Origin of the sequence: Flagellimonas meishanensis (assembly GCF_019880545.1) — a bacterium.
In the GTDB taxonomy this organism is placed as follows: Bacteria; Bacteroidota; Bacteroidia; order Flavobacteriales; family Flavobacteriaceae; genus Flagellimonas; species Flagellimonas meishanensis.
Map to the genome: position 1 here is coordinate 519,044 of NZ_JAINVW010000003.1, position 57,671 is coordinate 576,714.

Consider the following 57,671-nt stretch of genomic DNA (forward strand, 5'->3'; position numbering starts at 1 on the left):
TGGGAGTGGTTATTTCTTATATTTATAAATAAACTTCTTCAAGCGTGAGATAAAACTGGGAACATCCAGTGTTTATTTGTGAGAAATTCAACCTTATCTTTTAGCATAAAAAGCGTGTCTGTTCCCTTTAATAAATGTTTTTCAAACCCCTCATCATTCAAAGGAGTAAACCCCAAAATCACCCGCTGAATACTTTTATCAGATATGCTATGAATCACGTTATCAATATTCACTGGACCAATTGAGAATATATCATTGAGATACAAAGTGTCACTTTGAAAGTCTGCGATGGCAATTGCATCAAGTTCTTCTATATAATAAATGCTGTTTTTCTTAAACCAATTGCAATAAAACATAATCAGAGAAACGTTGTTTCTCATGGATATCTTTGCTATCGGATTAGAATCTTTAATTCTTCCTATTAAAAAAGTGACATCAGCCGGATCATCCATGTTCAGTTTTTTCCAGGCTGATGAAGCCCTGTGTGTATCTACGTTTTTCGAGTGTTGATATTCCTCTACAACCTTGAATTTGAACTTCGGATAAAAATCAAGCACACTGTCATTCGCGAAGAGATAAACAAAATCAGTCCTATCTTTCCATTCATGCATTATCTTTTCCATCAAGTATTTGTTAAGTCCTCTATTCCTGTATTTTTCGTCAGTCATTACTGTACCAATTTGAATTCCCGACTTTCTCTCACCTTCAATATCAAATTCAATCTTGTTAATTGAAACATTTGATACAACCTTGTCATTATGTAGCAGCGAATAGGGAATATAATAGTCACCCCAGAAACCATCATGGTACCACTTTTCTAGACTGAAGGCAAAGACGGCTTGTGTTAAACTATTGAAACTCGCTCTTATTTTTTGATCATGTTTAAAATCTTTTATAAACCCAAAGTTTGTATTGTTGACTTTAATAAGCTCCATCAATGTTTATTTTCTAATCATGCATAACGTATTAAGATATAATTCTGTTCTAATGAATTATATCCAACGATACTGAACCAAGTTCAGCACAGGTAACGAAGTTCGTTGATTTTTCCTTTAAAATCCATGTTTTTCCCTTTCGGTTAGTCTTGTTTATCAACATCAATTGTCATTTCGATAGGAGTCCCGGCTGAGGGCGGGACGATTGAGAAATCTGGGTGTTGTGGAGGTAAGGGGTTACCAAAGGGTGTTTTTGGATTTCTCACGTTCGCTGTGCCAATGCCGAAATGACAATGATTTGGAATTTCCGTTACTTTGTAAACAACAAATTTATTGCACATGAAATCACCCAACTGGCAGACCGCCATGGAATTTGAGGACATTACCTATAAAAAATGTGACGGTGTGGCCCGAATCGCCTTCAATCGCCCAAATGTCCGCAACGCATTTCGGCCCAAAACCACGAGCGAACTCTATAAAGCTTTTTATGATGCGCAGGAGGATACGTCGATCGGCGTGGTATTGTTATCCGGCGAAGGACCTTCCACGAAAGATGGCAAATGGGCCTTCTGTAGTGGTGGCGACCAAAAGGCCAGGGGCCATCAGGGGTATGTAGGCGAGGATGGCTACCACCGGCTGAACATACTTGAAGTGCAGCGCCTCATCCGTTTTATGCCCAAAGTGGTAATTGCCGTGGTGCCAGGCTGGGCCGTGGGAGGGGGGCATAGCCTTCATGTAGTCTGTGATATGACCTTGGCTAGTAAAGAACATGCCATTTTTAAACAGACCGATGCTGATGTCACCAGTTTTGACGGGGGATATGGTTCGGCTTATCTAGCCAAAATGGTAGGACAGAAAAAGGCCCGTGAGATCTTCTTTTTGGGCCGGAACTATTCGGCTCAGGAAGCCTATGAAATGGGCATGGTGAATGCAGTTGTCCCACATGGTGAACTGGAAGCTACCGCTTACCAGTGGGCACAGGAGATCTTGGAAAAATCGCCCACTTCCATTAAAATGCTCAAGTTTGCCATGAACCTTACCGACGATGGCATGGTGGGGCAACAGGTCTTCGCGGGAGAGGCCACACGGTTGGCCTATATGACCGAAGAGGCAAAGGAAGGGAGAAATGCCTTTTTGGAAAAGCGTAAGCCCAATTTTGGAAAGAATCAGTGGATTCCCTGAATCAATGACCAATGTACAATTCGCAGGAATCAGTAGAATCCTATGTTCATGGTTAGTGTAATTCGTGTCAACATTTAGGATGGTCCTAAATCAAAAAGAGCCTTGCCACTTGGGTCAAGACTCTTTTACGAGAACACTATATGAAAATGAAAAAATTTACTTTTCGAATTAATTACAATGTAAATGTACCACCCCAGTTCCCGTAAATGAAATTATTGTTGTGAAGAGGCATTTTCTTGTGGTTTACGGTTGTTTTCAATACCTCTTCTCGATTTACGGTACACTTTTTACGATAGCTGACAAGAATCTGTTGGCCTGAAAGTCCGGTTCTTCAGCCAATCCGGTACGCACGATCACCAAGTCCTTTGATGGAATGATAAAAACATGCTGGCCCTGGTATCCATTGCATGAGTATAAATCTTTGGGAACATCGGGATAATGTCCCCCTGCATTGAGATAAAAGTGAGCACCATACCTGCCATTGGAATTTTCAGTGGGTGTGATAATGTAATCCACCCATGAAGCATCAAACAGTTGCTCCCCGTTCCAGTTGCCCCTGTTCAAGTACAACTGTCCCAGACGGGCCCAGTCCCGGGTACTGGCCCAAGAATAGGAAGAACCTACGTAGTTTCCTGCCAGGTCGGCCTCCAGCACCATGGAATGCATTCCGATTTTGTCAATAAATGATATGTAGGGAAAGTCGAGATACTCCTGATGGCTGCGAAATTGCTGCCTTAAAATACCGGAAAGTAGGTTCGTGGTTCCAGAAGAATAGTTCCAGACTTCGGTTGGTTTGGCAACTAAGGGTTTTTACTTTTGGGCCTGTGTCATATCACTTTCCAGAAAGAGCATGCGGGTTACATCGGAGATTTTGGTATAATCCTCATCCCATTCCAGACCGCTTTGCATGCGAAGCAGGTGGTTCAAGGTGATATTCTTGCGCTCATCATCCTTCCATTCGGCAATGGGCGCCGGCCAGTCCATTTCCAATTTTTTCTGATGCTCCAAAATACCAAAACAGGTGGCAAGCACGCTTTTGGTCATGGACCACCCCAAAATTGGGGTGTCGCGGGTAAATCCATTCACATAACGTTCAGCAAGCAGGTATCCTTTATACAAAATAAGAGCGGTTCGCGTTTTTTGTGTTTCTGGATTATCAAATACCATATCCAGCGCATTTTGAATCCCTAGCATATCCACTTCCATAAAAATGGTGTCCCTGGGGTCCGCCTGTCCGAAAGGGTAGGGAATAGTATCCTGTACTTTGGCCCTGTTTGGTTTTGGCATCACTTTTTCCGCATTGTAATCGCTATTTACCAAAACCGTACCCAATCCCTCACGCTGTACCGCAGTGCGCTCCAACAGGCCATACACGGAGGCTGAAGCTGCTTTTTGATCCTTGTCAACTTCCACATCGGCCAATTTTATAAGGGGCACATTGTTGTCGTTCTGAATGATGGATGCTTCGGAACGACCGGCCACAAATACTCCGGAGGCCATATTTTTGGCCGCGTAGCCAGCAATTATATTGAGTTTGGAATAATTGAGGTAGGCCAATACCCCGATGCCCAATAAAAGCAACAGAAGAATACGTTTGAAAAGTTTCATGGTCTAAGATTTGTTGTAAATTATGCTTAAATATAAATAAATACCACATGTCGAACATTGGACTGATCATTGAGGAGCGAAGCCGGGATATCGGTGATTTTTTGGTCGGAAGGCTTATTCCCTTTAAAAAGAAGCGGATGATAGGCCCTTTTATTTTTATAGATCATATGGGGCCTACCACCCTGGGGCCCACAAAATATATGGATGTGGACCAGCATCCGCACATTGGCCTCTCTACCTTGACCTATATGTTGGAAGGTGAATTGGTCCATGAGGACAGTATGGGCACCCATCAACGTATCCGCCCAGGTTCTGTGAATTGGATGACCGCTGGAAAAGGCGTGACCCACACCGAAAGAACCCCAAAAGACCTGAGGGATGGAAACACCTTTACCGCCCATGGGTATCAAATTTGGGTGGCATTGCCCAAGCATTTGGAGGAAATGGAACCCCAATTCCATCATATCGAGGCCAAAGAATTGCCCCGATGGAAAGATGAAAATGCCGAATTTACGCTGATCGCAGGGCAGGGCTATGGAAAAAAATCACCCGTTCCGGTACATTCTCCTTTGTTCATGGTTGAAGTGAAAAACGACGAGGAATATAGTCTGGATATTTCAGGGAAACTCAGTGGGGAAATTGGGATTTGTATCGTAGATGGCGTCATTGAAGCGTGTGAAGAAGTTATCGGAAAGGGCCATATTTTGGTCTCCAAGGTGGAAGATACTTGTAAGATCATTTTGAAACCAAATACTCATTTGCTGCTTTTTGGTGGTGAACCGCTTTCTGAAGAGCGGCACATTTATTGGAACTTCGTTTCTTCCAGCAAGGAAAGGATTGAAACTGCAAAAAGGGATTGGAGGGACAAATCGTTTCCCATGATGGGGCAGGATGAAACCTACGTGCCACTTCCTGGATAATTTTAAGGATTGCGTATATTTAGAGTCAACCAGCATATAACCGTTTGAAAAAAGAATACTTATTGTTGGCCCTCTTCGTTTCATGTGCCCAGCCTAAGAAGGTGGATAATTTTGAATGGATAGGGCTCGAGGTCACTGCGTCGGCATACAACTCGGTGGCCTGGCAAACAGACAGTATCAGTCCCTCTGTTGCAGCTTGGGGCGATACCCTAAAACCGGGCATGAAAAGTATTGCGGTTTCCCGTGATCTAATCCGCCGTGGACTTACCCACAACACCATGGTGAAAATCGATACCTTTCCCGATACCTTTTATGTGAAGGATAAAATGCACTACCGTTGGAGAAACCGCATCGATATCTACATGGGCGTTGATGTAAAAAAAGCAAGACAATGGGGCAAAAAGAAATTGTTTATTTGTTATGCGATTCCCAAGGATACTACCTTTGTTGAAAATAAAACAAAATGAAGCACAACATACTGCTCATTCTTATGACACTTCTTTTGATCTCCTGTGCTTCAAAAAGGGAGATAGTCCAAATACCCATCCTTTTCAATGATGAACGGGTGGAACTTACCAAGGCGTATTTGTCCCAGCGCTACAATTTGGAACAAGATTCCCCAGAAATCACCCCTCGGATGATTGTTTTGCATTGGACGGCAATCCCGTCGCTAAAAAAATCGTTTGAAGCCTTCAATCGCCCCACATTGCCTAACTGGCGACCGGATATTGAGAGCGTCAGTGGTTTAAATGTTTCTGCACATTATTTGGTGGACCAAGACGGAACCATTTACCAATTGATGCCGGAAAACATTATGGCAAGACACACCATCGGACTGAACCATTGTGCCATCGGCATAGAAAACGTGGGAGGGACGGAAGGCGTGCCGCTCACCAAAAAACAACTGAAGGCCAACATCCATCTAGTGAAATTGTTGGCTGCAAAATATCCCATTGAATACGTCATCGGCCACCAAGAGTATACCCTATTTGAGGATCACCCCCTTTGGTTGGAGGTGGATGATGGCTATCGCACTGAAAAGACCGATCCCGGCATGGATTTTATGAACAAAGTCCGCAAAGCGACCAAAAAGCTTAATTTTAAACCCGTTCCCACAAAGTAATCTTATGATAAAAAATCTTTTCGCCCTTCTTTTGTTTATGGCTCCGTTGTCCATGGCCGCTCAAAGCGATTTTACAACCCAGCTCTACGATGGGTATGAAAGTTTTAAGGAGCCCAGCTTGGACAAAAGGCGTATAAAACATCAACAATTACAACCCCTGATCGCGGATTATCGGTTCAATCCAAAGTTTGAAGTAAAAAAGGTGGGGGAGTCCATAGAAGGCAGGGACCTGCACCTGATCAGCATAGGTTCAGGGGACATCGATATTTTCTTATGGTCGCAAATGCATGGCAACGAGCCCACAGCCACCCAAGCCATTTTTGATATTCTTCGTTTTTTGGATTCCGATGAACATAAATCGGAAAAAGAAGAAATACTGTCCAAACTGAAGTTGCACTTTTTGCCCATGCTAAATCCGGATGGGGCAGAGGTTTATGAACGGCGAAACGCCTTGGGCATCGATATCAATCGGGATGCTTTGCGTTTGCAATCGCCCGAAGGTCAAACCCTAAAACGTATTCGAGATAGTTTGGCAGCCGATTTTGGATTCAATCTACACGACCAAAGCACCTATTACAATGCCGAATTGACGGATAAACCAGCAACCATTTCCTATTTGGCAACCGCCTACAACTATGAAAAAGACATCAATGATGTGCGTGCCAGGGCCATGAAGGTAATTGTTTATATGAACAACATTATACAAAACTACGCCCCAGGACAAGTAGGGCGCTACAATGACCACTTTGAACCCCGTGCCTTTGGCGATAATATCGCCAAGTGGGGCACCAGTTTAATTTTGATTGAATCTGGAGGGTACGCAAATGATGTTGAAAAGCAAGAAATACGCAAGTTGAACTACGTTTCCATTCTTTCTGCGCTGTATACGATTGCAAAAGGGGATTATGAAAACATTCCTGTGGAAGACTACGAAAAAATCCCCCATAACGATCGCCAACTCTTCGACCTGAAAATTGCAAATGTTACTTACAACTTGCTTGGCAAGGATTATATTTTGGACCTGGGCATACATCGTCAGGAAGTGGACCAAGAAGGGCACAACGATTTTTACTATAAAAGTGTGATAGCTGATCAGGGAGATCTTTCCACATACTATGGTTACGAGACCTTTGATGCTTCAGGATATACTGTTGTGCCACCAGTCATGGCCTCCGTGAACGAAGTGGAAAATGGCAAAACCTTGACCATGCTTAGCGATGGAATTGCTTTTCTAAAGGCCCCTTTGCCAAAAAAAGGCGGTTTTACAAAATATCCAATGCACATGGTAGGTCAAAACTTCGAATTGAAAAAATTTGGGCTGCAACCGGGTGTCAATCCCACTTTTTTCTTAAAAAAGGAAGGTAGGCTTACCCATGCTTTGATCAATGGGTTTTTGTTAGATCTATCCAAACCGCTCGAGGAGCAACTATTTGGCAACGCCCTCATTTACCGCTAGTATCCAAACTGAATGTTCATACTTGGGCCATAAATGACCAAGGCGACAAACATGATTATCAATGTAAAGACAATTGAGATAAATAGGGATAACACCAAACTTTTATACCCATTGGACAAGGGTCCTATGGCACTTTTCTGAATTATTTCCTTTATTACATCCATAACATTTTTTTTTGAGGTGAATTTTTCGATTGTTCATTCGGATGTAATTAGTTGTTGTTATATGTAAAACAAATATGGGGCCAAAAACCCTACTTGAGCCGTTCAGGGATATAGGTCAAGTACCCCCAAGGAGTTCAATCCTTGGGCAATTAAGATAGCCGTAGCTAGTAAAAACTATGATTTGATGGGTGTCAGAACAATATTTCTGAATTTGATCGGGCCATGGTCCCCTTGAATCATTATGGGGCCTAGCTCACCTTCCTTGCTGTCGAGCGCACCTCCGGTGATGCCAGGAATGGTCCGGTCATCGATGACGGTCCTGCCGTTGGCAACCACCGTGACCCGCCTGCCGATCAGGGTTATGTCATACGTCTGCCATTCCCCGGCAGGTTTGGCCGCATTTTCGTTCGGTTCCAAAAACCCATAAATGCCTCCAAAATAGATGTCCATTGGAGTGAATCCATAATTGTCCTCAATTTGTACCTCATAGCGACCCCGTAGATAAATGCCACTATTGCTGCCTTCTGGATATTGGAATTCGATGTGCAATTTAAAATCTTGGAATTTTTCGTCGGTAATCAGATTGGAACCCGATTCAGGATTTACCAAAATACCATCTTGCGCTTCCCATTGGTTCTTTTCCCCGTCCACATGCCATCCAGACAAATCCTTGCCATTGAACAAATCCATGGGCTTGCCCCATTCCACATTTTCTGGATACGCCAATTTAGGGGCACGGGTTCCCGTCCATTGCGAAATGGACCCGTCGGTGTAGATCATGGTGCCTTTTAGGCTGTCATTCTCCAACTTACCGTGAAAAATCATATGCCCGCCTTTTGGTTCCCATTGACGTGGAATATTGAAAGTGAACTGACCCTCGCCGATAAGCTTCACTTCGGCAATCGGTCTCGCGCTCCCAAAGGCAAATACAAAACGTCCAATAAGAGTTTCATGGCCCGAATACCGGATTTCCAGCCAAGAAGGCACTGTTTTGCCCTTGAATTTCATTTCCAGGTCCCATCTGCCCTCAATGGGGCTTACCTTTTGTGAAAAAGCAGAGAAAGTGGATAGCATCAACACCGCAACAATTGCGACCTGCACGTATTTTTTTATGGACAACATGATTTTGGCTTTTAGAGGTTGAATATAACGAAAATTGATATGCATCTTTTTAGAAAGACCAAAAATCGCTATTCGCACCCCCCTGTAAAACCAGAAGCGTTGAACTGGGTCTGAACGGCCCCACTCAAATTGTTGTTCACCACCTGTATTACAAGATTGTTGTTGCCGCTGCCATCCCGCTTTGGGGTACAGTATTCAAAAAGGTAGAAGCTATTGGCCAGTTCTGAGATGCGTTGCGAAATCTGATTGAAGGTTGTTTCCAATTCTTCTTTGTTCCCGGCAAAAACACTGGCTGTTTTTCCAATTTCCTCCAATATGTCGACGTCAATTTCCGAACCAAGCCCAATGGTAAAGTACGAAATGTTTCGGTTGGCCTTGGTCACCACATTTAGGGCACTCTCTTCCGAATAGCGCGATGCCTGATCTGTTCCGTCCGTAAAAAGGACTATGGAAGCCGCACCGATTCGGGAAGCATTATTGCTTTCTTGAATCAAGCCTTCCGCAATATTGGTAGATTTTATGACCGCCCCGTACAAATCCGTTGAGGGATCATTGCTGATATCCGCAGTAATTCCATCAATCGCATTTTTTAGCGCCACTGTGGACGAGGATTCTGATTGCAAAAGATGGAGCTCGTCCTCACCATCAAACCAATAAATGGCCATGGAAAAGGCTTCCGTTTCCGGATCGGGCATCACATTGTCCACAAAGCTGGATGCCGCAATTTTAAGTTCCGCCAAACTACTTTCCAATACACTATTGCTCAAATCCAGCACCAACAGCGTAGTATTGCTAAAAACTTGGGTGTTGGGCGATATTCTGGCCTGCGATTCGGAAGAGGAAATGGTATTGAAGCAATCATCGTTTCTTCCCTGTTCATAAATAGTGAACTGATTTGCAGTCAATCCGGAGATGGGATTGCCCAAAAGGTCCGAAACCTTAAAAAGGATGGAGACTTTTCCGGGTGGTGTTGTAAACTCATCCTGAATGGAAAGTAGCAGTTCATTATCTTCAAAATCGAGACATTTATCCGGTTGCTTGCCCAATCCCAATTCATTTTGGTTGATGTCGAAGCTGACATCATCGTCAGCATTTCCGCAGGAATAAATTATGGATAGGGTAAAAAGGATTAAACCGAAAAAGCGTATGTTTTTCATTTCAATAGTGTTTGAGGTTCTTCATGCACAACGCTCAATTTTGATGAAAATTACATAGGCATCCAGTATTCGTTTTAAAGAAAAGTTAAAAAAAGTAGGTGCTTGTTAAAAAAAACACATTGCAATCAAATTTTGGTAACTTCAACAGGTAATCAATTCAAAAACCTATGCCAACGTATCAAATCAAAGTAAATGGGGCTTCAAAGACCGTAGATGTTTCGGAAGACACTCCAGTATTGTGGGTCCTGAGGGACCATTTGGACCTTGTGGGCACCAAATATGGGTGTGGAATTGGACAGTGTGGTGCATGCACCATCCACGTGGATGGCACAGCAATGCGCAGTTGTTCCATGACCATGACCCAAATCGATGGTAAGTCAATAACTACGATTGAAGGGCTTTCCGAAAACGGGGACCATCCCGTGCAGCAAGCCTGGAAAGAGGTGGATGTTCCCCAATGTGGTTACTGTCAAGCTGGTCAAATTATGACCGCTTCCGCTTTTTTGGCCCAAAACCCCAATCCTTCGGAAGAAGAGGTTAAAAATGCCATGCACGGCAATATCTGTCGTTGCGCTTCCTATACCCGTATAAAAAAGGCAGTGATGATTGCCGCAGAAAACATGGAATAATGAGCACTTCATTATCCTTCGCAACCAAAAACAACTACAATGTCAACAAACAATAAAAATCTTAGTAGAAGAGCCTTTCTTCGGAACTCGTCCTTGGCGGGAGGAGGTATGCTGATAGGCTTTAACCTTTTTCAGGCGTGCAAACCCAAGGTCATTTCGGAACCCGCAATTGATTTGGCAAGTTTGGATTACAAGGACTTCAATGCCTTTATCAAAATTGCAGACAATGGAGCGGTGACCATTTTTTCACCCAATCCGGAAGTAGGGCAGGGGGTCAAGACCTCCATGCCCATGATCGTAGCGGAGGAATTGGACGTGGCATGGAAAAATGTTCATGTGGAACAGGGCATCCTCGACACCGAAAATTATACCCGTCAGGTTGCCGGGGGAAGCCAGTCCATCCGATTTGGTTGGGATGCCCTTCGCCAGACCGGAGCGGCCGCTAAACAGATGTTGGTCTCTGCCGCTGCGGCGCGCTGGGGTGTGGACCCATCGGAATGTACCGTCAGTGAGGGTGTCATAACGAATGCCGCCGGTGAGACATTGGGCTATGGTGATGTAGTGAACGATGCTGCCCAATTGGAAGTTCCAGAAGATATCAAGCTCAAAAGCCCAAAAGATTACAAAATTATAGGTAAAGATGCGGCTAATGTGGATATTGATGAAATCATCACAGGCAAGCCACTTTATGGATTGGATTATAAAGAGGAAGGGATGGTTTACGCCGCTGTGGTCCGTCCGCCGGCCTTTGGCCATAAATTGGTCTCGTATGATGCCACCGAAGCTAAAGCCATGCCCGGCGTAATGGATGTATTCACCATTGGGGAAAAATTACGTGCTTTAAAAGAGGAAGTGCCAAGAATCACCAACATTACCAGTGATAGTGATAAAATTGTGGTCATTGCGGGTTCTACATGGGAGGCGTTGAAGGCAAAAGAAGCCATAAAGGTGGAATGGGAAGAGGCCAGCAAAGCTGAGAGCACTGCGGACCATGACAAGATTCTGATGGACCTTTTGGACGGAAATAAATTTGAGACCCAACGCGCCGATGGCAATGTTAAAAAAGCCTTTGCCGAAGCGGACCAGATTTTGGAGCGGACCTATGAATCCCCATTCCTGCCCCATAGCTGCATGGAACCCATGAACTTTTTCGCGGCTGTCACTGATGAAAAAGTACGGTTGATCGGTCCAATCCAAACACCAGAGGGTACCGCAGGTTTTGTAGCACAAATGCTCGGGCGTGACCCCAAGGACATCCATCTTGAAATGACCCGTATCGGGGGCGGTTTTGGTAGAAGACTTTATGGGGATTTTGCCATAGAGGCTGCAGAGATTGCCGACAAGGTGAGGAAACCAGTCAAATTGGTCTTCTCAAAAGAAGATGATATGGAAGACGGCATTTACAGAATGGCCATAAAGTATCGCATAAAAGCCGGAGTGAAAGATGGAAAAGTTATAGCCTATCACCTTAAGGAAGCGGCCGTAAACTCCAATATGTACGGTTTGATTCCCAATTTCTTCCCCGCAGGAGCCATCGAAAATTATCAAGTGGACACGGCTTCCTACAACAGCAACATCACCACTGGGGCTTGGAGAGCACCCTATACCAACTTCTTGGCCTACGCCGAACAAAGTTTCTTTGATGAGCTGGCGGAAATGATGGAGGTGGACAAAATTCAATTGCGTTTGGATCTTTTGGACAAAGTAAAACCCGAGGAAGACGAACGCATACAATACTCCCCGGAGCGCATGAAGGAGGTCATTCGTGTGGCTGTTGAAAAATCTGGTTGGGGCAAAAAACCCGATAATGTCTACCAAGGATTTGTAAATTATTACTGCCATAATACCCATGTGGCTGAAGTGGCAGATGTGGAAATAGAAAATGGCGAAGCGGTGGTGAAAAAAATCACCTGTGTTGTGGATTGCGGCATCGTGGTGAATCCGTTAGGGGCCATGAACCAAATTGAGGGAGGTGTATTGGACGGCGTTGGCCATTCCATGTATGGCGAACTCAGCTTTGAAAACGGCAGGCCCACTGCAACGAACTACGATAAGTATCGCTTGCTAAGAATGCGGGAAGCACCCGAAGTGGTCACCTACTTTATCGAGAATGAACACTCTCCGACAGGATTGGGCGAACCGACTTTGCCCCCTGCAGGAGGGGCCATTGCAAACGCATTTAAGGCAGCAACGGGCAATCGGCTTTACAAACAGCCTTTTGCCAACACACCAGAACTGTTAAAAGCACCTGTCAAGGAAATTATTGGCTAGCGTATGACAATTTTATTGTTCGGAATCACAAAGGACATTGTGGGAAGTCCCACACTGTCCTTTCCCACTTCAAGTCTGTCCGGAAAAAGAATGCCCAGCACGGTGAAAGAACTGAAGGCCTATTTGGGCAAAACCTATCCGGAACTGAATAAATTAAACGCATTGGCGGTCGCAGTGAACAATTCCTATGCCGATGATGACCATGTACTCAATTCTTATGACGAAATTGCACTGATTCCCCCCGTGAGTGGCGGATAACAAAATTTATAAGACCCTATGTTGATTGACAACCACGGTAGAACCATAAATTATTTACGCCTTGCGGTCACGGACCGTTGCAATTTGCGTTGCAATTATTGCATGCCTTCCGAAGGAATCGACTTTGCCAAGAACGATAACCTACTGACCATTGATGAACTCATTAAGGTTAGCAGGATTTTGGTCGATCAAGGCATTGACAAGATTCGGATTACGGGTGGTGAGCCATTTGTGCGAAAAGATGTAATGGTGTTGCTAAGGGAACTATCAAAAATGCCAAGGCTGAACGACATTTCCGTCACGACCAATGCTACTTTGATTGGGCCTCACATTGATGAGCTTAAGGAATTGGGCATAAAAAACGTAAATGTGAGTCTGGATTCCATAAACCGCGAAACTTTTGAGCGTATTACGCGTCGCAAGCAGTTTGATACGGTCCATAACAATCTTATCCGGCTCATCACCGAAGGTTTTAATGTGCGCATCAATTTTATTGTTCTTGAAGGGCAAAACGAGCAGGACATCATTCCCATTTTGGATGTGATGAAACACTACGAAGTTTCTGTCCGTTTTCTGGAAGAAATGCCATTCAATGGTGGGTCAAAGAATTTTGGTTTCATCAAATGGAACTATCACGCTATCATTGAGCACATTAGAAAAACCTATCCCGATTTCAAAAAATTGGAATCGCCCAAAACTTCCACTTCGATCAATTACCAGATTGAAGGCCATAAGGGCACTTTTGGGGTCATTCCGTCGTTCAGCAGGACCTTTTGCGGCAGTTGCAACAGGCTACGCGTAACGGCCACCGGTGATGTGATCACCTGTCTCTATGGAAAGCCAAAGGCAAACCTGAGGGACATTCTTCGAGAAACCAAAAGTGGGGAAAGTGTCTCAAATACCATTATTGATGTAATCGGGAAACGTGCCAAAACCGGTTTTGAGGCCCAAAAGGAACATGCCAAAACCGTATTCAATAATTCCATGACCTCAATCGGAGGTTGATGAATCAACAAAAAAGTGTATTTTAAGGGAATGGCGGATAACATCCCAAAATTATATGGTCTTGTGCTGGCAGGAGGAAAGAGCACCAGAATGGGGTCCGATAAAAACCTCATTGCCTATCATGGTGTACCCCACCAAGAATATCTTTATGGTCTTTTGCAAGCAGTATGTGACTCAGTTTTCCTGAGTGTAAGATCACAACAATTGGAATCAATACCTACTGGTTTTCAAAGCATAGAGGACAACAATGCGCATAAAGGACCCTTTAATGGCATACTGAGTGCCCATGTGCAACATCCGGAAGTGGCCTGGTTCGTGTTGGCCTGTGACCTTCCTTTGATCGATACAAAAGCCATTCATCAGCTTGCCCGTAGCAGAAACCATGAAAAAATGGCGACCTCCTTTGCTACAAAACAGAGCAAACTTCCCGAACCACTTATTACCATTTGGGAACCAAAAGGCTTGGAGCGGGCAAAAAAGTATTTGGAAACAGCAGAAAGTTCTTGTCCAAGAAAGTTTTTGATCAATTCTGAAATAGAACTGGTTTTTCCATCACGGGATGAAGTGCTCTACAATGCCAATTCCCTTTCCGACTATGAATATGCAAAGTCCATAATTTCCTGAGCCATGGATTCCCGATACACCAGACAAATTCAATTGACTGATTTTGGCCCGGATGCCCAAGAAAAGTTGTCCCAAAGTCGGGTTTTGGTGGTGGGCCTCGGGGGATTGGGACTGCCTGTGCTGCAGTACCTCAACGCCATGGGCGTGGGTACCTTGGGACTAATGGACCAAGACAGGATTGAGCTTCATAATTTACAGCGACAGGTTCTTTATAGTGAAAAGGATGTCGGTAAACCGAAGTTGGATGTGGCCCATGAAAAATTGATAGGGCAAAACAGCAATACCGCTTTCAAATTGCATGATAGTTTTCTTGTCAGGGAAAACGCCATTGAAATAATCCGGGATTATGATGTAGTGGTTGATGCGACAGATAATTTCCCTACCAGATATTTGATCAATGATGCTTGCGTAATTCTCAACAAGCCCTTCGTTTATGGAGCTTTACATGGATTTGAAGGCCATGTAAGCGTCTTTAATCATGGGGCGGGGCCCACATACCGATGTCTTTATCCAACGATGCCCTCTTCGGAGGAGATACCAAATTGCAATGAAAATGGGGTTTTGGGGGTATTGCCGGGAATCATCGGAACACTTCAGGCCTTGGAAACCGTAAAACTGATTAGCGGAGTGGGAGAGGTGCTTTCCGGACAATTGTTGGTTTTTGATGGCTTGCAGCAACGTTTTGCCAAAATTGGCTTCAGCACCAATCCAAAAAACAAGGAAATCAAAAATTTACAGGATAAATATCATGATGTGGATTGTCGAGTCATTGATTCCATTAACCCAGAAGATTTCCAATCACTCAGGGAACAGGAAACAATACAGCTCATCGATGTTCGCACACCTCAAGAATATCAAAAGCATCATTTGGAGGAGGCATTGAACGTTCCTCTGGATACTTTGGAAGCTTTGCCAAAAATAATAAACCCGGAAAAAGAAGTCTATTTTATCTGTCAATCTGGAAAGCGAAGCGAAATGGCCATACGACGGATCCAGGACTCATATGCACATATAAAACTGGTAAGCGTAGTTGGAGGGATGGACCAAATAAAAGCTACATGTCCATAGCTTTGCTTGATTTGATCTTGGTTGCCCTTGTATTTTTTGTCGTGGCCACCCTATATTCATCCGTGGGATTTGGGGGAGGTTCCAGCTATCTGGCCATATTGACCTTGGTCCTCGTAAGTTTTTTTGCGATTAGAACCACGGCCTTACTGTGCAATTTGACAGTGGTATTGGGCAGTTGCTACTTATATTACCAAAGCGGCCATCTCCAGATTAAAAAGTTTCTTCCCTTTATCGTCACCAGTATACCGTTGGCCTTTTTGGGCGCAGCCTTCCGTTTGGAAGAAAAGGTGTTTTTCATTATTCTGGCCATTGCATTGATAATTTCCTCATTGGCCTTGATAGTTCAGACCCTGTCATTGAAACCAAACTGGCAGGCAAAAAAGTACCCTGTCTATGCACCATACGTATTGGGTGCGGGCATCGGCTTTCTATCGGGTCTGGTGGGCATCGGAGGAGGCATTTTTCTGGCTCCGGTCCTAAATCACCTCAAATGGGACAAACCGATAGTGATTGCATCCTTGGCCAGTTTTTTTATCTTGGTAAACTCCATTTCCGGCATCACAGGTCTTATCGCCAGCGACTCCTTTGAAGTATTCTGGCCAGAGATTGTGGTACTGTTGTTGGCCGTATTATTAGGGGGTCAGCTTGGGGTGCGCATAAGCCTTGGCAGACTTTCGGCAAAACGAATTAGAATGCTTACCGCAATATTGGTTTTGTTCGTTGGAATCCGAGTTTTGCTGAAAAATGGTCTTGAACTTAATTTTTTCTCATGATTTCTTATGATGAAGCCTTACATATTGTCCTGGACCAAGCCCAAAACTATGGGGCGGAAGAGGTAGCCCTGTCCGAATCACTGGGCAGGATTTTGGCTGAAACAATCGTATCGGACCGTGATTTTCCGCCTTTCAATAGAGCTACCAAAGATGGTATTGCCATTCGGTTCGATGATTATGAATCTCCCCAAACCCAGTTCAAAACAATGGGAACGGCCCAAGCTGGAAGCCCACAATTAATACTAGATCAAGGAGCTGTCTGCATTGAGATTATGACAGGGGCCATAATACCCAAAGATTCAGATACGGTGATCATGTACGAGCATCTCCATAAAACAGATGGCGGTTTTACCGTTCAAAAACACATTCAAAAAGGACAGAACATCCATTATCAGGCCAGCGATGTATCTAAAAATGAACCTTTGCTCTACCCAGGTACTTTACTTGATCCTGCTGAAATAGGGATATTGGCTTCTGTGGGCAAGTCAAGGGTGTTCGTGCAAAAATTGCCCAAAGTGGCCGTCGTTGCCACAGGCAATGAATTGGTGGAGGTTGATGACACTCCTGCGCCGTTTCAAATACGAAAATCCAACTCGCACACGCTTGTCACCCTTCTCAAAACGATTGGCATCGCTGCGGAGTCGTTTCATTTTATGGATGAGTCGTCAACATTAAAGAAAAATCTGGACAATCTACTGGGCCAATACGATACACTGATTTTGAGTGGGGGCGTCTCCAAAGGAAAGTATGACTTTCTGCCAGGGACTTTTTCAGCTTTGGGAGTTGAAAAACTTTTTCACGGGGTACTCCAGCGACCTGGAAAACCCTTTTGGTTCGGAAAGCACAGCGATAGCCAAACATTGATATTTTCATTTCCTGGAAATCCAGTCTCAACATTTGTCAATTACCATCTCTATTTTGTGCCTTGGCTTAACAAAACTTTGGGAAGGAAAACAGAACGATTTACTGTACTTTTAGAAGAACCTATCGAAAACACAACGGATTTGACACTCTTCAAAGGCGTCACTGTAAAGGAAAGAAACGGAACTCTATATGCAGCTAGCTTATCCACAACAGGCTCTGGGGATCTCTTGGGCCTGTCCAAAGCGGATGGTTTCATCCAATTGAACCCAAAAGACACCTTGAAAGCCGGTGAAGTGGTTCCAATTTTGGTCACAAGACGAATTATCTGAGACATGACACACGAAGTAAAGGCCTTATTTCAAGCATACGAAAAAAGAGGAAAGACCGAAACAACCGTTTTGGCCACAGTGGTTGCCCTTGATGGCTCCTCATACCGAAGACCAGGGGTGCGAATGCTTATTTTTGAAAATGGGGACATGGTGGGCGCTGTAAGTGGCGGATGTGTTGAGAAGGAAGTGTTGAGACAGGCGCAGTCTGTTTTTTCCAGCGGAATTCCAAAAGTAATGGTGTATGATGGACGTTATCGGCTGGGGTGTGAGGGCGTTCTTTACATTCTTATTGAACCATTCAGGCCAGGGGAAGATTTTTTGGATGCTTTTTGGAAAGTGTTGGAACATAGAAAGAAATTTTCCATACGTTCGGTCTATACAAAAGATCAAAGTGAAAACCTCAACTATAGGAGTTACTTCAAGCTTAGCAACAAAGATTATCCCTTAGCTCAGGGGTGGAAGGAGGACCAAATTAACCTGTCACATTTTGAACAAGAAATGCGCCCCTGTTTTCAGTTGATGATCATTGGGTCGGAGCATGATGCAGTGCAGCTGTGCCAATTCGCCTCATTGGCGGGTTGGGAGGTCACTGTAGTAGCCAATGTGAAGGAAGAAAAAACCAAAAACGACTTCCCAAGAGCACACAAGTTGTTGCAGGTGGACCCAGAACACTTCCAACCCGAAGTGGATAAGCAAACCGCCGTGATGATCATGACCCATAGTTTTGTAAAGGACCTACAGTTTTTGATTGCCCTGAAGGGCATTGAAATTGACTACATTGGACTTCTCGGACCCTTCAAACGTCGGGAAAAATTGTTTGAAGAGCTCTTGGAACGATGCCCAGAAATTTCCGAGGATTTTTTGGAACGTGTCCACGGCCCTGCAGGAATAGACATTGGGGCAGAAACCCCGCAAGAAATAGCCATTTCCATTCTTTCAGAAATCCTGGCCGTGCGTAATGCAAAGGAACCCTTGCCATTAAAGGACAAGATGGGTAAAATACACACCTAGTCCATGTCCATAGCAGTACTAATACTCGCCGCAGGTGCCTCAACAAGAATGAAAGGCAAAATAAAGCAATTGCTCCCCTGGGGAAGTTCCACACTTTTGGGGCATGCCATTGAACAAGCCAAAACAGTAAGTGACCATTGCCACGTTGTATTAGGTTCCAATTTGGATATAATTGCTAGACAGGTTCCTTCCCATATAAAAATTGTGTACAATCCCAATTGGCAAAGTGGCCTGGGAAGTTCCATATCCACTGGTGTTTCATCCATAAAGGAACAAGAAGACCTTCAGGGTGTCTTGATTATGTTGGCGGACCAGCCTTTTTTGGACGCACCATTTCTAAAAGAAATGAAGGAAACTTTTATCCAGGAGCGATATACCATTGTGGCAACTTCCTATGGAGACAAACTAGGGGTGCCGGCCATTTTTGATAAAACTCTTTTCCCCGAATTGCTCATGCTCAATAAGGATTTTGGTGCACAACAGATTATCTTGGAACAGCAAAAGTATGCTGTCGGGATTGAGTCCAACGGCAGACAAGTAGATATTGACACTATGGAAAAGTATAATCAACTAATTGAAAACAAGTAAATTAAAATGATTAAATATAGTCTTGCTTTAACTTTTATACTCATTTCGTCAAACGCCCCATCGCAAGAAATGGGTTTTGAGGAATACAGTCCAAAGTCCACCTTGGTGGTATCAGAAAACCCCAAGGAAAAGGCCAAGTTTACTTTTATTGATGTGCACAGCCATCAGTTTGGCATGGCTACCCAAGATCTATCGGCCTTGATAAAAGACATGGACCAATTGAACATGGGGATTATGGTCAACCTTAGCGGCGAATCGGGTCCGGAACTGCGGGCCAAGCTCAAGAATGTAAACGAAAATTATCCCAACCGCTTTGCCATTTTTGCCAATGTGAACTTTGGTGGAGTGGGCAATCCAAATTGGGGTGAACAAGCAGCCGCCCAATTGGATTTAGACGTCAAAAGTGGGGCAAAGGGACTTAAAATCTATAAAAGCCTGGGATTGCGGAACAGAGATGTAAACGGCAACAGAATTGCTGTGGACGATGCCCGATTGGACCCCATTTGGGAAAAATGTGCTGCGTTGGGCATTCCCGTATTGATCCATTCCGCCGACCCAAAATCCTTTTGGGATCCGTTTGATAAACACAACGAGCGTTGGTTGGAACTCAAGACGCGTCCTCGAAGAAAAAGGTCGGATACCGACCCGGTACCCTGGCAGCAGATAATGGATGAGCAACACCGTATGTTTAAAAAACATCCCAACACCAAGTTTATAAATGCGCATATGGGCTGGTATGCCAATGATTTGGATAGGTTGGGGGAACTCATGGATGAAATGCCGAATATGTCCGTGGGAATTGGGGCCATTATCGCAGAGCTTGGAAGGCAACCTCGGAGAGCAAAAGCTTTCTTCATAAAATATCAGGACAGGATACTATTTGGAAAAGATGCTTGGAATCCAGAAGAATTCCCTACTTACTTCAGGGTTCTGGAAACTGCGGATGAATATTTTCCGTACTACAAAAAATACCATGCGTTCTGGGCCATGTATGGATTGGACCTGCCCGACGAAGTTTTAAGAAAGGTATACTACAAAAACGCCCTGAACCTTATACCTGGACTGGATAAATCGCTATTTGAGAATTGATTTAGTCCTTTCGTCTTAAAATATGGGCATCAAGTTCGCTGCGCTCCAATTCCTGGAAAATTCCACAGGAAACCTGCTTTTTCACCAAGCTCTTGGATTTTTTTCTTTTGGAAAGTGCTTCTATTTCCTTGTTCAAGAATTGCATGCTGCCGTGTTTAAATAAAAAACGTTTGCCCGGTCCATTTATTTTCTATGTACTATTCCCAATTTGGCGCATTACATGGTCCAAAACAGCCATCCAGTTCATTTTCACGATCAAACAAGCAGTAGGCGTATTGTTCTCTTCAATGGCTTGGATCATGGCCTCGTGTTGATTCATCATGAGCTGATGGAAGTCCATATCCATGGCGACGAAGTGTTCGTAGAACAACAATCGCAGTTTTAAATTGTCCAGAATTTGCACCAATACCATATTTCCACAATTCAACAGCAATTCATCATGAAACCGGAACCGGGCCTTCAACTGATCAAAAGAATTTGTGGCTTGGGACATAGTTTGGTATTGGGAGCGAAGTCTTGCAATTTCATTTTCTGAAAAAGAAACGCTCTCCAACGCCATCATCTCCAATTGTGCCGTAATGCCATAAAGGTCCATGGCTTCATTCTTGCTTAGTCTGGGCACCACAAACCCCGAGTTGGGAATGGCCCTAATGACCTTGGCATACTCCAATTGGCTTAGGGCTTCCCGCACGGGCGTCACACTGACATTGAGCGTTCTTGAAAGTTCCGCAAGATTGATTGATTTGCCAATTTCCAATTTTCCCTTGTGGATTTGTTTCAATAGATGGTCCCGGACCCGATTCCGCAAAATTGACATTTCTCCCATGGTCTTAAGGTACAAATCACAACGCATTTTTGGAAAGACCATTTTCCCGTATTGTTCTATATTTACAATGAACTCAAATTCCGGTTCTGATGAAGAAATTGTTTTTAGGCATCTTGATGTGCACTTTGATTCTGGGCAGTTGCAAGCAGCATACCCATACAGTGGAGAATATTTCATTATATGAATCCCAACTGTTCAAGGATGTGCAGCTATCCTCCGTGTTCGAGGACTCCAAAACTTTTGTTGATTTGGTTCCCAAAGATGATATAGCGACTCTGGAGGGAATCTATTTGGATGCCAAGACCGAATCGGGATTCGATTTAAAAGATTTTGTAGGCCAACACTTTGAAAAACAGGAAATGAAGGCCTTGGAATTTGAAACGGACACCACCAAGACCATGTATGAGCACATTTCACTGATGTGGGATAAGCTGACCCGAGGGCCTGACAATCTGGTTCCCAATTCCTCACGGATTCCATTGCCCCATGAGTATGTAGTGCCGGGAGGTCGTTTTCAGGAAATTTATTACTGGGACAGCTATTTTACTATGGAGGGGTTGCTCGCCGATGGCCGTGATGATTTGGCAAAAAACATGGTCGATAACTTCAGTTTTTTGATAGATTCCTTGGGATTCATCCCAAATGGAACACGCGATTACTACAACACCAGGTCCCAACCTCCTTTTTATGCCCTAATGGTGGATGCGCTGGCGCGTAAAGACGAGAATATGCTTTTATATTATTTACCGGAGCTTGCCAAAGAGTATGATTTTTGGATGGATGGCAACGAAACCGTTGTAGAGTCAAGGCCCCAGAAACACGTAGTGGATGTTGGCAATAAAATTTTCCTGAACAGGTATTGGGACCAAGTAGACTCCCCTAGACCGGAGGCGTATAAGGAGGATATCCATTTGGCAAGCGATCTGGAAGCAGATTCCCTCAAAAAAGAACTATACCGAAATCTTAGGTCGGCCGCAGCATCAGGGTGGGATTTCAGTTCAAGATGGTATGGAGAAAAGGGAAAATTCGGCAGTACGGAAACCACCTCCATTCTACCCATAGATTTAAACTGTTTGCTCTATTTCATGGAACGTAAATTATACGAGGCTTGTGGTTTAAAAGGTGATGAAGAGGCAAGGACATTCTTTCATCAAAAGGCCCAATCTAGAAAATCGGCCATCCAAAGCTATTTCTGGGACGAAGAGGCCGGTTTTTTCCAAGATTATAATTTCAAGGATTCGGACACAACGGGCGAGCTTACCCTGGCAGGAGTCTATCCCCTTTATTTTGGGATAGCGACTAGGGCGCAGGCGGAAAAGGTTAAAAATGTGCTGATGGATTCCTTTCTAAAAGATGGAGGGCTGGTAACCACTTTGGAGCATAGTGGCCAGCAATGGGATGCCCCGAATGGATGGGCGCCCTTGCAATGGATAGCCGTGAAGGGACTTATGCAGTACGGCTATCAGGAGGAAGCCATTGAAATTATGGAGCGTTGGCTCGCTCTAAATGAAAAGGTCTACAAAGACACCGGAAAAATGTTGGAAAAGTATAATGTGGAAGACATTTCCTTACTATCAGGCGGCGGTGAATATCCAACCCAGGATGGATTCGGGTGGACCAACGGTGTGGCAATTGCTTTTAAAAAAATCTTAGAGCGATTAGACCGGGCGCCAAATTAGCGGTCAGTCCACTTTTTCATCCAAGTAAGAACCCAAATTATCCAAAGCGGTGTCCCAAAACTGCTCATAGAATTTTACCCATTCTGTAATCTTTTTTAAAGGTTTTGCATCAGCAATGCAATACCGTTCCCTTCCCATGGATGTGATTTCCACTAAACCAGCCTGTTCTAAAGTTTTAATGTGCTTGGTCACCCCTTGCCGACTTATTTCAAATTGACCGGAAATCTGGGTGATGGATAGGGCAGAGGAAGCAATGATCAAGGCGTGAAAAATTTCACGCCTTTTTGGATCGGCAATGGCCTTTAAAATTTTTGTGATGTTATCCTGCATGGACCTTTTTTGATAAAAATGAAACAAGTTCTTCAATGCAATGATCCCATCCTTGGTCAAAGCTTGTAAAAAATGAAACAGCAGAATCTCCCGGATACAGGGATATACCTGAGTGCTCCAAGCGCAACTTGGTGCCTTCCGAAGTCTTCATCAAATCCCATTTTACGGTTGTTTCCGTGTTGGTGTTTTGCACGATCCAAGTATAGATCAAAGTATAGGGATTGGCACTCTTTACCTCCCCGCTTATTTGGGTACAACCCCGCTCCTCACTGGCTGTGAAGGTATACCTATAGCCCTTCTCGGCTTTAAAATCCGCCTTTATAAACCAAGCGGAAATTTCCTCTTGTTTGGAAATTGCATTCCATACCTTTTCTATAGGATGTGGAAAAACATGCTCTTTTGTGATTACATCTTTCATATGGTTCAATTTATTGATTAATTACGCAACTTTATGGTTGCAAATATACAAGTTCTTTTTTATTATGCAACTTTTTGGTTGCGTTATTTTTTTTAGCATTGCCTATTTTTATCTTAATTCATAACCGTATTACCTTGAAACCTACATCAGGATACTCAAAAACACCGCTTGCGAAAAAACTCGGAATAAAGGAAGGGTTTAGTATCCTGCTGTATAATCCTCCAAATCATTATTGGAAACTGTTTTCGGACTTGCCACCAAACCTCCATATCAAGAACAACCTAGGTGATGAACTTGTCGATTTCATCCATATTTTTTGCACTTCAGAAAAAGAACTTCACAAGAATGCCACCCACTACAAAAAAGCGCTAAAAAAAGATGGGATGCTCTGGGTGAGCTGGCCCAAAGGCTCATCTAGCATCAACACGGACTTGAAACGGGAACCCGTGAGGGAGCATTTACTTGCGATCGGATTGGTAGACATTAAAGTGGCCGCAGTGGATGACGATTGGAGCGGATTAAAATTCGTATATCGGGTAAAGGATAGGGGGTAAAATCTTTTGTTTCGCCATTTATTTTCACATTATTTTTGGATTTAAGACAAGGGCTTTTGGTTATCTTTCAGCACTAATTCAACGAAAACAGTGCACATGAGACATTATTATCTAAAAATCCTTCCCTTCTTACTGCTAACCCTTACATTTTCTTTTCAACCTTTTGCCCAAGAGCCGGATTCATCGCCCTACAAGGGGCTCGAATTCAGAAATATCGGACCCGCACTGACCTCAGGTCGAATTGCCGATATTGCCATACATCCCAACGATGAGAACGTTTGGTATGTTGCCGTGGGTTCCGGTGGCGTTTGGAAAACAACCAATGCCGGAGTCACCTGGAAACCTATTTTTGATGATCAACCCAGTTACTCCATTGGATGCGTCACCATCGACCCAAACAACCCCAATACGGTTTGGGTGGGGACAGGTGAAAATGTCGGCGGAAGGCATGTAGGCTTCGGAGATGGCATCTACGTAAGCCATGACGAAGGCAAAACATGGAAAAACATGGGGCTGAAAGCTTCCGAACATATCTCCAAGATTATAGTGCATCCCAGCAATTCCAAAATTATCTGGGTTGCCGTTCAGGGCCCGCTTTGGGCCAAAGGGGGCGACAGGGGCCTTTACAAATCGGCTGATGGTGGAGAAACCTGGAAAAAAACCTTGGGAGACAACGAATGGACAGGCGTCACCGACTTGGTAATAGATCATACAGATCCCGAAGTACTGTACGCTGCAACTTGGGATAGACATCGGACCGTGGCTGCCTATTTGGGCGGTGGACCAGGTTCCGGAATCCATAAAAGCACCGATGGGGGAGAAACCTGGACAAAACTGACCAATGGCATTCCCAAATCGAACATAGGAAAAATTGGGCTGGCCATTTCGCCCTTCAACAATGAAACCGTCTATGCGGCCATTGAGCTGGACCGCAAAAAAGGGGGTGTGTACATGTCTGCCAATCGCGGCGGTTCATGGACCAAACAATCCGATGCCGTTTCGGGCGGTACGGGGCCACATTACTATCAAGAGCTTTATGCTTCCCCTCATCAAGAGGGCAGGCTGTATTTGATGAGTAACGTGGTACAGGTTTCCGACGACGACGGGAAGCATTTCGAGTTCATGAATGAGGAAAAAAAGCACGTGGACAGCCACGCCATGGCCTTTAAACCCTCCGACCCAGATTATGTGTTGTTCGGCACCGATGGAGGTCTGTATGAATCCTTTGACCTGACCGAAACCTGGAGACACTTTGGCAATCTTCCGCTTACGCAGTACTACAAAATAGCTGTGGATGATGCGGCGCCTTTTTATAATATATATGGTGGCACACAGGATAACGGTTCACATGGCGCGCCATCAAGAACATTGAGCAAGGCCGGAATATTGAATTCCGACTGGTGGATCACACTGGGTGCCGATGGTCATCAATCCGCTACCGAACCCGGAAATCCAGATATCACCTACGGTGAGTTCCAGCAGGGCTGGCTCTGGAGGGTAGACCAGACCACGGGAGAAACCGTTTTTATTCAACCACAGTCGAAAGCAGGGGACCCACACGAACGATTCAACTGGGATGCCCCCATCCTGGTCAGTCCACACAATCCGACGCGGCTCTATTTTGCCTCCTATCGGGTATGGAAATCTGAAAATAGGGGAGATGATTGGACAGCCATTTCATCCGACCTCACCCGAAACGAGGAACGATTGGCCTTACCCATCATGGGAAGGCAGCAAAGCTGGGACAATGCCTGGGACGTGGATGCCATGTCCAATTACAATACCATAACCTCTTTGGCGGAGTCTCCCGTGCAGGAAGGCTTGATTTATGCTGGAACTGATGATGGTATTTTACAGGTGACTGAGGATGGTGGGGAAAACTGGCGAAAAATCATGCTTGGAACCATCAAAGGTGTGCCGAACCGGGCCTTTGTAAATGATGTGCGAGCAGACCTTAACGATGCCAGCACCGTATATTTGGTACTGGACAATCACAAAGAAGGAGACCTTAAACCGTATGTATTAAAAAGTACCGATAAAGGAAGAACGTGGAACTTCATCAATGGAAACCTGCCAAAAACATTATTGACCTGGAGAATTGTCCAAGACCATAAAAAATCCAATCTGTTGTTTTTGGCAACCGAGTTCGGTATTTATTTTACCAACAATGGGGGTGGAAATTGGACCAAGCTCGATGGAGGCCTGCCCACCATATCCTTTAGGGACATTACCATTCAGAGAAGGGAGGACGATTTGGTTGTAGGATCCTTCGGTCGGGGCATCTATATCTTGGATGACATCGCACCCATCCGTGATTTTGATACCAACACCACAAAAGAACCCACTTTGTTCCGGGTCAAGCCAACCTATTGGTATATTGAGAAAGACGAGGTTTATGGCCAGGGCCATGCGCAGTATGCGGCCAAAAATCCGCCCTTTGGAGCAGTCTTCACCTATTATTTGCCAGAAAAGTTGAAAGATTTGAAGGAGCTCCGAACTGAAAAGGAAAAAGAGCTGAACAAGCAAAACAACAATATTCCATTCCCAGGTTGGGATGCATTGGAAAACGAAACCAATCAGGAGAAGCCCACCGTGGTACTTATGGTAAAGGATAGTAATGGCAAAGTGGTCAACACCGTGGATGGAACCAATCAAAAGGGGTTCAACAGGGTAGCCTGGAACCTTTCCCATGCGGACAGAAAAGGAGTTCCCCTAAAAAGTACCGTAGGGGACCAAGACTTTTTTGCATCGCCGTATTTGGCCACGCCTGGAACCTATTCCGTAGAGCTATACCAACGAGTGGATGGAGCCCTTAAACAACTTTCTTCCGCGCAGACCTTTGAGGTCAAACCACTTCAAAAAGGAGCACTGCCCAGTAAGCCAATTACGGAAATCGATGCATTTAGAACTGAGTTCCAACAGTTCCAGCAGGATTTGATGGCAACCAACACTACGCTGGAGAAAAACTTAACAAAAATCGATGCCATGGGCAGGGCCCTGGATGAAGCTTTAGCTCCGACGGCGGAACTTTCCAACAGGATTTTTAATACAAAATCCAGATTGTTGGCCTTAAACGCCCAGATGAACGGTAATCCTGCCAAAAATGAGATAGGGGAACGTAATCCGCCTCTACCTCAAGATGGCAACTTCATCGGGTTTGTTGCCTTGGGAAATACCTACGGTCCTACCGGCAATCAAAAGGCAGCATTGAACCGTGCTGATAATCAATTACAGGAAATCAAAAAAGAATTGGGCGTATTGGTAAACAGCACAATTCCTGCATTGGAAGCCAGCCTAAAAGCCGCAGGAGCACCTTGGATCGAGGGTCAAGGCCTCATCCAGGATTAATTACTTAATGAGAAAACTTACAATTATTTTATCCCTTTTCATCGGTTCGGTGTTTGGACTTTATGCCCAATACGCCGAACCCGATTGGGAGGATCGCGACCAATGGATGCAAACTGACACCCTACTTACCTTAATGGGAATAGGGGCAGGGGACAAGGTAGCGGATATTGGATGTCATGAAGGCTATCTGAGCACCCGTTTGGCCCAGAAAGTTCTGCCGCAGGGAAGGGTATATGCGGTGGATGTCCGTTCCGATCGTTTGGAGACACTTAGAACCAATGCACATAACCAGGGACTAAGAAACATTATCACCATACTGGGTGATTACGATGACCCAAAATTACCTGAAAGAGAATTGGATGCCATTTTCATCATTGACACCTATCATGAAATGGAGGCCCATGAAAAAATGTTGCAACATGTGCGCCGTGCCTTAAAACCAGGAGGTAAAGTGATGATTCTTGAAAAACTAAAGTCCTGGGTAAGCGGAAAGACCAGAAAGGAACAGGTCAGTGCCCACTCGCTTGGCCCAGAGTATGTTCGTGAGGAACTGATCCAAGCCGGTTTCATCATTATTTCAGAGATTGCCGATCACGGGGATTGGGAACGGGAAAAAGACAAGCAGATGTGGGTTATTTTGGCGCAGAAACCAAACTAAAAACCATTTACTGTCTTCTTGCATATATAAAACTGCGAACTCCAGGTAAATCTTCATCAAGATTACTGACCAAAGTTTCGCCAACAATGCTTAAACTTTGGAGTTCACCACCCCCTTGAAATCGAACTTCGTTTTCATCGGCCAACCAAGTTCCGGTAGAACTGATGGTTCCAGAACACTGGGCAAAAAAGTCCCCATTGGTTATTGGAGTGATGTTGAGACCAGATTGTTCAAAGGACCAAGAAAAATCCGCATCAATCAGCAAGGTTCCGGTTAAGCAATCCACCTCCTCAATCAAATTGGATGAAGGTGTTCCGTCCAAGTCAATATCTTGGGGAGCACTAATATTTACTTCAACAAGGTCCCAAATTCCAATTACCTCAAAATTTATGGTAGGACCGGAAGACCCACCGTCATCACTGCCACAAGAGACTATTAATAAAAGAATTGACAACATTGGAAATGCTTTCACGAGGTTTTTCATAACAATAGCTTTTATAAACCCTAAAATAGCATAATTCATGGAATAAGGTTGTGGTTCAAGCTACATTTTAACGATCTATCCGCCAAGGGAACACTAAATACCAAGATGTGGCGTTAACCAAAGCATAACCACATAACTAAATACTATGAAAAGAAGAATCCAAAAGATCTACGGCCTTTTCTTTGCTGGCCTTGCGCTTTTTCTTTTAAAATCCTGTAGCGAGGATGCGAAAAATGAAGATACCGGACAGGAATTATCCCAAACGGAAGTTCAGACCATTTTGTTTTCCGATGAAATAACCGGCGTGGCGGACAATGCGTTGGCCGAACTTTTTGCTGGCAATACCATGTCGGGCAAAACGGGCAAAAGCAACGAATGCTATAGTGCCGAATACACTGAAACCGGGTTTACGGCCACTTTCAACAATTGCGTGCTCAACGGTACCGACAATGTCAACGGCACGCTGACCGTGGTTTACGAAGTGGGAGAGGAGTCCGCTTCCTTTACCGCTACCTATGAGGATTTCTACGTTGGCACAATAAAAATAAACGGTACACGGTCGTTCAACATCGCTGGCAATGTGGATGAAAACACCGTATCCTTTTCCGTGACCAGTAATGTGACGGTGGAATTGGAAAATGGAAGCGTAATTTCCGAAGCTGGAACAAAAACGTTCAGTTTCACCTTTGGTGCGGAACTGCAAAACAGCTCATTCAGCCTATCTGGCAGTTGGACCGTTCAAGCCGAAGGCAATACCTACATCGTGGAAACGGTGGATGCACTGCAGGGCAGTCTTTCCTGTGAGCATTTGACCAGTGGAAGCATGGAAATTTCCAAAAACGGATTACAGGTCACAGTAGATTTTGGCGATGGCGAATGCGATGACAGGGCTACCCTGATTTACCCCAATGGGGCCACAGAGGAAATCACCCTATAACAAAACAATTTCTTTTATATAGAAAAAGCATCGATACCCATCGGTGCTTTTTTTATTGATGTTTGGGTGCACGGTGCGCATAAGGTCTTTTAACTATATTTATGCTACCAATTCCCAAATGTTATGGTCAAAAATAGGGTAGTGGCCCAAAACGCGTTTTTTGCCACCCAAAAGACAAAGGATGTTGCTTTTCGGAAACAATATCTTAAACGCTTAAAGCAGGAAATCGAGAAGCAGGAAGATGCCATTTGTGAGGCGCTGTATACCGATTTCAGAAAACCAAAGTTTGAATCCCTGGGCACGGAAACCCAAATTGTGCTCGCCGAACTGTCGGGAGCCATCAAACAGGTGGCAAATTGGAGCCGACCGGAACGTGTGCCCAGCTCCTGGGTCCATTTTCCCTCTTCAGATTGGATTTATTCCGAACCCTATGGCAAGGTACTGATCATCGCCCCTTGGAACTATCCCTTCATGTTGACGTTTGTGCCACTGGTCGGTGCTTTGGTAGCAGGCAACACGGCTGTGTTGAAGCCCTCGGAATTTTGTCCCAATACATCCAAAATCATGGTCGAGATCATCCAGAACGTGTTCCCGGCGGAGTATGTTACCGTGGTGGAAGGGGATGCTTCCGTTTCCAAAGCGCTCCTGGACGAAAAATGGGAGTATATCTTCTTTACGGGAAGCACCCGTGTCGGTAAGATCATCTATCAAAGTGCCGCGGCACAAATGACCCCCGTAACCTTGGAACTTGGAGGAAAAAATCCCTGCATAGTGGACGGAACCGCTGATGTTGCATTGGCCGCAAAGCGTATTGCCTGGGGAAAATTTATCAATGCAGGGCAAACCTGCGTGGCACCGGATTACATTTTGGTCCATGAAAAGGTCAAGGAGCCCTTAGTGGAGCATCTAAAAAAGAATATTGTCCGTTTTTATGGCAGCGATATTAAGGCGTCATCAGATTTTGCCCGAATATGCACGGTAGCCCACTATGAAGGGTTGAAAGGCATGTTGCAAGGACAAAGTTTGCTTTTTGGCGGAACTGCCAACGACACGGAACGCTATCTGGAACCAACCTTGGTGGACGAACCGGATGCCACGAGCGCTTTGATGGAGGGCGAGATATTTGGCCCCATTCTTCCCATAATTTCCTATCGAACGGAGGAGGAGGTACATCGGCATATAGAACAGTATCAAAAACCGTTGGCGCTCTATCTCTTTTCCAAGGACAAAAAATTTCAAAAGCGTTTAATGGAGTTGCATTCTTTTGGCGGGGGTACCATCAACGATGTGGTGGTGCAGCTGGCCAACAAAAACCTGCCCTTTGGCGGTGTGGGACATTCGGGGATAGGCGCCTATCATGGCAAACACTCCTTCGACCTGTTTTCCCATAAAAAATCCATCGTAAAGCGGGCCACTTGGTTGGATGTGCCCATCCGCTATGCGCCGTATACCATGCCAATCCGCTGGGTGAAGAAAATTAAGCATCTGTTCTAGTTAGGAGCCTTGGGATTGTATTAATCTAACGTTAAACTCTTCGCAAACCCCGGTTTTGGCATTATCTTTAGAAAAAATACAACCGATGAGCCCTAAAACCGCACAGCACAACTACCGTATCTCGGTATTGTTGGACTTGTCCGACACCTCAGAAATCCTTTTGATGAATGCCGTAAGATTGGCAAAGGCCATTAACGGCAGTGTGGTCGCCTTTCATGTAAAGCCCGTGTTGTCACTGGTGGACAGGGAAAGCCAGTTATCGGCCATACGCAACATACGGGATCAGGAGAAAACAGCGCGAAACACCCTGCAACAGTTGGCCGCAAAAGTGGGAGAAAGCGAAAATATGCCCATTTCCGTATCCGTGTCCAGTGGCAACGTAAAAAGTCAAATCAAGGAATACTTGCAGGAGGAGAAGCCGGACATTTTGGTGTTGGGCAAGCCACGCTCCAGAGGAGGTCTTTTGGGCGATAGCATCACGGATTTTGTGGTGGACAAGGTCAATATCCATGTGCTTATTATGGTGGAAGACCATCAACTGGAGACTTTTGAGGGGCTGAATCTGGGCATTTTTGGCCGGGAATTCCCAAAAAATGGGCTGGCGATCATTGATGCCCTGAAAAAGGACAACGACAGACAACTACGGGTGTTCCACATAAAAAACCAACAGGCACAGACCGTCACGTCATCGGCACACAAGACCATTGACTATGTGTTTACCGAAGGTGCCAATGCGCTGGACAGTTTGGTAAAATATGTGATGCGTACCAATACGCAACTGTTGTTCATTCCCAAACGAAAAAAGAACACCTTTGCGTTCCAAACAAGCCCTTCAAAGGAAGTACTGCGTAAATCGGATGTACCCATATTTATTTTAGCGGAATAAGCTGTAATGCGAGGAGGTGGTCCCAGTTGGAATTCTTTTATTTTACATAATGTAGATTATAGTACAAATGCCTTTGTATTGTTTTTAGTGGTTGGCATTAGATAGCTATAATTCCTCATTATGTAAAATATCCCTGGTGTCTGCGTCCTGTAGCAAATTCTCAACGGGGTCATGAAACTTTCCAATCGTTGTGCTTCGCACGGTTTGTTTTCATTTGTATCTATAATCAGTCGCTATGTAAAATAGCCGCTCGGCCAACAGCACATTGCTTTCATAAAAAGTAAATGCCCTTGCATTTATTTTTTTACGCAATTCTCAGCCACTTGGCCAGCGCCATTAAAAGCTCAGCTTTTCGTTTTTATTGAAACCCTTGGTTTAATCGGAAATTTGGAGAAGAAAAATTTCAGAGGCTTTTCACCAGCTTGTCGCAATAGCTTAAAATTTCTCTGCGAGTAAATTTCTAAGCACTTGCTAACATCCTCCTCTGATTCAACTATTTTTCCTTGGTATTTAAAATATTATGTAAAATAGAAATGGTGTTCAGTTTGTTATCTCCTTTCTTTTTTCTTGATAAAAAAGAAACAAAAAATCAAGAAGAAAATATGCTTCCACGCTCCCTTTGTGTCTTAATAGCTTCGCTATATTGGCGTTTCACGCCCTAACACAAAGCCCAGGGCAATGGTTCTTTGTGCCAAGCCACAAATTCACGCCATCGCCAGCCCGCATTTTCTTCTCGCACCTGTTTGAAAATTTTGAAATGTAGACAATTGACCGTTGTACAATAATCAACATTTTATGAGTTTTACTTTGTGAATATTAAAGAGAAAATAGGTCTTAGAGTTAAGAGATTAAGAAAAGAGAAGAATATTTCTCAGGAAGCTTTAGCCAATATATCCAATATAGATAGAACTTATATTCAAAGTATTGAAAAGGGAGAGCGTAACATTTCAATAACTATTCTTGAGAAAATAGCCAGTGGATTTAAAATCTCAATATCTGAATTGTTAAAGGATATTTGATGAGCGCAAGAGAAAGGATTTATTATCACATCAGAGCCAACGGTTTAAAAGCTTATTCTGGAGAAGAATTAAGAAGAATTGGAGCAATTAGTGATTGGGCTCGTGTTATTCGTCAATTGAAGCAAGATGACATAATTGAATATGAGTATGACACTTCGTCTTCCTCATATGTAATTACCAAAATTGGAGAATATTCAAGACAAACTCGAAGAAGTGGCCTAACAAGTAAAGACCTCTATAGAATAAGAAACCGTGATGGACATAGGTGTCAGTCCTGCGGTCAAGGAGTGAATGATGGTGTTAGACTGCATGTAGACCACAAAATACCACTAGATTGGGGTGGTACAAATAATGATGATAATCTTTGGACTTTATGTTCTTCCTGTAATCAAGCTAAAAAATCATTTTTTAAAGATGATTTTGATTCTGAGGTTATGAAATTGGTTTACGCTGAGTCTAGCGGTTATCAAAAGTTAAGAGTACTTTTTGAAAACTCTCCAAATGTGAAGTTTTCTCCTTCAATTTTACAAGGAATTGCGGGTATAAGGGATTGGACTAGGACAATTAGAAATATTAGGGAGAGATACAATCTTAATATTACTTGGTTTGCTTCCGACGAAGAGCACCCTAGCGGTTATTATTCAAATGTTGTATAATTTTTTTTGCGGTGGCTTGAATCGCTGGAACAGCAACAGAATTACCAAACTGTTTGTAAGCTTGTGCGTCAGAAACTACAATTTTGAATTTATCTGGAAAGCCTTGTAACCTTGCCCATTCTCTTGGGGTCATTTTTCGAACTCCCTCACGATTCACCTCACCAGAAATATTAGTAATTGGTTTGAAATTGGTTAGTTTTTCATCAATTATTAAATTCCTTTCCCTACCCATTCCTCCACAGACCACAGCATTGGCTATTCCCTCATTCGGTATAATTTCATATCCAAAACCATTTCCTTTACTTTCATGTCGAGCTCTATGTAGACGAAGTGTATTTAAATAAGTATCTGATAAATAATACTTTACCGATACTTCCTCTTCTTCAAGAATTTCTTCTAAAACTTTAGTTTTATTACTAGGCTTAGGATATTTAAAGTCAGTAACCCCTACATCTTGTCTGAATCCAACTATGAAGATTCTTTCTCTATTTTGCGGTACTTCATAATCCTTAGCATTAATTATTTCGGGTTCTGGAACATAATACCCTAATTCATTTCTTAGAACATTAAGTATGGTAGATAAAGTTCTGCCTCGATCATGACTTCTCAAGCCTTTAACATTTTCGAGGAATATCGCTTTAGGCCTTTTACTTTTAATTATTTCCGCAACATCAAAAAATAAAGTCCCTCGCGTATCTTCAAAGCCTCCACGCCTGCCAGCTATCGAAAAGGCTTGACATGGGAAACCAGCACAGAGAATATCAAAGTCATCAGGGATATAATTTTTGGTTTCATCTTTGGTAATATCACCGAAAGGAACTTCACCAAAATTCGCTTCATAGGTAATCTTGGAATACTTATCCCATTCGCTTGTGAAAACACATTTGCCTCCTAAGTTCTGAAGAGCCAGCCTAAACCCCCCTATGCCTGCAAACAAATCAATAAATTTAAACTTAGGTTTTTTTGATGCTGGAAAAGGAACCGAATTTTTATAATTAAACAAGTAATATTGAAGAGCTTCCTCAGCTACTTTCTTGGTTACCTCATTTTCAGGATTCTTAAGCTCTAAAATATCTTTTACAAACTCAATAGCTTCTCTTTGATAAAATTGAGAAACACCATTTTTATAATTATGAAGATAATGTGTAAAAGCCGCTTTTTTCGGACTTTCAGGTTCTAAAATCCTAATCTTGAATTTTTTTCCGTTTATATCTTCAACTGTTATTTTTTCTTTGAGTTTCATTAAAAGTTCTGCGTTCTTAAATTCTATGCAAATTAGCAAGTTTATTTAAAAAAAAAATGAGTTTGAACTTTAGGTATAAACAAAAGTTTCAACAATGATATGGTAATTTGAAAAGAAAAACACAAAAGTATTAAATACTTTAATCATCCTTTGTGGGAACCAAAAGCTCTCTTATATCCACATCAAGAATTTGGGCAATTCGTTTGAGGTCCTTTAAATGTGGCTGGGATTTGTTATTACAGATTGAAGTAATCGTATTTGGGTTTCGGTCCATTTTAACTGCCAATTCTTTTTGGCTTATCCCTTTTATAACAAGTACTTCTTTTATTCTATTTATTCGCTCAGGCATAGCCTAAAGCTAGGTATAATCAAAACTTTGAGCAATAAGGTGTTTTTGTTGATATAGTCAAAAACGGTAAAAACATTGTTTAAAACAATATTAATATAATTTAAAAGCATAAATTTAATTTTCATTTTTACAATAAATACCTATATTTATATAGTTTTTAACAGTATTAGTATGGGAAAAACAAATAAAATTGTCTTGAAATGAGCTTAAAAGTAACTGACCTACGTCCCCTACTCTCCTATATTCAAGAATGCCACGAGGGTGATTTACTATCCTTTACCCAAAGTTTAGACAAGGCTATTTTTATGTTTCATTTTTTGCCAATGGATGTCTTTTCAGACTTGGAAAGGCAAAACTGCTGTCATGTACTTATGGAACTTAAAGAAGCGGTTATGGAGATTTATACTACGAATAATCAAACCTGAATTTAATTATGAAAAAGGAATTAGAAATCTCCAAAAAAACTTTACCACCCCAATGTACTTTTTTCTGTTCCCACTGGAATCAATTATAATGTTAGCGTTATTTTCTTTTACAATGTTAAAGTCGCTAAAGAAAACATCTTTTAATTTAAGCGTGGATGCCACATGGAATTTAGCCTTCTTTTGAAATGCAATAATTCGATATAATGGTTGACTAATTTTCGACCCTTGCTCCGGAGAAATTATACATGATCCTTTTGTAGAAAGAATTAACTCCCCAGGTCCTTCTGCTACAGAATACCTAATTTTTTGAAATAGAAAACATGCTAATTCAAAACGAAATATCGTCTTTAACTTAACCCCTTTTTCAATGGCCACAAAATTTTCGAAATTGAAAATGCATTGCTCATCCTTTAGTAATTTGTATTTAACTATACGTTGATTTTCCATTAAATCAAGTTGAATTCTATAATCATTTTCCTTCATTTCAATTTTATCCATTGGCAAGCAAAAAGAAAATAATCTGGTTAATGTACACCTTGTGATTTGGGGAAAACTCAAACTTTGACTTCCACCGCTTGGCCCAATACTTCTTTTAAAATAATATGTCTTCTTTGTTTGTTTTGGAATTACGAATCTGTCTTTATATTTAGTCAATTCTCCTTTTCTATAAAAAGGCTCATAATCTATGGAAAAAGCTACACCCGAGTCCTTTTTGTATAATACTCTGGTGAACACATATAACAAGCTTTTTATAATTGCTATTATTAATAAAAAATTTAAAATATGTTCTGCCGTTTTTAAGGTGTAGTAGGTGCCAGAAACATATTTATATGCTTCTTTTCGCAAATTCACCAAGGTTCTAGAAACTAGCTTTTTTGACTTCATGCCAATAGTGTCAACTTTCATATCTGACCTATCAAGTGCTTCTTGAAGCTGGTTTTCTATATTTGAAGCAAATTTTTCATTGGATTCCTTCAATGCGGCATTTGTTTGATTAGTCATCCTCACATTTAACTCATTGAGCCTTTTAATTGCTTTGTTTTTTGCTCTTTTTTTAAATTGATACCACTTATAGCTTGGCCGATTCATCAAACTTGCTTGGACAGCAGTAAAGGAACTTCTAATGGCGTCTCCGACCTTTTTAGGAATTTCGTTTTTAGCATTTTCAGTAAAAGTTCCTAAACTATCTATTTTTCGCTGGTAAAGCTGGTCTAGTTGAATTTGATTTTGTTCTAAGGTATAATTGGCATCTACTAGGAAATTTCTTCTTTTTGGATCTAGTTGGAGAACATAGCCTTCATCATAAACTTCTGATTCAATGCTATCTTTAATTTTTGCCTCGGCCATAAACGCCAATATTATTGGCACTAATAAGGGACTCCAAAAAAGAAAGGTGCTAAATAGGATTTTTGAAAAATTACTCATTGCACCAATATTTTTGAACAACTGGAGGTTATCCTTTATTACACGATAAATAAAGAAAGTGAGAAGGAGAAGCAATACTACGATTACAACATAGTACCAAAATGCATTGATAATAGATAAAGAAAATAATTGGTGGTTCATTATTTGGCCGATTTTGATTTACAACATTGTTTTGTAATACTTGGTAAATAGACATAGTAAGTTTTGATTGAGAAATCAAATTGCAGGAAGTCAATGCTTTGGAGTTGTTAAATATAAAAACTGGCCATTAAACTTGGTTGCAGAAAAACCTTAGAAATTCTGGGGGTTTTACCCATTTCATGCACTTTTGCCCCATACCCTACGGGATTTGGACAAAAAAGCATTCCATTACCTTTTTTGGAAGAAATCTTTAGAAGAAATTTTTAAGGAGATTCTCGGTGAACTTTCGCTTTTACCAAAGCTCAAGTTACATAACGCAAGAGCATTATGATACAGATTTGTCTAATGTGTAAAACGGCGGATGCTTGCATTTGATATAATATCAGATATCGGGCGCAGCACTATATCGGCAGATATTATGTCAAAGCCGTTTTACTGGAATGTAGCTTACCGTCTGTAAGTCATAATTCTATTATGTAAAATATCCCTCACGATTATAGCTTTTAAGCGAATTACCAACAGGGTCATCAGCCTTTTTAATTTACGTAGCTTCAATATTTCTAAACTGAAAAAACTTTTTAGAAAATTTCAATTTAGTAGAAACCCCAGCGAGAAACGTTCCGTCTGTACTCATAATTTGCCGTTATGTAAAATTGCCGCTCGGCCAACAGCTTATTGCTTTTATAAAAATTAAATGCTGATGGCATTTATTTTTATACGCAATTTGCCAACGCTCGGCCAGCGCCAAAAAAGCAAATCCTTTTAGTTTTTTTCAAATTCTCGATTTATTTCAACTTTCCGTCAGTAAATTTTTTACAAACTTTTGGCCAACTTCTCGCAACAGCTAAAATTTTCTCTGCGAGAAAAATTCTTAGCCCTTGCTACCTTCCGTGTTGCTAGAAACCTTTTTTAAATTTCTATTTGACATAATGTTGAGATATCCCAGTCATTTGAAATTCTCTATTTGATTGTAGATTATATATTCGCCTAACTTCTCCATACCTTTTGTAAAGACCTTTATTTCCCAGTTCGATAAATATGTGTGATATATTTCATATATTCTCTTGGTTATCTCTAGGATTAGGAAAATCATACTAGGTTTTCACTAGATACCTATAGCTATTGAAAAATTGTTATTAGTACCCCCGATAGTTTCTTGGAAGAAATGTTGATATCCAATTTTTAAATTGAACTTACTAGTATCTGAAATGTTAAAAGCGAAATACGCTTGAAAAGAGGTCACGTAATCCTTATCAGTACTGAATAGTCTTTGAATGACATCCTCATCACCCACAGCCCCCTGAAGCATTGCAGAAACTAACCAGTTTCCTTTTTCATAATTTCCTTCTTCATTATAAATACCTGCCTCTCCGTTTCCGGTAAATGTAAATCCAATACCTGCAGATCCGACAACTTCAACACTATAATCATCAGCATTTATATTTTGTACATTAATTCCACGTGCATCAGCGTAAAAACCAAAAAGCACTTGTTCTTTAAAGGTTTCATTCTTGCTAATTTTCCAGGATGGCATAATTCTCAAAGTGACTGGTGCAGCTTCATAGTCTAGGACGTCCAAAGCACTAGAACCACTAATGGAATCATAACTAGTAGATAGCTTAGAAATAATCATCATTGGGATATTGTACTTGTAATTTTTGGGCTTTTCGTCAACAGGTGTCAGGATATTTATTTTGTAGAATAACACTTGTGAATTAATTGAAGCCCTATTTTCCGAGTTACTGAGTATGTTCAATGCCAAAGAACTGTTTTTAAAAAATCCAACTTCATTCGTTGGTTCCATGACGTCATCTTCATTTAATATAGTTTCATATTCCTTTTTAATATTGAAATTAACTTCTTCCTTCTTTAACTTATGTGCCGCTTTAACTTTTCCCAATTGTTCTTCAATATCATACATTTCGTATCCGTTTTCTAGTTTTTTTAGTAAAACAGGTTCTTTAACCAAGGTTGTAAAAGGGGCTTGTGCTAGAGAATTCAGGGAGTATATTGAACACAATATTAAAAGCGTAAACCTTAATTGAAACAGTTTCTTCATAATAAAATTTTAATTAGATTTTCTATTACTCTTTTGGTTCATAGTTTGTCGGTTATGGCACTTAAAACCTATTAATTGTTTAGATAGGCACGTGTAAAGTACTTTTTGCAAAAATTTGCGATGTTGTCATAAAAGATCATATCAACCAACTCCTCAGGTGTAAAACCCATAATCAATTCGTTAAATTGGCCTTTGGTGTATGCCTTGGAATAATCTTCACCAATGAACAAAACCTTGGCTTTTTTGCGCTCTTGGTTGTTTTCGAAATTATACCGAATTGCATCTTCACACCTGGCCTTGAACTCTGTTAAGGTGGCAGAGGTATTAAAATGGTCAAAAGGGTCTATTATACCATCAAAGTCAGTACCCAACCCAACCGTCTTCCATGCCTCTTTTGAATCAATGTTCTCCCCATCTTGGGCGTTCAACTTCTTAATATGTTCTAGGTTAATGCGAACAACATGAAAAATGTTAGTTAAGAACATCTGGGTATGCAAGCGCTGTACCCTTATCGAACTGCCCATTTCCCTACTTTCTACTTTAACCAGTTTTTTAAATCTTCCTCCTGGCATGCGACCATCGTGCATACAAATACCAATTAGGCCATCAGAGTCAAAAATATCTGCAATGTCCTCATTGGTCAGATTAATATCCCATCGGCTCACGTACGATTTTTTGTCAAGCTTATTTGTATCATTACGCCTAGCTGATTCAGCTCGTGTTGAAATACCGTTGATAGCCGTGTGGCTACAAATGATAGGCACTTTATCAGGTCGCAACTCCTTGATCATTTTTGTGAATTCATCCCTGCATTTTAGGGACATATGTTTGGTGTCAATCAGAATTCTACGATTATGGAAAGTTCTTGATAGCAAATAGTCCTTTATCAGTTCCTTGCCAAATTCCGTAAAGCCATCATCAAGGCCATTGCTTTGATCGAACACATTGCTAAACCCTGGTTTCAAAAAATTTTCGGCGTCTTTAAAACTCTTAGCATGACCGGATATCAGATTGTTAAAGTGATGCGAAAATGTGATGAAAAACGGAGGGAAATCCAACTGTTTAACCCTTCTAACGTTTTCTACAAAAGAACGTTTCAAAGCATCCTGAGCATCTGTGTTCAAGGCATCAATATTTTTTGCGTTGAACAAGTCTTCTTTATTGTATTTAGCCAGCAAGTGGGCGCCTTCAAGCGTTATTATTCCGGCCACCTCATAATTGGTTAGGGTGTCCATTTCCGAAAAATCATTAATCAATTTTAACTTGACAGGCCTGGAATAATCAGTAATTTGGTATTCCCTGTTATGCTCATAGAGTATGGTACCGTATTCCTTGAGCGTTTCTTCAAAGTAATTGATTACAGGTGCCTCATAAATGTCTTTTAAAAACCCTTTGACATAAGTTTCGGAAAATCCGGTCAGGGCACGAATGATCTTGACGTCAATACTTAATCGTGAAAATATACCTTTCAGAATCCCCTGCTGTAAGTCATTGGTACCCCGATTAAATGGTCGATCAGGTTTCATGAAAGGTCGTTCAGGTGGGTAAATGGCAAAAAATACAAGCCTATTATTGCCTCTCAAGCACGACTCCAAATTGGATTGGGTGTAGCGTGCCATGTTTTTTAAAAACATGTCTATGGCAATTTTTCGAAGTTTGTCCGAAAGTCCAGCACCACGAAATAAAGCTCGTGTCGCAATATTTTTTTTCTCTATCCAACAATTTTCAATTTTTTCATTGAAGGTCGGCTTTAATGAAGGATGGCAATGTAAATCCGCAATTTTTGTCATTTCATTGATTTTAAAGGTGTATATCCAAGCGTTACGCCTCCCCAATGGTGTACATTCTTGCCCTGTTTGAATTCTTGCGTTCGTAAGAAATGGTTGTATCCAATGAAGAAGCGATTTGCCAATAGCAACTTGACCCCGGCTTTGAAGTCCAATACAATGCGATTGATATTGCCTGAATCAATGGTGTATGGACTATTGTCATTAAAAAGTAACCCTTGAAGTGTGGTATCGTAACCTACCAATCGTACCTTAGGCTCTGCAAAGAGATGCAAACGAAACCCTTTAGTTCCCTTCTTGGGTGTACCCGAGGTCTCTGTGGCACGCAGGAGTATTGGAGTGCCACCAGTGTTCGCTCCAAATACTGGAAATGAGTTGATGTTGAGCATATTTAAATACAGTCCCGCTTCTAGGTTCATCATATAATTCCCAAAATCACCCCCGATAAGCCAACTTGGTCTGAAAAGCTCCGTTTTTAAATCGTCTTTATAGTTTAAATTGAAACTTTGCATTCTTAGGATGTTGTAATTCACAACAAAGGAACCATTGAATCCAATTTGGTTGTCCCAACCCCTAGGATTTGGCCTTGTTGTTCCAAACCACCCTCTATCATGAATATAGTACTGTGCTTCTCCCGGTCCTTGCCACCCCGTAAGTCCGAAAATGAGTTGACTATTTAGCAAGGATTTAGACTCTTCTCCAATAGATAGCTTTCCAAAAATCATATAGGTCAAAGATGCATAGGGCCGATCGTTTAAAACAACTTCGGTGGCTAGCAAATCCTGAGGCGTATAAGCCGTACCCCCTAGAGCCAAAATTTGATAGTTAGTCCCATTTTCTAGTTCAAAAAATGGTTGTGGAAAATTAAATTCGGGCAATAACAATTCTAATTGTGCACCGCCGGTATAGTTGTCATCCTGATTGCTAATGCCAAGAAAATCATTTTCATGGGTAAATGAGATTTGGAAGTCAAAAAGCTCTTGAGCCACTAATAAATTGGAGAGCACCAAGAATGACAAAAGCACGTAATATTTATAGCACTTCATTTTACATTGGAGTTGACGTTAAAATCTGAGAAATCCTTTTTATTTACCAATTTCAAGGTTTAACACCATTATCCTTCCAGGAATCCTTTATCACTTTAAAAAACTGGTTAATACCTGATGTCCCACCAGAAATCAAGGCAGCGGTCAGGATGATGTCTAGATAGAAAATCAATTTCACGTTGAAATCTTCAGGATTAGCACCAACCAAAAATTCCCTGATAACCGTGATGCCAGACGCGGCAAGAACTAGACTGATGGTAAAGGCTACGACGCGTATGAAACCAACGCGTTCTGCATTCATTTTATTTATTGCATTTGTAGCATCAACTATTGAATTTTCGTAAGGTAAAAGTCTAGGGTCATCATCGAATAAATCTACATTGACATAGTTCTGACCATTTGCCATTCTTTCTTTTAATATTTCGTCTCTCAAAATTCTTCTTTTCTCACGGCTAATTGTCAAAGCCGATTCCGCACGAACGCGTTCTTCTTGTGTTTCTTTTTTCTCAGGAAAAAAGACAGCGATTAGTTGGTCCAACAAGGCTCCAACGATTACCAGTTTGAGTACAACTTTTCCAATGGCCACATATGGATCGTCAACAAAAGTCAACGCAACTTCAAACCATTCAAATCGGATAATGAATAACAAGGTGATAACTGCTAGAGTGAGAAGTAACCACCAATAATCTCTAAGTATTCTCATAATTCAAGTTTTTAAGAAAATTAGTTCTTAGTAATAATCAATGAAATAACCATTAATAGGTATTCTGTTTGGGGGAGAAAACAAAAGGAAGTAAGTGAATATTTGGAGTTCTTCAATATAGAAATAGATTGTTAAATTGTATTGTAGAAAAACCTTAAAAATTCTGGGGTTTTTCTGCAATTTCGCACCCTTTTAGGCATTATGGGTAGCTTTTTATGAGGAATTCATGCATATCTCGCTTTGCCTCCCCTTCGCTCCTACCTCGCGCTGCGAGCTTCGATAGATGCGTTAGCGAGTTCGGTACGACACTTGACCTCTGTATTTGATTTAGGTCCGAGCTTTTCGAAAACTGGATGGCGTGGTGCCCGCAAACTTTTTAAAGGCCGTATTGAAGGAAGATAGACTGCTAAAACCTACATCAAAAGCAATGGAGGAAATAGTATACTTGTCATTTTCCTTATCCAAAAGCATCGCTTTAGCGTCTCGAATACGATAAAAATTGATATAGTCGTTAAAATTTCGATTGCCGTATTCGTTTATCGCCGAAGATATTTGCTGGGTACTTTTCCTAAGTCTTTCACCGAGCATGGGCAAAGACACTTCCGACCTCAAGTACAGTTTGTCACCCACCACAAGTGCATCAATTGCCGTAAAAAGAAATTGATTGCTGTTCTCCTTAAATACCGCGCCGTCGATGTCGGTAATCTTCAATTGAAATGCCTTATAGCTTAAAAAGTAGATAACCAAGGAATACACCAAGGGTCCTATGACATAGGGCACGGCATTATCCAGTATATTCAATACATAAGTGCACCAAATCAAGATAAAGCCAATGAGTATATCCTTTAGCCACCGGAACACCGCTTTTTGTGATTTGGTACGGTGTTCTTTCTTATGTTCTTTTTTTGCCCGCTTATACTCCAGCCATCCCAAACCTATATACAAAGCCAAATGGAGGTAGATAAAAATAAGTCCGCTCGAAAATACAACGATGACCCATTCGCTGTTCTCATACCATACTCGGGTCACAAATAGACTTGCGCCAAAAATCAAAACAAAGGGAACCAATTCCCATAGGAACCTTTTGGGCACTTTAAAATAAGGAAGCGTCATACTCAAAACATACCAACGCAGTAGTGGTCCAATCAACAATAAAAAGGTAAGCCCAATAAAAATAAAAATGGGCTCCAGCCCTTCCCCAAAATTCAGCAACACCGATTTTCCAATTCGAAATGCCATGAAAATCAGGATAAGACCTAGAAAAACATTCGATTGGCTTTTTTTCTTTTTAAAAAACAAGAGATACAGTGCAAAGAGCATACCGTGAAGCAGCCCTGCACTACTAAGGATGATCAATGCTACATCTACAAGCTTCAAGGGTCAACGTTTTGACTAAAATAGAAATATTTCTTTCGCCAAGTCCCATTGACCCCTGAAGTCGAATTCAAACAGTATTGCATGCCTTGTTTAATGATTATCCGCGTTCCGCCATTTTTTTGGCATGTGAAGTAAGGCCAATCAATGCAAAAAACCGACGGATATCGCCTTGCATACCCGCAATCAAGCTATGCTTGGCGATGAGGATGCGTTCGAGTTCCACGTGTTTATCCCGATACATCGTATCAATCAATGCCTTTGCTTTTTGTGAGCCTGAAGCTTCGTAGGTATTCAATACCTCCACCGCATTTTCTTCGGGGGTCAATTTTCGGTATTTCGGAGTATAACCCATTTCTTGGACCATGGTTTCTGCCATCTTCCAAGTGGACCATGGGTTTTGACCGGTCACCAAGTTCTTCTCATGGCTAATCTGCTCCAGGTACATTGCACCTTCATTGAATTGAACCCCTTGGGCTATCAATTTATCTTGTAACAAAAAAGGGAATACCTCGGCTGCTTCTGGAATCAACAACAACTCTTCCTCATTGGTGAATGCGCTAACGGTTTTGTTTTGCAACAAATGCTGCCCATTATCCAAGGTAACATTTACAAGTGCTGCGGGTCCATGGCAAACGGCACCGACTACCTTATCCGCCTGATAGAGTTCACGAACAATATGCTGTATGGCTTTATTTTCTGGGAAATCGAACATGGCGCCCTTGCCTCCCACAAAAAACACCGCTTCATAGCCGGATGGCACAATTCGGTCAACCGGAACAGTATTTTTGGCCTTGCGCTGGGCGGTGCTATCGTTCAAAAAAGCAAAATCATATTTTCCCATATCCTCATCATCGATGATGACCTGAGGTTCACCCCCTTTGGGACTGGCAATATCTACTTCAAATCCGTTGGCCTGAAATACATAATAGGCCCTTGATAGCTCAGTAAGTTCGTAACCTGTTTTCTTGCCACTATTGCCCATGGTTTTCGCACTGGTTACAACGGCCAATACCTTTCCCCTATTTGGGGGGACATTTTGGGTGAGGTACGTTAATTCGCTAGGCTTCGTCGTTGTAAAGTCAACGCGCTCTTCTTTTTTGGGAATCAAACTCATGAACCACCAACCAAATCCGAACAGTAGCAACAGTAAAGAAACAAGACTGATCAAGCTCCATTTTAGTATAGGATATTTCTTAAGCATCATTTAAATTTTAGAATGAGGTCACAAAATAAGGCCGCATCCTGCATAAAAGCTTTCGAAATGATAATTCCATCAGTGAAATAAATATTTATCAAGTCCAATTAGAAGGGTTAACACGATTGAATTCAAAGTGTTTCTCGAAAAGCCAAGCGGAGATTTCAAGTAATCTCCATCACCTCAAACAAGTCCGTTTCTTATAATATTCCAAATCAATAGCTCGGATTTCATCTTGTCTAGAGAACACAACACCCTCCACTTCCATCAAAATAATGGAGAGCTCGGTGATTCCCGATATTTTATATGATCTCAACTATAACAGCCTCCGGCCCAATCACAAAGCCGTACCAAATTTCCAGAAAAAGTCCATCCCGGTAGCTGTGCTTAAATAAATCAGCCCCCACTTTTTGGCATATACAGGCTTTAAGTACTGCCCAGGGTAGGCCACACTTTCCAAATAGACAGGGTCCCCTACCCGAACGAATACATCGCCCCCCGGATTCTTTTTGTGCACTTTCCACTGTTGGATGGCATAACCGGGATTTTGCCACAAATCATAATAGAGCCATGGCAGCTTGCCCGCAGTGATGAAGTTGGTGAGGCCAAGACCGCCTTCCTCCGAATGGAAATTAATCAGGTTACCATCCTGTAAAAAATCCCCACCTCCATTGGAATTTATTGTAACAATCAATGGCACCGCATTGGTATTGACGGGCGTTATGGGCTGCAGCACAGGATAGTTGTAGTTGAACGAGCCATGGTAGGCCTTTTGGACCGTCATACCGTCTTGGTTGATCAGAAAAAGCGACTGCTGCGATACGATTTTTTTACCCGTATCCGGCGGTGGCTGCGGCAACGCAAAGGACTCACTGAACAACAGGGTGCTTACGGGATTGGGTGGGACCACATCTCCCCAAGCGGGAAACTGGTAGTAGCTGGCCTGTACCGGAGACGTTGGCGTGGCACGCCCGCCAAAATCAAGTATGGCATAACCATGATTGTAATAGGTAATGCCATTGCTGTCGGCATTGGTCCCCAATTTGTACTGGTCGTAAGCCGGCTCCCCTACCAGATAAGGTATCTGGGGGTAGTTTACTTTGTATGGATCAATGGAGGTGAGCTCTTCATAGGCACTATTGCCCACTAACCTACCCTTTGCCAGGGCGAGCAGGTTGTTCTGGTACATCACAAAATTATGTTCGTGGCCCCAAATCCATCCCGCTACCTTGCTCGGCATATATTCTGAAAATACCCTGTAGATGTAGGGGTTAAAATAAGGAACAGTGTTCAATACCGAATACTTGCCGTTCAAGGCGGTATTGGAAGAAAATACCTGGTGGTGCGACAAAACAATGCTGGCGCCATCAAAACGCTCCATCTTGTCCTGCAACCAGTCAATCTCCGTATTTTGAAGCCAAGGCCCCGCATAAATCGCATTAAGTTGGTCGGCTGGATTGGAATCGTTGTACCCTGTATCCATACCAAGAAACTGCCATCCCCCATCTTGGGTTCGCAGACAGAAATAACTGGCTGGCTGCATCGCAGTCTCGCCCCCGGGATAATTGTTAAGGTTGGTAACTACGTTATAGTACTCCGCTCCCCAGGCATAGTAATCGTGATTTCCCGGAATGGAAAATACGGGAATACGATTGCCCTGGCCCAATACTTCATCAAACACTTGGGTGAACACATCCGCAAAATAGGTATGGCACTCGTCCGGGGTGCCCGAGTAGTAAATATCCCCCAAATGGATGATGGCATCGGGCTTATGCTGCACCATCATATCGCGGAGCAAAGCCACTGCATCCGGTAGGCCCGTGCCCCAATCCCCCAAAATACCCACCTTGGCATCGTTGGGCAAATTCCATTGGATCACTCCGTAATCAATATTGTTGTTTCCCTGAACGGTCCAATCGTTATAGGTCATGTGATGGCCGGACAATATCGCATATTTTGCATAGGTAGTGGCGCAGGATAAAAATCCCGTTGGAGGTGGCCCAACAGACCAGTCCTTATCGCTGAACTTTCGATATGTGATGGTAAGCTCTTCTGCAAGGGCGGTATTATTGGCAGCCATGGCCTCGCCGACCTGGAATGCGAGATGCGATTTATACACCAGGGCCTCATGGCTTCCATCGTCTTTGGAAGGAATGTTGGGAACAAAATCCGGGTCTGCGTGCAATTTGGAAACATGTGCGGCAGCGGCTATGGACATGGGGTGCCTAAGCACATGCTGCATGGCGGCAGGTTTGTTTTCTGCGGTCAATTGGTTACGGATACCTTCCGCAACGGAAGACTGCCAAAGGGATAACTCACGGCTATGCACCCTGGTAAAAAGAGGTTGTTCCATACTTTTTTTGAATTTTGGTTAGAAAGCCATGCCTCGTTGGAATGGTGTTTTTTCAAATAGTTATATCAAACGTCCCTACCGGTTTAGGACGTAGACCGAGTCATCAAAAAAAGGGAACTAAAATGTGTAGGGATTAATCAAAGGGGTTTTTAAATGTAAGAAATATTAACAAGAAACCTATTACTTTTTTCGAGAATTATTCGAGTGGATACTTGCTGTGACTTAATCCATCTACGTGAAGTTGTGGATGCTTGTTTAGCTTCAATACTACCAACCGGTTCAACAAAACAAAGGATAGGTGTGGTCGTTATGGCCGCTCCGATAGCAGTGCATCAGGTTTTGTGTTGGATTGCCTCAATGCCAAGGTGTTTTTTGCCAATAACTTGCTTGCATACCTATTTATTTTCTTTACGGGTATTTTTTTCCATTCTTCTGGGGCATTTTGAAACTCCGTATTGAAAAAATGCTCTGAAAAATTTCGAATCACCTCATAATTTGCCAATTGATGCCCATTCTCACTTTTACTGTTTGCATTCTGGGTAAAGAATCCAATTAGATTGTATGCGGTCTCTTTGGCCCGACTCAATTCGGTCAACTTGGCCCGATATTCCAATTGTTGGTCGGATAGGTTTTCAAAGACCTGCTTGTCAGCAAAATGCCTAGCTTCATGGGCCAAAAGGCTGACCAGGAAATCCTCGGTGCTAAAATCATAGGCCTTTCTCACACAGAAAATGGCCTCTTCAGTGGTCCAACCCCCTGGATGATGAGCCCCAAGCGTTGCATACTCCATCCAACCCAAGGTTACAAAATCATCCAGCATAACCACCTGTACATCGACATCCTCAACTTTTGAAAGCTTAACATGGTAAAGGGTGTCTTTTTGGTCTTTCCAGATCATCATGTCAACTAGCCTTCCCTGCGGATTGATTTGGGAAGTGGTATGCAAGCCTTTAGATCGTATAAAATCAGCTAGAAAATTGCCCAGACTGTCACGTTGCTGGGGCCCTTTGAATATTGGATAGTTTTTGGATAAAAAAGGCATGACCTTCCTCCCTAGTTCCATCATGTAATCGCCTTCGGGGTCCAGCATGGACATGCGCCAATACGCTCGGAAATACCCTAAAAGTTCATCAATTTCATCATTTCCTGAAGATGCATACATACTTTCGTCATTTGCTTTGCCGAAGCGTTTTAGAAATCGCTCTTTAAACTCGACATCCTTTTCATCCACAACGGCATGCTCCCTCACCAACTCCAGGGCCGGTGGCAAATTGGCGTCCATACCATAGGCATAGATCTGACGATAGGTTAATTTTGTCCCTTCCGTTTCCTGTTGGCACCACATGGAGCACGTGCAGGCAAGCGAACATAGTATGGCAATTGCGGTTCTTCCCAATTTCATTGTAGTTTAAAAAACAAAAAAAGGTGAATGAACCGAGGTAGAATTGTATCAGATTAACTTTTTATGCGAAGTCGGAATTGATGGGGCGACAGTCCGTAACTGGCCTTGAACGACCTAATAAAGTGCGCATCGTCATAGAAACCATTGGCATACGAAATGTGCGATATGGTTTTATGGGTCTGCAATAGCAGCTTGCATGCGCCTTCCAGCTTTCTAGCGAGCTGGTATTCCCCTATTGTTTGCCCCGTTTGTTGCTTAAAACCCCTGGCAAGATATACAGGATGCACATGTACCCTTTCACTCAGTTTGGCCAGCGAGTGAAAAGTACCCAATTCATTATCCAATATGGCCCTTGTTTTCCCAATCCATCCAAATCCAACCTTGCCCGATTCAATACCATTGATTTCGGCCAGCCAGTTGATGATGCATTCTTCCATGTCCACCGCTTTAAGGTCATGGAGCAACGAGAGGTATAGTTTGTACAAATAAGGAAAAGATCCAATTTTGTATTGCTCAACACGCTGTGGGGTCTTAAAAGAATGAAAATCAGAAAAATCCGGGAGTAGTTCAATATCAAAGCACCTCCCTCCAAGCCCATGGAACTGATTTCTATGATGATATCCCGCAGGTCTGAACAATACATTTCCAGCCGAAATATCCATGTTTAGTTTAGATCCCTGTTCAGTATAATCGCCCCGAACCAATATGCTCAAATAGCCATTATGGTGCACATGGGGTTTTATGTGCATTTCGGGATCATATTCTGATATGCTCAGTGTGAACCATTCCGATTTCTTCTTGAAAATGGAATTTCCAAAATACTCCCCTTGGGCCATATTCAATGGCTCTAAACTGGCATGGTCACGCATCTATTTGGCTTTCATAAGGGAATTTACAACTAATTGGACTATTCCAGGCGTTCTGCAAAGAGTAGATTTAAAATTGAACAAACTACACCTTTCCCAATTCCATAACCAAAACCTCTCGATTTCTGTTAGGCAAGGTTTGGGTTGAGGATTTTCAACCAGCCAACATAGAATCAGCCTATTCCTAACCCTGGATTATGTGAAACAAAGGATTGATCAATCAAATACGGGCGAAAAATTTCCGTCTAATGGCCCTGGGCGTGTCCCCATAGTAATCTTCCCACCAATCTCCGGTGCTCAAAGGTCTGGGTGGGTCATTGGGTTTTCGCCACGCAAGGGATTCCCGAAAGGCGTGATGGGTATGCAAGCGCATAAATTCCCCCAGATAAATGTCGGCCACACGGGTATTGCCCTTTACCACTACCATGTTTTCATCATTCTTTAGCGTGGAGGCACTGCTGAAGTTTGCCGAACCTGCCACCACAATTGGCGTATCGGACAAGGGGTCTATCAGCATAAATTTGTTGTGCACGTAGCGCACGTGAAAATTAAGGTTGGTCAGTTTCTCCTTTAGCCAACCGTCAATCTTATGGGTGCGCACAAAATTGCCCACGGCAAAGACGTTTTCTTTTTTGTTGCGCAACATCTGCATCTTGTTTTCTTCGGCGATTTTGTCATTCGGGTCCTTAAATCCCCTGGTCAGCTTGTCCAACAGGGCAACCCTAAATGGTGCTTGGCCGTTTTCATATACCTCCTTGAACACATCGTTCATCCCGAAGGCAAAGGTCATGAACAGTCCTTCTGTGGCATTTTTGGCCAGGTCAGCGTACCAATGCAAAGCATCAATGACCTTTCGAGGACTAAAAATGGTGTGGGTGCCGTTGGTCAGGGTTCCAGTGGGCAGTGGCGAAATGTCCGTCACCCGTTGTTTTAGGGTGCTGCTCTTTTCGGGTTTTTCAATTAGCGCATCCCAGTACTGTTTGAACTTTTGGGCGGTGGCTTCATCTTCAACCACATGGGCCACGTTGGAATGGCCATAAATGCCCCCTTCGGAAAAATTGGTGCCACCTGTCCATACCGATTTCGCTATACCATTGGTCACTTTCACTATAAACTTGTTATGTGAAATGTAGGATTTTGGCGAGGTTCTTTCAAACTTGAATGCGTAATTATCCAATCCAAAATTGACCATGGCCTCCCGGTTCTTCAGCTTTGGACTGTCCTTTCGCGCGTCATAGACAAATTTTACCACTACACCCCTGTCAATGGCATCCTTAATCAATTGAAGCACCTTATCGTAATAGAATTCGTAAGCGGCAATATACAGTTCGTCCGTTCCCGGAATGCAACTGTTTATATAGGTCTCCAGCGCCTCGAACAACCCTCGGGACAACCATTCAAAAGCCTTGTTGTTGGGCACCTCTTCTGGACGTAGGTCCCCGAACCGTCGCACATATTCCTGTGAAGCGGCTATACCCCTGTTGAAATAGATATCCTGATTGCCATTTTCAGGGCTTTCCGTGGTGATTTCAACGGACACCGAGCTGAATGGTTGTAGGTTTGCCGGTGTACCCTTTAGGGCAGTTATGGTGTATGTATAGGATAGCCCTGGTTTGGCGGAATAATCAGACCATTGAAACCCTTGGATGGGATGTGCGCTGGTTTCGTACATAGATCCTGGAGGGAAACCGGGATCGGTTTCAGGAAACACCTTCATTCCCTTCAAAAAAAAGGCCTCATTCTCGGTGGGGCTCTGTCTATGGATTGAAAATCCCAAAAGCCCATCGCACTGATTTTCCGGCAAGTGCCATCCCATCATTACCACGTAGGTTCCTGATATTACATTCAGTGTAAAGCCATTGTTTGTTTTGGATTTTCTCATTGCATATAAATTTATTCACCATCTCCGTAGGCAGGACATGGCCATTTGTTTGAAAGTCTTCGGGGGAAATCAAGACGGGATTCTCGATTCCTAAATATAAGGATTGAAAGGCAGAATAGACTATAGAAAAACCGTAGACTTTTTAGGGTTTTTATGGTCTTATGGATTTCTTTTTTGGTTGAAGGAAGCAATCAACCCCTGTTACATGACCCGGCCATTGTTATGCTCAGCCAGCAAACATTTTGGCTTTAATATGGAAATAAAAGCAAAATCCATTGATTTGGTATGCTTGGTCTGCGTATATTGAAACGTGTTTGGAGCATAAAACAATATGAAACATTATTTATTACTATTTCTCGCGATTTCAAGTACATTTTGGCCTGCTGCCCAAGAGGCGAAGATTTCAAATGCCAAGATTACCTTTGAGTTTCCATCCAAAAATGTGAAGGGGACCATTGAAGGATTTGAATCCACATCAAAAATTGACTGGGAAAGTCCTGCGAATTCAGTATTTGAAGGCTCCGTTGAATCCGAGACATTGGACACCAATAATGGTTTGCGCAATTGGTCGCTTAGGAGTTCCCGCTACTTTGCCGTAAAGGACCATCCCAAAATTTCATTTGTCAGCAAGGAAGTCCGAAAATCTGGAACCACTTGGTTGGTATCTGGTGATTTGACTTTGAAAGGGATTACAAAATCCTTCCGCATTGATTTTGAACAAGCAGGTCAAAAACTAAAGGGCAAAGGGGCGCTTTATTCATCCGATTTCGATATCAATATCAAAAAGGAACGGGAAGACAATCTTGTCAATGTGTATTTTGAATTGGAGCTATACGACCAGTGAAAAGGTCTCTCACTTTCCAAAGAACAAACCATAAATCTTGCTTACCAAAGCATTGCCCAAAGGGAAATAAAGTGCAAAAAACAGGGCCATTCCCAAACTGAAGTTCCGTTCGTTGAAAAGGTGGTCCAATAGATTGTCTGGATATGCGTATGAAGTTTCCAAGGCATATCCCCCGAATTCCAATAGTCCCATGGCGACCAGGCCATAAGCATATTGTTGGTGAAATGGCAAGCCCCGCAGCAGGAGTGAAATGGGAACCATATAGAGTATATAACATGTGATTACCTGCCACCAAAATGTGAATCTGGCGATTTCCAATTGTTGACCGACCCAGTTCATGCCCATCCCCCATGCAAAGTAAACAATGCAATAGGTGATCCAGAGTTTTTTGTCCACAGCGAGCCTGGGCTTTGCCCAAATCCAAAAATTGTCCATCATGGCCTTCATTTCATGTTTATGGCTTAACCCACTTTGTTTTCTATAATTTTCAATGCATCGGAAACCGTTTGCATGCCATCCATATCATCATTTTCCAATTGGATGTTAAATGCATCTTCCACGTCCAGCACAATGTCCACCAAATTCGCCGAATTGATGTTCAATTCTTGCGTGAAATTGCTGTCCAATTGTATCTTGTCGGCATCAACATCATCGGGAAGGTATTGCGCCACAATTTCCTTCAGTCGTTCAAAGTTCTCCATAAGGTCTTTTTCATATTATTTTTTTGAATTGCTTAAAAATAACACAGCAATTGACATCGCCAAAACCAAAACTGGCCTTGGCAATGATTTTCGGGGAATAATCCATTGAACTATTGACGATTTTGGAGGGGTCCACTTGTTCCAAAATCTTGGGATGAATGTCATCACAGTTCATGGTTCCAAACAGTTTGCCGGATTTCAACTGCAAAACCGTTCCTACGCATTCAATACTGCCGGAAGCGGCCAAACAATGTCCAAAATGCCCTTTGAAGCTGTTTATGAAGGGGAAATCATTGCCAGAACGTCCCATGGCACTACTCCAATTGGTGATTTCATCGGGGTCTTTGGTCGTTGCCGTCAGATGACCGTTGATGGCATCGACATCCTTTGCTGTTATCTTAACATTTTCTAAAGCTTTGCGAATGCAATGCTGCACGGCAACGGGGTTGGCTGCGGTCATGCTTCCCCCCTGTCGTTGCCCACCACTATTGACATCACCTCCCAAAACTTCTGCATAAATGGGCGCATTGCGGGCCAAGGCACTTTCCAAGGATTCCAAAACCAATGCCCCTGCCCCACTCCCCGGAACAAATCCTGAGGCGGACGCGCTCATGGGCCGGCTTGCCTTTTCCGGTTGGTCGTTGAACTTTGTAGGCAGGATTCGCATGGCATCGAAACCGCCCCAAACATAGGGTCCACTATCGCTGCAGCTTCCAACCAACATTCTTTCTGCCTTGCCGGAGGCAATGCGATCATACCCCATCAAAACGGCCTCAGTTCCGGTGGTGCAAGCGGAAGAATTTGTGGTTGCCCAGTTCCCCAACCCAATTATACCTCCCAAATAGGCACTGATACCACTGGCCATGGTCTGGACCACCGAAGTGCTGCCCAGTCTGCGGACATTACCCGAATCCACTTTATAAATCGCTTCGCGAAACTTGTCCACCCCAAGGATTCCCGTACCAAATATGATGCCGCTGTCCCAATCCGGCTCTTGCAATTGCGGTTCCAAACCAGCATTTTTCCAGGCATCCAGTCCGGCAATTGTTCCATAGACAACACCGGAAGAGTTCAATCCTTTTAGTTGAACCTTGTCAAAGTATTCATTTAAATTGATATCTTCAATATTCGGTTTTCCAGCTACTTGACATGAAAAATTAAGTTCTTCCAGCTCTTGGAAATGCTGTATTCCTGATATCCCTTTAAACAGGGACCTCTCAAAGGCTGCCAGGCCTATCCCATTGGGAGCACAGATCCCTATCCCGGTGACTACTACCCTACGCATCACTTTTGTTTAGCATTCCTGAGATGATGCCCCTGCACACCAATTTATCCTTTGCATTGAACATTTTTACCGAACACTTGAGCTTATTGAACCGGAAATAGATTTTTTTGGAAGTGACGGTTACCTTTTCACCAGGAAATACGGGCAAAAGAAATTCCATGTCAAAACTTGACAGAGCAATTATTGAATCCTCGCCGAATTGGCCTTCCATCAAATGGATTCCGAGGCACACAACGCCTATTTGTGCGCAACATTCGGTAAGAATTGCGCCTGGGGTAACCGGATTGTCCTTAAAATGGCCTTGATAGAAGGGCAAATCAGACCGAAAGGTATAGTTGCCCTTTATCCCATCATCATGGACCTCCAGTAGTTCATCCACAAACAGAAAAGGTTCCGAATATGGCAAGCTTTGTATGATTTCACCAACTGTCATTATTGAAGACTTTCTCCACCATCCACCTTGATCACGGTACCCGTAATCCAGCTGGCTTCCGGCAGGGTTAGTAAATACACTACATTGGCCACATCTTCCGGAGTGGTCAAACGATTGTTGGGATTTCGCTCCAAGGCCATGCCCATCAACTTTTCATACTCGGGAATCATGCGAAAGGATTTAGTGTCGGTAACCCCAGCCTGAATGCAATTGGCCTTTATTCCCATGGGTGCGAACTCCAAGGCCATACTTCTGACCAACGCTTCCAGTGTTGCCTTCGCTGCCGAAACAGCCGCATAGCCTGGCCATGCCTTGCCACTTCCCTCACTCGTAAAGGCGAAGACCCTCGCATCCCCGTCAAAAAATCCATCATCCGCAATCAATTTCACCCAATCAAAAAGACTGGTTGCCATTGCTTGAATGGTCAATTGAATGTCTTGGTCGGTCAAACTTGCTGCGCTTCCCGTCATGGGTTTTAGGTTGCCCTTTGCTATACTGTGTATCAAAACTTTTATCTGCCGATTTTTGATTGCATTTTTGATTTCCGCCCAAAGTTTTTGCTGCTTTACGGGTGCTGTCGCATCACTATTAAAGCTATGGCATTCGGCTCCCTCCTTTCTTACTTGGTCAAAAAAACCATCAATTTCCATCATGTCCGCTTTACGGTCGCGATGCACGATGACCAAATCGTACCCTTCCTTGCCCAATTTCCTGGCCGTGGCAGCTCCCAGACCAGAACTTCCACCCAAAATAAGGGCTATGGGTCTATCATTCATCTCCATTACCATTCAATTAAAACGCGTTGTGCGGAAAAGCCCGGACCAAAACTCAAGATCATTCCTTGTTCTCCACTAGGAATTTTCTTTTTCATGAATTCTTCCAAAACATAGAGTACGGTGGCACTGCTCATATTGCCATAATCTTTTAAAACCTTGCGGGTTTCGTCTATATTTTTCCCCAATTTCCCGAACAAATCTTCCACCGTTTGCACAATCTTTCTTCCTCCGGGATGAAAAATAAGATGTTGCACCTGTTCTATGCTTGAACCCAATGTTTTTAAAAATGGATGGGTCAACTCTGGGAAATGCTCCGTTATGGTTTCTGGGACTTTTGGGTCCAAAATCATCTTTAAACCGTCATTGGTCAGGTCAAACCCCATCATTTCAATGGCATGGTAGAAATGGTACATGCCCTCACCCAAGATTTTTGGGCCATTATCATTGTCGTGCGAAGATAATAAGGCGCAGGATGCCCCATCACCGAAAATTGCAGCGCTCACCATATTTGCCATGCTAAAATCATTCAGCTGAAAGGTTGCTGTTGGACTTTCCACAGCAATGACCGCCGCCCGTTTGCCGGGATTCGCCTTTAAAAAATTATTGGCGTAGATGATTCCCGAAACTCCCGCCGCGCAGCCCATTTCGGTTACCGGTAGCCTTATGATGTCTTGACGTAGTTCGAGTGCATTGACCAAATAGGCGTCCAAAGAGGGAATCATTATGCCCGTGCAGCTTACGGTTATGATGAAATCCAGGTCCTGAGGTCGCCAAGCGGCTTCCTCCAGCGCTTTTTTTAGGGCGCTTTTTCCCAATTTTTTTACCGCTTCAACATAAACCGCGTTCTTTTCCTTAAAGGAAGTAGCCGTAAAAACATCTTCAATGGGCATGATGCCATAGCGCTTATCCACACCCGAACCTTCAAAAATCTTGACGACCTTTCTTCGAAACCTATCTTCCTGCCCCTCCAACCAAAGGTTGACAAAGGGGATGATCTCCTCCGTAGAACGACAATATGGAGGCAATGCCTTGGCCAAATGGATTATTCTAGTGATGCCCATAGATCAATTCGGTTGAATTGGCGTCATTACCCACAAATATCTAAAAGCCCATTTCCATGTAATGGAATGATGGACATTTTTCAAGTTGGTCGCCAATCGTTCCAATTCTAACTTACGAAATCCTTTGCTAATTGAGATAAGCCCATCCCTTTTGGCAATTGCAGATCTTATGAAAAAAAGACTGAAGACCTTGAACAGGAAATAGGCAAGCTTGCTGCGTTCAAGATCATTGATGATGGTGCCGACACGGGCCAATTCCGAAAATTTCTTGACAAAACCCAGGATGTCCTTTTCCTTAAAATGATGCATGGTCAAGGTGCAGAGAACGATATCGCAATTGGGTATGTCATTAAGATGGAGGATGTTCCCTTTCTTAAAAGAAATGGATGTGTATGGACGTGAGGCATCCTTGGCCAGTTGTAAGACATCATCTCTTAGATCAAATCCGACCAAATCCAGCTTTATGTTGGTTTCCCCAAGTGCTTTAGCCAATTCGCGAAGTAAATGACCATCCCCACAGCCCATGTCATAAATGGTATACGAATCTTTCGGATGATTTTTGATGAGGTGTTTTATGGCCTTCAGGGTCATGGAAGTCCCACCGAGAAGGGCGTTACAGCGATTGATGTCCAGATAGGCTTTTCTATAAGATTCCATATCCAGATTTGGGTCGTCCATGTATTCCTCAGCAGCACTTCTTTTTGAAAAATCCATTATACTAAGATAGGCTTTCCGTGGGTTCGCTTTATTATTGCGGAAAGAAATGTTCCAGAATTTGGGATTATGGAAAATATACCGTTCACCATTAAGGGGTTGGTAATCAAATTTTGAAGTTTCCTTCCATAATACAACC

Annotated in this window: 57 protein-coding genes and 1 pseudogene (1 of these 58 cut by a window edge); 27 read left to right on the forward strand and 31 right to left on the reverse strand. The window is 42.8% G+C overall.

The window, feature by feature from the left end; all coding sequences use genetic code 11:
* Positions 1 to 38 precede the first annotated feature (38 nt).
* A complete protein-coding gene (locus K7G75_RS10305) occupies positions 39 to 935 on the reverse strand; it encodes a GNAT family N-acetyltransferase (RefSeq protein ID WP_222984169.1) in 897 nt (298 codons plus the stop codon).
* A gap of 339 nt (positions 936 to 1,274) precedes the next feature.
* Between K7G75_RS10305 and K7G75_RS10310 the strand changes: the two genes are divergently transcribed.
* Complete coding sequence (locus K7G75_RS10310) at positions 1,275 to 2,117, forward strand: 1,4-dihydroxy-2-naphthoyl-CoA synthase (protein WP_222984170.1); 843 nt, start codon at positions 1,275 to 1,277, stop codon at positions 2,115 to 2,117.
* A 273-nt stretch (positions 2,118 to 2,390) separates the two neighbouring features.
* Here K7G75_RS10310 and K7G75_RS10315 read toward each other — a convergent pair.
* Positions 2,391 to 3,725 (reverse strand): annotated as a pseudogene (locus K7G75_RS10315) (serine hydrolase domain-containing protein).
* A 47-nt stretch (positions 3,726 to 3,772) separates the two neighbouring features.
* Between K7G75_RS10315 and K7G75_RS10320 the strand changes: the two are divergent.
* Genes K7G75_RS10320 through K7G75_RS10335 form a run of 4 tightly spaced genes read left to right on the forward strand, consistent with a single transcriptional unit; the run spans position 3,773 to position 7,224 of the window.
* The gene (locus tag K7G75_RS10320; protein WP_222984171.1) at positions 3,773 to 4,645 is read left to right on the forward strand and encodes a pirin family protein; all 873 of its coding nucleotides are present in this window, start codon (positions 3,773 to 3,775) and stop codon (positions 4,643 to 4,645) included.
* Positions 4,646 to 4,689: 44 nt separating this feature from the next.
* The gene (locus K7G75_RS10325; RefSeq protein WP_262420325.1) at positions 4,690 to 5,112 is read left to right on the forward strand and encodes a 3D domain-containing protein; all 423 of its coding nucleotides are present in this window, start codon (positions 4,690 to 4,692) and stop codon (positions 5,110 to 5,112) included.
* Complete coding sequence (locus K7G75_RS10330; protein ID WP_222984172.1) at positions 5,109 to 5,768, forward strand: peptidoglycan recognition protein family protein; 660 nt, start codon at positions 5,109 to 5,111, stop codon at positions 5,766 to 5,768. The genes K7G75_RS10325 and K7G75_RS10330 overlap by 4 nt, the downstream gene beginning before the upstream one ends.
* 4 nt (positions 5,769 to 5,772) lie before the next feature.
* A complete protein-coding gene (locus K7G75_RS10335; RefSeq protein ID WP_222984173.1) occupies positions 5,773 to 7,224 on the forward strand; it encodes a M14 family zinc carboxypeptidase in 1,452 nt (483 codons plus the stop codon).
* Here K7G75_RS10335 and K7G75_RS10340 read toward each other — a convergent pair.
* From K7G75_RS10340 to K7G75_RS10350, 3 genes are all read right to left on the reverse strand, one after another.
* The gene (locus K7G75_RS10340; RefSeq protein ID WP_222984174.1) at positions 7,221 to 7,388 is read right to left on the reverse strand and encodes a hypothetical protein; all 168 of its coding nucleotides are present in this window, start codon (positions 7,386 to 7,388) and stop codon (positions 7,221 to 7,223) included. The genes K7G75_RS10335 and K7G75_RS10340 overlap by 4 nt on opposite strands.
* A 174-nt stretch (positions 7,389 to 7,562) precedes the next feature.
* On the reverse strand, positions 7,563 to 8,510 hold the full coding sequence (locus K7G75_RS10345) for a 3-keto-disaccharide hydrolase (RefSeq protein WP_222984175.1): 948 nt from the start codon (positions 8,508 to 8,510) through the stop codon (positions 7,563 to 7,565).
* Positions 8,511 to 8,578: 68 nt separating this feature from the next.
* Positions 8,579 to 9,667 carry a vWA domain-containing protein gene (locus K7G75_RS10350; RefSeq protein WP_222984176.1) on the reverse strand — a complete coding sequence of 363 codons (1,089 nt, stop codon included), beginning with the start codon at positions 9,665 to 9,667 and terminating at the stop codon, positions 8,579 to 8,581.
* A 167-nt stretch (positions 9,668 to 9,834) separates the two neighbouring features.
* On the opposite strand from K7G75_RS10350, the gene K7G75_RS10355 reads away from it, so the two are divergent.
* The 11 genes from K7G75_RS10355 to K7G75_RS10405 are packed head-to-tail and all read left to right on the forward strand — an operon-like array spanning position 9,835 to position 20,176.
* Positions 9,835 to 10,296: a (2Fe-2S)-binding protein gene (locus K7G75_RS10355; RefSeq protein WP_222984177.1), complete on the forward strand. Its 462-nt coding sequence runs from the start codon at positions 9,835 to 9,837 to the stop codon at positions 10,294 to 10,296.
* Between the two features lie 39 nt (positions 10,297 to 10,335).
* Complete coding sequence (locus tag K7G75_RS10360) at positions 10,336 to 12,567, forward strand: xanthine dehydrogenase family protein molybdopterin-binding subunit (RefSeq protein ID WP_222984178.1); 2,232 nt, start codon at positions 10,336 to 10,338, stop codon at positions 12,565 to 12,567.
* 3 nt (positions 12,568 to 12,570) lie between these two features.
* A complete protein-coding gene (locus K7G75_RS10365) occupies positions 12,571 to 12,825 on the forward strand; it encodes a MoaD/ThiS family protein (protein ID WP_222984179.1) in 255 nt (84 codons plus the stop codon).
* 18 nt (positions 12,826 to 12,843) lie between these two features.
* A complete protein-coding gene (gene moaA / locus K7G75_RS10370; RefSeq protein WP_222984180.1) occupies positions 12,844 to 13,830 on the forward strand; it encodes a GTP 3',8-cyclase MoaA in 987 nt (328 codons plus the stop codon).
* Between the two features lie 30 nt (positions 13,831 to 13,860).
* The gene (locus K7G75_RS10375) at positions 13,861 to 14,454 is read left to right on the forward strand and encodes an NTP transferase domain-containing protein (protein ID WP_222984181.1); all 594 of its coding nucleotides are present in this window, start codon (positions 13,861 to 13,863) and stop codon (positions 14,452 to 14,454) included.
* A 3-nt stretch (positions 14,455 to 14,457) separates the two neighbouring features.
* Positions 14,458 to 15,522, forward strand: coding sequence for a HesA/MoeB/ThiF family protein (locus K7G75_RS10380; protein WP_222984182.1), 1,065 nt, complete (start codon positions 14,458 to 14,460; stop codon positions 15,520 to 15,522).
* Positions 15,513 to 16,295, forward strand: coding sequence for a sulfite exporter TauE/SafE family protein (locus tag K7G75_RS10385; protein ID WP_222984183.1), 783 nt, complete (start codon positions 15,513 to 15,515; stop codon positions 16,293 to 16,295). The genes K7G75_RS10380 and K7G75_RS10385 overlap by 10 nt, the downstream gene beginning before the upstream one ends.
* Complete coding sequence (locus tag K7G75_RS10390) at positions 16,292 to 17,488, forward strand: molybdopterin molybdotransferase MoeA (protein WP_222984184.1); 1,197 nt, start codon at positions 16,292 to 16,294, stop codon at positions 17,486 to 17,488. The genes K7G75_RS10385 and K7G75_RS10390 overlap by 4 nt, the downstream gene beginning before the upstream one ends.
* A 3-nt stretch (positions 17,489 to 17,491) precedes the next feature.
* Positions 17,492 to 18,499 (forward strand): XdhC family protein, encoded by a 1,008-nt coding sequence (locus K7G75_RS10395; protein ID WP_222984185.1) that lies wholly within the window; start codon positions 17,492 to 17,494, stop codon positions 18,497 to 18,499.
* A gap of 3 nt (positions 18,500 to 18,502) precedes the next feature.
* On the forward strand, positions 18,503 to 19,087 hold the full coding sequence (locus K7G75_RS10400) for a nucleotidyltransferase family protein (protein ID WP_222984186.1): 585 nt from the start codon (positions 18,503 to 18,505) through the stop codon (positions 19,085 to 19,087).
* A gap of 6 nt (positions 19,088 to 19,093) precedes the next feature.
* Positions 19,094 to 20,176: an amidohydrolase family protein gene (locus K7G75_RS10405; RefSeq protein WP_222984187.1), complete on the forward strand. Its 1,083-nt coding sequence runs from the start codon at positions 19,094 to 19,096 to the stop codon at positions 20,174 to 20,176.
* Between the two features lies 1 nt (position 20,177).
* Here K7G75_RS10405 and K7G75_RS10410 read toward each other — a convergent pair whose 3' ends face one another.
* Together K7G75_RS10410 and K7G75_RS10415 are read right to left on the reverse strand one after the other, a co-directional pair.
* A complete protein-coding gene (locus K7G75_RS10410) occupies positions 20,178 to 20,321 on the reverse strand; it encodes a hypothetical protein (RefSeq protein WP_222984188.1) in 144 nt (47 codons plus the stop codon).
* Between the two features lie 45 nt (positions 20,322 to 20,366).
* Complete coding sequence (locus K7G75_RS10415) at positions 20,367 to 20,993, reverse strand: GntR family transcriptional regulator (protein WP_222984189.1); 627 nt, start codon at positions 20,991 to 20,993, stop codon at positions 20,367 to 20,369.
* Between the two features lie 98 nt (positions 20,994 to 21,091).
* Here K7G75_RS10415 and treF point away from each other — a divergent pair, with 98 nt between their 5' ends.
* Positions 21,092 to 22,681, forward strand: coding sequence for an alpha,alpha-trehalase TreF (treF, locus tag K7G75_RS10420; protein ID WP_262420326.1), 1,590 nt, complete (start codon positions 21,092 to 21,094; stop codon positions 22,679 to 22,681).
* A gap of 3 nt (positions 22,682 to 22,684) precedes the next feature.
* On the opposite strand, the gene K7G75_RS10425 is transcribed toward treF, so the two are convergent.
* Positions 22,685 to 23,011 (reverse strand): ArsR/SmtB family transcription factor, encoded by a 327-nt coding sequence (locus K7G75_RS10425; protein WP_222984190.1) that lies wholly within the window; start codon positions 23,009 to 23,011, stop codon positions 22,685 to 22,687.
* Positions 23,001 to 23,429 carry an SRPBCC family protein gene (locus K7G75_RS10430; protein ID WP_222984191.1) on the reverse strand — a complete coding sequence of 143 codons (429 nt, stop codon included), beginning with the start codon at positions 23,427 to 23,429 and terminating at the stop codon, positions 23,001 to 23,003. Before K7G75_RS10430 ends, K7G75_RS10425 begins: the two co-directional genes overlap by 11 nt.
* A 134-nt stretch (positions 23,430 to 23,563) precedes the next feature.
* Between K7G75_RS10430 and K7G75_RS10435 the strand changes: the two genes are divergently transcribed.
* From K7G75_RS10435 to K7G75_RS10445, 3 genes are all read left to right on the forward strand, one after another.
* Positions 23,564 to 23,983, forward strand: a complete 420-nt coding sequence (locus K7G75_RS10435; RefSeq protein ID WP_222984192.1) for a DUF3052 domain-containing protein — start codon at positions 23,564 to 23,566, stop codon at positions 23,981 to 23,983.
* A 96-nt stretch (positions 23,984 to 24,079) separates the two neighbouring features.
* On the forward strand, positions 24,080 to 27,331 hold the full coding sequence (locus tag K7G75_RS10440) for a WD40/YVTN/BNR-like repeat-containing protein (protein ID WP_222984193.1): 3,252 nt from the start codon (positions 24,080 to 24,082) through the stop codon (positions 27,329 to 27,331).
* A gap of 7 nt (positions 27,332 to 27,338) precedes the next feature.
* Positions 27,339 to 27,989 carry a class I SAM-dependent methyltransferase gene (locus tag K7G75_RS10445; RefSeq protein ID WP_222984194.1) on the forward strand — a complete coding sequence of 217 codons (651 nt, stop codon included), beginning with the start codon at positions 27,339 to 27,341 and terminating at the stop codon, positions 27,987 to 27,989.
* 7 nt (positions 27,990 to 27,996) lie between these two features.
* On the opposite strand, the gene K7G75_RS10450 is transcribed toward K7G75_RS10445, so the two are convergent.
* On the reverse strand, positions 27,997 to 28,473 hold the full coding sequence (locus K7G75_RS10450; RefSeq protein ID WP_222984195.1) for a hypothetical protein: 477 nt from the start codon (positions 28,471 to 28,473) through the stop codon (positions 27,997 to 27,999).
* 145 nt (positions 28,474 to 28,618) lie between these two features.
* Between K7G75_RS10450 and K7G75_RS10455 the strand changes: the two genes are divergently transcribed.
* From K7G75_RS10455 to K7G75_RS10475, 5 genes are all read left to right on the forward strand, one after another.
* Positions 28,619 to 29,410, forward strand: coding sequence for a hypothetical protein (locus K7G75_RS10455; protein WP_222984196.1), 792 nt, complete (start codon positions 28,619 to 28,621; stop codon positions 29,408 to 29,410).
* 123 nt (positions 29,411 to 29,533) lie between these two features.
* Complete coding sequence (locus K7G75_RS10460) at positions 29,534 to 30,904, forward strand: aldehyde dehydrogenase (RefSeq protein ID WP_222984197.1); 1,371 nt, start codon at positions 29,534 to 29,536, stop codon at positions 30,902 to 30,904.
* Between the two features lie 85 nt (positions 30,905 to 30,989).
* Positions 30,990 to 31,790: a universal stress protein gene (locus K7G75_RS10465; protein WP_222984198.1), complete on the forward strand. Its 801-nt coding sequence runs from the start codon at positions 30,990 to 30,992 to the stop codon at positions 31,788 to 31,790.
* Positions 31,791 to 32,599: 809 nt separating this feature from the next.
* The gene (locus K7G75_RS10470; RefSeq protein WP_222984199.1) at positions 32,600 to 32,809 is read left to right on the forward strand and encodes a helix-turn-helix domain-containing protein; all 210 of its coding nucleotides are present in this window, start codon (positions 32,600 to 32,602) and stop codon (positions 32,807 to 32,809) included.
* A complete protein-coding gene (locus K7G75_RS10475) occupies positions 32,809 to 33,465 on the forward strand; it encodes an HNH endonuclease (protein WP_222984200.1) in 657 nt (218 codons plus the stop codon). The genes K7G75_RS10470 and K7G75_RS10475 overlap by 1 nt, the downstream gene beginning before the upstream one ends.
* On the opposite strand, the gene K7G75_RS10480 is transcribed toward K7G75_RS10475, so the two are convergent.
* On the reverse strand, positions 33,437 to 34,708 hold the full coding sequence (locus tag K7G75_RS10480) for a DNA cytosine methyltransferase (protein ID WP_222984201.1): 1,272 nt from the start codon (positions 34,706 to 34,708) through the stop codon (positions 33,437 to 33,439). The genes K7G75_RS10475 and K7G75_RS10480 overlap by 29 nt on opposite strands.
* A 139-nt stretch (positions 34,709 to 34,847) precedes the next feature.
* Positions 34,848 to 35,057 carry a helix-turn-helix transcriptional regulator gene (locus K7G75_RS10485; protein ID WP_262420327.1) on the reverse strand — a complete coding sequence of 70 codons (210 nt, stop codon included), beginning with the start codon at positions 35,055 to 35,057 and terminating at the stop codon, positions 34,848 to 34,850.
* 200 nt (positions 35,058 to 35,257) lie between these two features.
* On the opposite strand from K7G75_RS10485, the gene K7G75_RS10490 reads away from it, so the two are divergent.
* Positions 35,258 to 35,482 carry a hypothetical protein gene (locus K7G75_RS10490; RefSeq protein ID WP_222984202.1) on the forward strand — a complete coding sequence of 75 codons (225 nt, stop codon included), beginning with the start codon at positions 35,258 to 35,260 and terminating at the stop codon, positions 35,480 to 35,482.
* A 6-nt stretch (positions 35,483 to 35,488) separates the two neighbouring features.
* On the opposite strand, the gene K7G75_RS10495 is transcribed toward K7G75_RS10490, so the two are convergent.
* The 11 genes from K7G75_RS10495 to K7G75_RS10545 form a co-directional block, all read right to left on the reverse strand.
* Positions 35,489 to 37,048, reverse strand: coding sequence for a hypothetical protein (locus tag K7G75_RS10495; RefSeq protein WP_222984203.1), 1,560 nt, complete (start codon positions 37,046 to 37,048; stop codon positions 35,489 to 35,491).
* A gap of 1,105 nt (positions 37,049 to 38,153) precedes the next feature.
* Positions 38,154 to 39,107, reverse strand: coding sequence for a hypothetical protein (locus K7G75_RS10500; protein WP_222984204.1), 954 nt, complete (start codon positions 39,105 to 39,107; stop codon positions 38,154 to 38,156).
* A gap of 71 nt (positions 39,108 to 39,178) precedes the next feature.
* Positions 39,179 to 40,633, reverse strand: a complete 1,455-nt coding sequence (locus K7G75_RS10505; protein ID WP_222984205.1) for an amidohydrolase family protein — start codon at positions 40,631 to 40,633, stop codon at positions 39,179 to 39,181.
* Between the two features lie 260 nt (positions 40,634 to 40,893).
* Positions 40,894 to 41,940 carry a lipid A-modifier LpxR family protein gene (locus K7G75_RS10510; protein ID WP_222984206.1) on the reverse strand — a complete coding sequence of 349 codons (1,047 nt, stop codon included), beginning with the start codon at positions 41,938 to 41,940 and terminating at the stop codon, positions 40,894 to 40,896.
* A 52-nt stretch (positions 41,941 to 41,992) separates the two neighbouring features.
* Positions 41,993 to 42,643: a hypothetical protein gene (locus K7G75_RS10515; protein ID WP_222984207.1), complete on the reverse strand. Its 651-nt coding sequence runs from the start codon at positions 42,641 to 42,643 to the stop codon at positions 41,993 to 41,995.
* A 327-nt stretch (positions 42,644 to 42,970) separates the two neighbouring features.
* Positions 42,971 to 44,020, reverse strand: coding sequence for a helix-turn-helix domain-containing protein (locus K7G75_RS10520; protein WP_222984208.1), 1,050 nt, complete (start codon positions 44,018 to 44,020; stop codon positions 42,971 to 42,973).
* Between the two features lie 97 nt (positions 44,021 to 44,117).
* Positions 44,118 to 45,221, reverse strand: coding sequence for a type 1 glutamine amidotransferase domain-containing protein (locus K7G75_RS10525; RefSeq protein WP_222984209.1), 1,104 nt, complete (start codon positions 45,219 to 45,221; stop codon positions 44,118 to 44,120).
* A 331-nt stretch (positions 45,222 to 45,552) separates the two neighbouring features.
* Positions 45,553 to 47,568, reverse strand: coding sequence for a metallophosphoesterase family protein (locus K7G75_RS10530; protein WP_222984210.1), 2,016 nt, complete (start codon positions 47,566 to 47,568; stop codon positions 45,553 to 45,555).
* A gap of 307 nt (positions 47,569 to 47,875) precedes the next feature.
* Positions 47,876 to 48,964, reverse strand: coding sequence for a hypothetical protein (locus K7G75_RS10535; protein WP_222984211.1), 1,089 nt, complete (start codon positions 48,962 to 48,964; stop codon positions 47,876 to 47,878).
* A 59-nt stretch (positions 48,965 to 49,023) separates the two neighbouring features.
* A complete protein-coding gene (locus K7G75_RS10540) occupies positions 49,024 to 49,839 on the reverse strand; it encodes a helix-turn-helix transcriptional regulator (RefSeq protein WP_222984212.1) in 816 nt (271 codons plus the stop codon).
* Between the two features lie 217 nt (positions 49,840 to 50,056).
* Complete coding sequence (locus K7G75_RS10545) at positions 50,057 to 51,718, reverse strand: phospholipase D-like domain-containing protein (protein ID WP_222984213.1); 1,662 nt, start codon at positions 51,716 to 51,718, stop codon at positions 50,057 to 50,059.
* Positions 51,719 to 52,049: 331 nt separating this feature from the next.
* On the opposite strand from K7G75_RS10545, the gene K7G75_RS10550 reads away from it, so the two are divergent.
* Positions 52,050 to 52,562, forward strand: coding sequence for a YceI family protein (locus K7G75_RS10550; protein ID WP_222984214.1), 513 nt, complete (start codon positions 52,050 to 52,052; stop codon positions 52,560 to 52,562).
* A gap of 9 nt (positions 52,563 to 52,571) precedes the next feature.
* Here the strand turns inward: K7G75_RS10550 and K7G75_RS10555 are convergent, their stop codons facing one another.
* The 8 genes in view from K7G75_RS10555 to K7G75_RS10590 are tightly spaced (at most 23 nt apart) and all read right to left on the reverse strand, a layout consistent with a single transcriptional unit that may run on beyond the window.
* Positions 52,572 to 53,000 (reverse strand): hypothetical protein, encoded by a 429-nt coding sequence (locus K7G75_RS10555; RefSeq protein ID WP_262420328.1) that lies wholly within the window; start codon positions 52,998 to 53,000, stop codon positions 52,572 to 52,574.
* Positions 53,001 to 53,023: 23 nt separating this feature from the next.
* Entirely contained in the window at positions 53,024 to 53,263 is a 240-nt protein-coding gene (locus K7G75_RS10560) for an acyl carrier protein (RefSeq protein ID WP_222984215.1), read from the reverse strand.
* 10 nt (positions 53,264 to 53,273) lie between these two features.
* Entirely contained in the window at positions 53,274 to 54,551 is a 1,278-nt protein-coding gene (locus tag K7G75_RS10565; RefSeq protein ID WP_222984216.1) for a beta-ketoacyl-[acyl-carrier-protein] synthase family protein, read from the reverse strand.
* Positions 54,541 to 54,981: a 3-hydroxyacyl-ACP dehydratase FabZ family protein gene (locus K7G75_RS10570; RefSeq protein ID WP_222984217.1), complete on the reverse strand. Its 441-nt coding sequence runs from the start codon at positions 54,979 to 54,981 to the stop codon at positions 54,541 to 54,543. The genes K7G75_RS10565 and K7G75_RS10570 overlap by 11 nt, the downstream gene beginning before the upstream one ends.
* Positions 54,981 to 55,763 carry an SDR family oxidoreductase gene (locus K7G75_RS10575; protein WP_313777826.1) on the reverse strand — a complete coding sequence of 261 codons (783 nt, stop codon included), beginning with the start codon at positions 55,761 to 55,763 and terminating at the stop codon, positions 54,981 to 54,983. Before K7G75_RS10575 ends, K7G75_RS10570 begins: the two co-directional genes overlap by 1 nt.
* Positions 55,763 to 56,818: a type III polyketide synthase gene (locus K7G75_RS10580; RefSeq protein ID WP_222984219.1), complete on the reverse strand. Its 1,056-nt coding sequence runs from the start codon at positions 56,816 to 56,818 to the stop codon at positions 55,763 to 55,765. The genes K7G75_RS10575 and K7G75_RS10580 overlap by 1 nt, the downstream gene beginning before the upstream one ends.
* Positions 56,819 to 56,821: 3 nt before the next feature.
* Positions 56,822 to 57,532, reverse strand: a complete 711-nt coding sequence (locus tag K7G75_RS10585; protein ID WP_222984220.1) for a methyltransferase domain-containing protein — start codon at positions 57,530 to 57,532, stop codon at positions 56,822 to 56,824.
* On the reverse strand, positions 57,532 to 57,671 hold the final stretch of the coding sequence (locus tag K7G75_RS10590) for an NAD(P)/FAD-dependent oxidoreductase (protein ID WP_262420330.1). The gene runs 982 nt beyond the window's last position; the window shows 140 of its 1,122 coding nt (coding positions 983–1,122); its start codon lies off the right edge, out of view — the gene reads right to left on this strand; the stop codon is at positions 57,532 to 57,534. The genes K7G75_RS10585 and K7G75_RS10590 overlap by 1 nt, the downstream gene beginning before the upstream one ends.

Coding starts and splice junctions, on each gene's coding strand:
- K7G75_RS10305 (WP_222984169.1), bottom strand. CDS start 935: ATGGAGCTTATTAAAGTCAACAATACAAACTTTGGGTTTATAAAAGAT.
- K7G75_RS10310 (WP_222984170.1), top strand. CDS start 1,275: ATGAAATCACCCAACTGGCAGACCGCCATGGAATTTGAGGACATTACC.
- K7G75_RS10320 (WP_222984171.1), top strand. CDS start 3,773: ATGTCGAACATTGGACTGATCATTGAGGAGCGAAGCCGGGATATCGGT.
- K7G75_RS10330 (WP_222984172.1), top strand. CDS start 5,109: ATGAAGCACAACATACTGCTCATTCTTATGACACTTCTTTTGATCTCC.
- K7G75_RS10335 (WP_222984173.1), top strand. CDS start 5,773: ATGATAAAAAATCTTTTCGCCCTTCTTTTGTTTATGGCTCCGTTGTCC.
- K7G75_RS10340 (WP_222984174.1), bottom strand. CDS start 7,388: ATGGATGTAATAAAGGAAATAATTCAGAAAAGTGCCATAGGACCCTTG.
- K7G75_RS10345 (WP_222984175.1), bottom strand. CDS start 8,510: ATGTTGTCCATAAAAAAATACGTGCAGGTCGCAATTGTTGCGGTGTTG.
- K7G75_RS10350 (WP_222984176.1), bottom strand. CDS start 9,667: ATGAAAAACATACGCTTTTTCGGTTTAATCCTTTTTACCCTATCCATA.
- K7G75_RS10355 (WP_222984177.1), top strand. CDS start 9,835: ATGCCAACGTATCAAATCAAAGTAAATGGGGCTTCAAAGACCGTAGAT.
- K7G75_RS10360 (WP_222984178.1), top strand. CDS start 10,336: ATGTCAACAAACAATAAAAATCTTAGTAGAAGAGCCTTTCTTCGGAAC.
- K7G75_RS10365 (WP_222984179.1), top strand. CDS start 12,571: ATGACAATTTTATTGTTCGGAATCACAAAGGACATTGTGGGAAGTCCC.
- moaA (WP_222984180.1), top strand. CDS start 12,844: ATGTTGATTGACAACCACGGTAGAACCATAAATTATTTACGCCTTGCG.
- K7G75_RS10375 (WP_222984181.1), top strand. CDS start 13,861: ATGGCGGATAACATCCCAAAATTATATGGTCTTGTGCTGGCAGGAGGA.
- K7G75_RS10380 (WP_222984182.1), top strand. CDS start 14,458: ATGGATTCCCGATACACCAGACAAATTCAATTGACTGATTTTGGCCCG.
- K7G75_RS10385 (WP_222984183.1), top strand. CDS start 15,513: ATGTCCATAGCTTTGCTTGATTTGATCTTGGTTGCCCTTGTATTTTTT.
- K7G75_RS10390 (WP_222984184.1), top strand. CDS start 16,292: ATGATTTCTTATGATGAAGCCTTACATATTGTCCTGGACCAAGCCCAA.
- K7G75_RS10395 (WP_222984185.1), top strand. CDS start 17,492: ATGACACACGAAGTAAAGGCCTTATTTCAAGCATACGAAAAAAGAGGA.
- K7G75_RS10400 (WP_222984186.1), top strand. CDS start 18,503: ATGTCCATAGCAGTACTAATACTCGCCGCAGGTGCCTCAACAAGAATG.
- K7G75_RS10405 (WP_222984187.1), top strand. CDS start 19,094: ATGATTAAATATAGTCTTGCTTTAACTTTTATACTCATTTCGTCAAAC.
- K7G75_RS10410 (WP_222984188.1), bottom strand. CDS start 20,321: ATGCAATTCTTGAACAAGGAAATAGAAGCACTTTCCAAAAGAAAAAAA.
- K7G75_RS10415 (WP_222984189.1), bottom strand. CDS start 20,993: ATGTCAATTTTGCGGAATCGGGTCCGGGACCATCTATTGAAACAAATC.
- treF (WP_262420326.1), top strand. CDS start 21,092: ATGAAGAAATTGTTTTTAGGCATCTTGATGTGCACTTTGATTCTGGGC.
- K7G75_RS10425 (WP_222984190.1), bottom strand. CDS start 23,011: ATGCAGGATAACATCACAAAAATTTTAAAGGCCATTGCCGATCCAAAA.
- K7G75_RS10430 (WP_222984191.1), bottom strand. CDS start 23,429: ATGAAAGATGTAATCACAAAAGAGCATGTTTTTCCACATCCTATAGAA.
- K7G75_RS10440 (WP_222984193.1), top strand. CDS start 24,080: ATGAGACATTATTATCTAAAAATCCTTCCCTTCTTACTGCTAACCCTT.
- K7G75_RS10445 (WP_222984194.1), top strand. CDS start 27,339: ATGAGAAAACTTACAATTATTTTATCCCTTTTCATCGGTTCGGTGTTT.
- K7G75_RS10450 (WP_222984195.1), bottom strand. CDS start 28,473: ATGAAAAACCTCGTGAAAGCATTTCCAATGTTGTCAATTCTTTTATTA.
- K7G75_RS10455 (WP_222984196.1), top strand. CDS start 28,619: ATGAAAAGAAGAATCCAAAAGATCTACGGCCTTTTCTTTGCTGGCCTT.
- K7G75_RS10460 (WP_222984197.1), top strand. CDS start 29,534: ATGGTCAAAAATAGGGTAGTGGCCCAAAACGCGTTTTTTGCCACCCAA.
- K7G75_RS10465 (WP_222984198.1), top strand. CDS start 30,990: ATGAGCCCTAAAACCGCACAGCACAACTACCGTATCTCGGTATTGTTG.
- K7G75_RS10475 (WP_222984200.1), top strand. CDS start 32,809: ATGAGCGCAAGAGAAAGGATTTATTATCACATCAGAGCCAACGGTTTA.
- K7G75_RS10480 (WP_222984201.1), bottom strand. CDS start 34,708: ATGAAACTCAAAGAAAAAATAACAGTTGAAGATATAAACGGAAAAAAA.
- K7G75_RS10485 (WP_262420327.1), bottom strand. CDS start 35,057: ATGCCTGAGCGAATAAATAGAATAAAAGAAGTACTTGTTATAAAAGGG.
- K7G75_RS10490 (WP_222984202.1), top strand. CDS start 35,258: ATGAGCTTAAAAGTAACTGACCTACGTCCCCTACTCTCCTATATTCAA.
- K7G75_RS10495 (WP_222984203.1), bottom strand. CDS start 37,048: ATGAACCACCAATTATTTTCTTTATCTATTATCAATGCATTTTGGTAC.
- K7G75_RS10500 (WP_222984204.1), bottom strand. CDS start 39,107: ATGAAGAAACTGTTTCAATTAAGGTTTACGCTTTTAATATTGTGTTCA.
- K7G75_RS10505 (WP_222984205.1), bottom strand. CDS start 40,633: ATGAAACCTGATCGACCATTTAATCGGGGTACCAATGACTTACAGCAG.
- K7G75_RS10510 (WP_222984206.1), bottom strand. CDS start 41,940: ATGAAGTGCTATAAATATTACGTGCTTTTGTCATTCTTGGTGCTCTCC.
- K7G75_RS10515 (WP_222984207.1), bottom strand. CDS start 42,643: ATGAGAATACTTAGAGATTATTGGTGGTTACTTCTCACTCTAGCAGTT.
- K7G75_RS10525 (WP_222984209.1), bottom strand. CDS start 45,221: ATGCTTAAGAAATATCCTATACTAAAATGGAGCTTGATCAGTCTTGTT.
- K7G75_RS10530 (WP_222984210.1), bottom strand. CDS start 47,568: ATGGAACAACCTCTTTTTACCAGGGTGCATAGCCGTGAGTTATCCCTT.
- K7G75_RS10540 (WP_222984212.1), bottom strand. CDS start 49,839: ATGCGTGACCATGCCAGTTTAGAGCCATTGAATATGGCCCAAGGGGAG.
- K7G75_RS10545 (WP_222984213.1), bottom strand. CDS start 51,718: ATGAGAAAATCCAAAACAAACAATGGCTTTACACTGAATGTAATATCA.
- K7G75_RS10550 (WP_222984214.1), top strand. CDS start 52,050: ATGAAACATTATTTATTACTATTTCTCGCGATTTCAAGTACATTTTGG.
- K7G75_RS10555 (WP_262420328.1), bottom strand. CDS start 53,000: ATGATGGACAATTTTTGGATTTGGGCAAAGCCCAGGCTCGCTGTGGAC.
- K7G75_RS10560 (WP_222984215.1), bottom strand. CDS start 53,263: ATGGAGAACTTTGAACGACTGAAGGAAATTGTGGCGCAATACCTTCCC.
- K7G75_RS10570 (WP_222984217.1), bottom strand. CDS start 54,981: ATGACAGTTGGTGAAATCATACAAAGCTTGCCATATTCGGAACCTTTT.
- K7G75_RS10575 (WP_313777826.1), bottom strand. CDS start 55,763: ATGGAGATGAATGATAGACCCATAGCCCTTATTTTGGGTGGAAGTTCT.
- K7G75_RS10580 (WP_222984219.1), bottom strand. CDS start 56,818: ATGGGCATCACTAGAATAATCCATTTGGCCAAGGCATTGCCTCCATAT.
- K7G75_RS10585 (WP_222984220.1), bottom strand. CDS start 57,532: ATGGATTTTTCAAAAAGAAGTGCTGCTGAGGAATACATGGACGACCCA.